The following is a 56,687-nucleotide window of genomic DNA, read 5'->3' on the forward strand; positions in this document are numbered from 1 at the left end:
GGACAAGGGATCAATCAAAGGCAAAATCAAACGAGCAGGGTGGAACGATGCATTCCTTCTCTCAATGCTTGGTCATATGCGATAGCCCTGCCCTTTAAGGGGAGGTGGCAGGGCGTAGCCCTGACGGAGGGGTGTCACGCTCTCGATAGGGTGACACCCCTCCACCGGCTGCGCCGGTCCCCCTCCCCTTACAGGGCAGGGCAATCGCATATGGAATTCGGAGTGCCTTGGCCGAAGTATTCGGGAAGTCGGATTCCACAAAAACCCTGCTTTTTGGCGCAACGCGCAAATTGCAGAATTCGCGGTTTGGGACATAAAGTTTCATATGCAATTGCCCGGCCTTACAGGGGAGGATTTTAGGGGGAATGATGGTCGGTTGGTTACGGGCCGCATCCATCGCCCCTACCGCTTGCGAGCGTTGGGTCGGTCGTGCCCCCGGCATGACCTGAACAGTCCGGGGGACTGTTCACCCGACGCTGGGCGGCGAGACTTGATGACCCTGGCCTTGCGCCGGGGGAATTTGGTCGCAGCGGGGTGGGTCAGTGCAGCCTTGCGATGGCCCACCCCCTAACCCCCTCCCGCTTGCGGGAGGGGGGATGAGGTTGGTTTATGGTTTGCCGCCTTCGTGCTGGGCTTGCGCGTTGGCGGACAGGCTTACAGCCCGTCGCCCCCCAAAAAATTCAGGCGTCGAAGCCGAAGTTCAGGAATTCGGGCACCGGGCCGTTCCAGCCATCGTCGGGGCCGTCATCGGCCATTTCGTTGCGGCGACCGCGGTTTTGCTGCGGCGCGCGCGGGGCGGCAGCGGGGCGGTCTCTTGGCTCTTCGCGGGGGCGTTCGGTGCGGAGTGGGCGGGCTTCGCGGATCGGTTCGGCGGCGGGTGCCGCCGCGACGGGCGCTTCCTCGCGGGGTGGCGTGGCTTCGCTGGGGGCCTCGGCCTGCGGTTCTTTGGCACGGGCGGGCTTGCGACCGCGTGGGGCGCGGCGGGGTGCTTCTTCTGCCGTTTCGCCTTTTGCCGGTTCAACCGCGGCGATCGCTTCGGCAGCGCCGACGATTTCGATCTTTGTGCCGATCAGCTTCTGGATATTGTCGATCGCTTCGGCGTCCGCTTCGGTGACGAAGGTGTAGGCGACTCCGCTGGCACCCGCGCGGCCGGTGCGGCCGATGCGGTGGACATAATCGTCCGGGTGCCAGGGCGCGTCATAGTTGAACACATGGCTGACGCCCTTGATGTCCAACCCGCGCGCCGCGACGTCGGACGCGACGAGGATGTTGACGGTGCCGGCGCGGAAGCGTTCCAGTTCGGCGATGCGCGACCCCTGGTCGATATCGCCATGGATTTCGCCCGACTTGAAGCCGTCGCGTTGCAGGCTCTTGTTGAGATCCCGCACCGTGGTCTTGCGGTTGCAGAAGATGACCGCGCTCGTGACGTCGGCCTCCGCCAGCATCTTGGCGAGAACGCTACGCTTCTTGCGCGCGTCCACCTTCACCAGACGTTGGGTGATGTTGATCGAAGCGCTTGCCGGGCGCGCGACTTCGATCGACTTGGGGTTGGAGAGGAATTTGTCGGCCAGCTTCTTGATGACCGGGGGCATCGTTGCCGAAAAGAGCAAGGTCTGACGCTGCGCGGGCAGCTTGGTGCAGATTTCTTCGATATCGGGAATGAAGCCCATGTCGAGCATCCGGTCGGCTTCGTCGATGACCAGCAGCGAACAGCCGTTGAGCATGATCTTGCCGCGCCCGAACAGGTCCATCAGGCGCCCCGGCGTCGCGATCAGCACGTCCACGCCCTTTTCGAGCGCCGCGAGCTGGTCGCCCATCGACACGCCACCGATCAGCAGCGCCATCGAAAGTTTGTGATATTTGCCGTATTTCTCGAAATTTTCCGCCACCTGGGCGGCGAGTTCGCGCGTCGGCTCCAGGATCAGCGAGCGCGGCATCCGCGCGCGGCTGCGGCCATGGGCGAGAATGTCGATCATCGGCAGCACGAAGCTGGCCGTCTTGCCCGTTCCCGTCTGTGCAATGCCGATGATGTCGCGCATCATCAGGACGGAAGGAATTGCCTGCGCCTGAATGGGGGTGGGCGTGTCGTAACCGGATTCGGTTACGGCCCTGAGCAATTCGTCGGAAAGGCCGAGATCGGCAAAAGTCATTCAATGGTCCGGGATCAGGAGGTTGCCCCATCCTGCCAGTCCGCACGATGGAAATCGGCCGCGCATTGCGGAAATATCGGCCACTTGTCAAGAAAATCCCGTAATTCGGGGCCTTGGGGATCTCAATCAGTCGTCGGCGGCGACAAGCCGACGGAAACTGTCGATCGCACAACTCATGCCGCTGCGCGCCTGCAATTCGTCGCGGCCTGAACAAAGCGAACCATCGGCGTGCGGCTCAACATAAAAACCCGAATAAAAGCCTGCCGAATCGCAGCCTTTCTCCAACCGCGCGCGGTAACGATGCTGATCCGCCAAAATCAGATCGACGCCATTGAGGACGATGATGCTGGCGGCGCGAATGGAGCGCAACGCGATGCAGCGCGGCCCCTTTTTCTCATCCCAGTCCTTCGCCGTATCGGGCGAAACAGGCGGCGGAACCTTGCCTTTGCTCGCCATCGGCACGCGCACGATTACACGCCGTTCGATCGTCAATTGCGCCCATTCCACGGACTGGGCGGCAGGCGCGGCGAGGAGCAACATCATCGAATGAAACAAAGCGGACCCCTTTTGGGAACAACACGCTATCGACCAATGGTTGAACCGTCGATGAATTTCCGGGCATAGATGTGTCCCATGATCGAACCGTCCACCATCGCCCGCTTCACATCGCTGCTCGGCCCCAAGGGCGTCGTCACCGACCCGGAGGATATCGCGCCCTGGACCAGCGATTGGCGCGGCCGCTATCATGGCGCAGCGGCGGCGATCCTGGCGCCGGCGTCGACGCAGGAGGTGGCGGCGACGGTCGCGCTGGCTGCCGACTTTGGCGTCGCACTCGTACCGCAGGGCGGCAATACGTCGATGGTCGGGGGGGCGACGCCGCCCGCCGATGGATCGGCGCTGATTCTGTCGCTGCGGCGGATGAATGCGATCCGCAGCCTTTCGGCCGACGACAATCTCGCCGTGTGCGAAGCGGGCGTCATCCTAAGCGTCCTGCACGACGCGGCCGAGGGCGTGGGGCGGCGCTTTCCGCTCAGCCTGGGCGCGAAGGGGTCGGCCACGATCGGCGGGCTTGTTTCCACCAATGCGGGCGGGACGCAGGTGCTGCGGCATGGCACGATGCGCGCGCTGGTCGAGGGGGTGGAAGCGGTGCTGCCCGATGGAAGCATCTTCGACGGGCTGGATGCGCTGAAAAAAGATAATCGCGGCTATGACGTCAAACAGCTTTTGATCGGTGCCGAAGGCACGCTGGGCATCGTCACGGCAGCCGCATTACGACTGGTCCCCGCCATTGCGGCGCGTGCGGTTGGCTGGGTGGGAGTCGAAACCCCAGCCGAGGCACTGGCACTACTACGCCTGGTCGAGGCGCGGCTGGGCGATAGCGTGGAGGGTTTCGAAGTCATCGCCGACGAGACGTTGGGCTTCGTCCTGGGACATATCCCCGGCACGCGCAGCCCGATCGAGACACGCACGCCCTGGCATGTGCTGATCGAGGTTGATCATAATGACATGCGTGAACCAGGGCCGAGCGAACGGCTGGAGAGCGCGCTGGCCGATGCGTTCGAGCGGGGTATCGCGATTGATGCCGCCATCGCCGCCAATGAAGCACAGGCCGATGCCTTTTGGCGAATCCGCGAATCCTTGTCGGAATCGGAAAAGGCGCAAGGGCCAGCGCTGCAATATGACATCAGCGTGCCGGTCGCGCGGATGCCAGCCTTCATGATCGACGCGGCGCAGGCGGCGCAGGCCCAGTTTCCCGGCACCACGGCCTCATCCTTCGGCCATCTCGGCGACGGCAATGTCCATTTCCATGTCCGCGCGCCAAAGGGAACCAGCAACGGCCCGGCGTGGATCGCGGCGCATGGACGGGCGATCAACGCTTTTGTCCATGATGCCGTCGTAGCGGCAGGCGGGTCGATCTCCGCAGAACATGGCATCGGCCAGATGAAGCGCGCCGAATTGGGACGGCTGGCCAGCCCGGCGCGGATATCAGCCCTGCGCGCCATCAAAGCCGCGTTCGACCCCAAGGGCATCATGAACCCTGGCAAACTCATCCCCTTGCCGGAAGAGGCGTAAAAGCGACAAAGCGATTGCACGCCGCCGCCAAGGCCTTTATCGCCCTGCCCCAATCATCAGACCAGCGGTCGGCCTGACAAACCGCCGCCTCCAACAATGGAAAACGGACCATGGCCAGCGCGCCCGCGAACAATCTGCCGATCTTCTACAATGACCTGATGCCGCTCAGCAGCGTCGACCATGTCGATTTCCGCAGCCGCACGGTTGATGCTGCCCCATTCCTGGTCAGCCAGCATGCCATTCCGCTGACGATCGACGAATTTGTATCGGCGCAGCGCTTCGTTCCGATCATCTTTTCGTCAGGCGCCGATTCGGTGCCGCTGGCGCTGATGGGCCTGAACGAAGGCGTGAATGTCTTTGTCGATGACGAAGGCAAGCTGCGCGGCCCGGCCTATGTCCCCGCCTATGTCCGTCGTTATCCCTGGATGCTGGCCAAGCTGCGTCCCGACAGTGAGGAATTGTCGCTATGCTTCGACCCGACCAGCTCGGCGATCGGCGCATTCGAGGAAGGCACCGCACTGTTCCAGGACGGCAAGCCGAGCGAACTGACCCAGGGCGTGCTTAAATTCTGCGAAGATTTCGAACAGGCCGCCGCGCGCACCAGCCAGTTCGTGCGCGAATTGCAGGAAATGGACCTGCTGATGGATGGCGAAGTGTCGATCCAGACGCCCGTCAACGAACAGCCATTCGTCTATCGCGGCTTCCGCATGATCAACGAGGAAAAGCTGCGCGACATGCGCGGCGATCAACTGCGCAAGATCAACCAAAATGGCATGCTGCCGCTGATCTACGCGCATCTCTTCTCTCTGCAGTTGATGCGCGAGATTTTCGAAACGCAGGTATCGCAGGGCAAAGGGCCCATCGCCCTTCCCGCCGCACCGCAACCTGCCGAAGCCTGAACCCGCTATTAACCCGAAACGGTTCAAATAATTGATAGAAAGGGCGGTGCTTCCCCCCTTGTAAGGCGAAGCATCCTGCCCTATCTATCAATCATGCGGTGCACCTGCCCCCCTTTCGGGTGTATCGTATGGGCGCCTCCCCCTTTGGAGGCGTCTCCTCCCTGAACCTTGGCCACCCCATGCTCTGCATGGGGTGGTTTTTTATGAAGCTCTGTTGGCGGTGGCATTCTGTTTCGCTTGACGCGATTACGCCGTCTTCCTAAAGCGCGCCTCTGCCGACCGCCTGCGCGCGGTCCCATGGCCCCTTCGTCTAGCGGTTAGGACGCGGCCCTCTCACGGCTGAAACACGGGTTCGATTCCCGTAGGGGTCACCAATTATTCTGAGAGCGGGCCACCTTCACGAGTTGGGCTTCACCAGATCGTCGACATGGTGGATGACGCCATTGGCGATCACGCTGCGCACTTTGAAGCTGTTGGCGATATTTTCGCGCGGATCGCCATCCACCAGCGCGATGTCGGCTAGCTTCCCTGCTTCGAGGGTTCCGGCATCGAGGTTGAGCGCCTTGGCCGCGTTGACGGTGGCCGTCTGGAGCGCCTGGAACGGCGTCAGGCCTGCATCGACATAGGAGGCGATTTCCGCGTGGAGATTGGTCGCGATCATCGTGTCGGTTCCGGCGACGACTTGCGCGCCTGCATCATATATTTTTTTCAGGCTGATGAGGCCCCCTGTCAGCAGCGGCCGAACCATCCGCGCCATGGGATCATTATCACCAGTGACGCTCTCCCGCGCCCAACTGGGATAGAGGTTCACGCGCGGATCGTTTCGATAGTCGGGATTCTTTTCCAGATAGCCGGTCAGTGCGCCGAAATTGGTGGGCGTCAGCGTCCGACCGCTACGGCCAAACAGTTGAATGACATCGTCATAGGCCATGCCGCCCGGCCCTTGTTTGGGGGAATAGCCGCGGCGGCTGGTCGCGCCCATATGTTCGGTGCCATCGACGCCGCTATAGGCGGCCGGATAAATTTCATGGCCAGAGACGGGAATGCCCATAGCGTGGGCCGCCTCGACGATGCGCCGCTGGTAGAGGTCGGGCATGCGGACATAGCTTTTGACGATATCATATTGCAGTAGCCGGGCGCGTTCCAGTTCGCGTTCGAGATGCGCGGGGCCGGAGACGGCCACACCCATTTTATAATAGACCCGTTGCCATTCGAGCAGCGGGCCTCCGACATAGAGGCGCGGGCTGGGGCGCACACCGGCCTCCGCTGCCTCCCGATCCTCGACCGCGTCATAAACCTGCGTGCCGGGATCGCGGACCGTGGTGATGCCATAGGCCAGCCACGCCTTTTCAAGATTGGAGCCGAAATCCTTTTGCACATGGGAATGATATTCGATGAGGCCGGGCATGGCGGTAAGGCCGGTGCCATCGACGAACGTGCCGCCCTCATGCAGCGCCGGATCATGATCGCGAATCTGGACGATGCGATTGCCGTCGATGATGATGTCCTTGTCATGCTGGGTCGCGTCCGTGACGGAGTCGATCAGATGGCTGACATGGACGACCATGCGGCCTGTCGGCTTGGCGAGACGATAGCTTAGGTCGATTGGCACGTCGGTCGTGACGCCGGTGGCCAGGTTGATCGTCTTCAACTTATCGTTTGATTGGTACAGGACTATGTTCGAATCCGCCGTCCAGGTGGGATAGAAGGCGGTGTCGTTTGTCTGGCTGCGCACCGGCCCCAATGGCTTGCCCGCCTTGTCCACGGGCCAGACCTTGAGCAGACCTTCATAAATGCCTGCCATTTTGGAGCCATCCGGTGACCAGGCGGGGCCACTGCCGCTGCGCGTGTCGAGCGACATATTGGCTTGGGGGATCTGCCAGAATGGCTCGCCCTTGCCATCGGCCGGTATCACATAGACCTGGTTGGTGCCCTCACGGAAGCTGTTGGAAAATTTGTAGGACAGGCTGATCGCGACATATTTGCTGTCCGATGACCAACTCGGACTGCCCGGCTGGCCAAGCGATGTCTGCAACCGTGTGATGTTGCCAGTCGCCACATCCACCACGCAGACACCCGCCACGCCCCAACGACCATCCACATCAATGAAGGCGATGCGCGTGCCATCGGGCGACCAGGCCGCGCCAAGCGGCTGGGTATCGAGCCTGGTCAACTGCCGGTCGGTGCCCGTTCTCAGATCCTTGATCCATAGTTGCGGCAGTCCGCTGCCCCTGTCGGAGCTGAACACGATGCTCTGCCCATCGGGCGACCAGGCGGGATCAGCATCGAGCGCGGCGTCCTTGGTCAGATTTTCCGGCACGCCGCCCTTGGACGAGACAACATAAAGATCACCCAGCGCGACGAAGGCGATGCGGCTGCCATCGGGCGAAATACGCGGATGGACGATGCCCAATGCCTTGCGCGGCGCGGTCGAGTCCCAATCGCGCTTGGCTCGCTCATAGCGGGGTTTCACAACCTCCAGCGTGGCGGCGAAGGCGATCGTCGAGGTGGCCTTCGCACCGCCTCTGCGGATCTTGCCGTCCGACACATAGAAATAGCCCCCTGCCCCATCCCAGCTTATGCGGAAGGGAAAGACATTTTCCTGGCCGCTGACAATCTTGCCGTCGATCGCCAGATGGCTGCCCGTATCGTCCTGCAGAACATAGGCCAGTTGTCCCGATGGGCCGAACGAGGGGGCTTCGGCCCGTCCCTCAACCTGTTTCAGCAGGCTTTCCTGTCCCGTCGCCAAGTCGACGACATAGATGGCACTCGCCATGCCCTGTCCGCCGGAATAAGCGATCCGCGCACCATCGGGCGACCAGGTCGGCAACCGATCTTCGCGCGCATGGCTGCTGACCTGCTTCATCGCGCCGGTGGCGATGTCGAGCGTCCAGATGTCATAATTGCCGCTGCGATCGGACGAGAAGGCGATCGTCTTACCGTCAGGGGAAAAGACCGGCTCGCGATCATCGAACGTGCCTTCGGTCAGCTTGTGCATGTCGCTGCCGTCGGGCTTGATGCTCCACAGATCATAGCCGCCGTCGCGATAGGCGAAGTAGACGAGGCGCGAACCGTCGGGTGCCCAGACCGGCTGGCGCGCATCGTTGAAATAATCGGTAATCCGCCTGGCCTTCCCGCCTTTGGCCGGGATGATCCAGAGACTGCCTTGCAAATCGACCGCCAGCCACTTGCCGTTCGGCGAAACGGACACGGCCATTGATGTCCCTTCATGCACGTCGAAGGCAATCGGTGTCTCGCCACCGGGCGGGGGGAGATTGGCAGGTTGGGCGATGGCCGGGTGGGCCGTGCCGACCATCAAGGCGATGGCGAAGGAGGTGAGCCGTACAGTCATGATATGATGTCCCCGTTCATTCTTCACCAGCCAAAGACGTAGCGTTCCCGCCGCACGTCCGCGCCACCGCGCAAGGTGCCGGTTTCAGGCACCACGCCGGCAGCGACGATGCCCGTCGAGACGCCAAATGGCCCCAGCACATCCAGCTTGTGCCCCCGCGCGCTCAGCGCATCACGCACCGCAGGAGGCACGCGATCTTCGATTTCCAGCACGCCTGGCTCGTCCTTCTTGACGCCGAAGGAGCCATGGAAATGATTGGAATTGATCCGGGGTGCTTCGATGGCCGCCTGGAGCGGCTCGCCGAAGGCCAGGACGCGCAGCAACACGTTCATGATCTGCTGATCCTGATTGTCGCCGCCCGGCGTACCGATCGCCAGGAATGGCCCTTCGTCCTTGAGCACCAGGGATGGCGTCAAGGTCGTGCGTGGCCGCTTGCCGGGGACAAGAACGTTCGGGCTGTCGGGATCGAGATCGAAGATGGTCATCCGGTTGCTCATCGGCACGCCGGTATCGCCCGCAATATAGGCACCACCCAGCATCCAGCCGGAACTTGGCGTACAACTGAACAGATTGCCGTGCCGGTCCACCACTTCGATCGCGGTTGTATCGGCGGTGGGCACGGGCGGCTTTTTCAGCATGCGCGGTATGAAGGAAGGCGTGTCGCGGTTGCGCCCCTCAAAGGCCCAGGGGTCGCCATAGCGATGCTCCAGCGATGCCTGTGGCCGGATGTCCCTGGCCCGCGCCGCGGCATAGGGTTTGGACAGCAGGCCTTGCATCGGCACGCTGGCGAAATCGGGATCGCCGAAGAAAGCATTACGATCGTCGAAGGCGAGTTTGATCGCTTCGGCCAGTGTGTGGAGATAGATTTCGCTGCCTGGCTCCATCGCGCCGATCCCGGCGGCTTCGGCGATGTTCAGCGCCAGCAGCAGCGCTGGTCCCTGGCTCCAGAAGCCACCTTTGCACACAGTATAGCCGAACACATCCGCAGTTGCCGGTGGTTCGATCTTGCCCTTATAGTTCGCCAGATCCGCATAGCGCATCAGCCCGCCGTCCGCCTCCATCGCGGCACCGATGCGGCGGGCTATGTCACCCTTGTAGAAGGCGTCACGCCCGGCCTGGATCGCGGCCTTGCGGTCCTTTGTCCGGGCAAAGGCCTGTCGGTCAGCAGTCGCGATCGTCCGCATCGTGCGCGCGAGATTGGGCTGGCGAAATATCTCGCCGGTCCGAGGCAGCCTGCCGCCGGGATAATAGGCGTCATAGGCGTTTTTATATTTGGATGTCGGCTTCTGCTGGCTGACGAACACTTCCGCCAGAAAATTATACATGACGAAGCCGTCCGCCAGTTCGATCGCCGGGGCCATCACCTGGTCCAGCATCATCGTCCCGTTGAGCTGAAGCGCCAACGCCATGGCATCCACCACGGCTGGGATCGTCCCGCCATTGGGGCCATTACCCGGTATCACCCCCAGCGCGGCAAACTGATCGACGGTGGCCAGCGCGGGTGCCGTTCCCTGACCATTGATGACGGACGCCTTCTTCGTAGCGGCGTCGTAGATGATGGTGGGCGCTTCGCCGCCAAAGCCGAAATGGGAGATTTCCGTGACCGCTGCGGCAAAGACGGCAGCCACGCCTGCATCCGTGGCGTTGCCGCCCGCCATCAATATGCGGGTTCCCGCCGCGACCGCATAATGGCGGCCAGCTGCAACGATGCCGAATTGGCCGACAATTTCGGGGCGGAGCGTTTCGCCTGCGCTTTTCAGCCGCGTTGGTTCTGGCGGCGGCGTTTGCGCCTGGGCGTGGGTGGCAATCGGCCCGGCGATAGCGGCGGCTCCGGTTGCCAAAGCCCATTTGCCCAAGGCACGACGGTTCATTCCCGTAATCGGGTTCTCATCGTTCATTTCTGAAGCTCCCCGTTTCCGGCGCGTTGATTTTTTGCTCAGCGCCAATAGTTCATATGGGACGAAGGATGATCCTGTCGCCTTCTGTTCGTGTTGCCAGGCCCAGACTCTCTGCTGCCGCCTTTGCAAAGCCATGTGGATCGTTGGCGACGAACAGCCCGGTTATCGTTTCCTGCGCGATCGCAGGATCGGCAATCACGATCTTTTCTTCATTATAGCGCGCAAATTCTGCCGCAGCCTGCGCAAGGGTGGTATCGCGAAAAGCAATTTTGCCCTCCCGCCAATAGAGTTCCTGCGCAATCGCGTCCGGCGAAATGCGGTAGGTTTCAATCGGCATCGACGCTGCCGAATCAACCGCTGCACGCATGTTTTCGACCAATCTGACCGGCGGCGTGACGGCTCTCTTCTGACTCACCTCCACCACGCCCTCCCGCACGATCACCCCCACGGCACGATTCTCTTGCCGTCGAACGGTGAAGGCCGTGCCCACGGCGCGTACCCGCGTATCCCCTGCTTCCACGACAAACGGGATCGCCTTGTTTTTCGCGACGTCGAACAAGGCTTCGCCTCGCGTCAATATCACGGTGCGCGTATGCGCGGTGAAGCGTACCTCTATGCGGCTGGCGGTATTGAGATTGACGACGCTGCCATCGGGCAGCGCGACGCGCAGCATTTCGCCTTTGGCTGTCTGATAATGCAACCCCTGATCTGCGATATGAAGGCCGACAGCAGCAATCGCCGAAGCCGCAACGGCTGCGCCCAGACCCCATAATAATTGCCTGCGCGAACGCCCCCCTTCGGATGTGACCGCATAGGGTGCCTGCCGGTCGGTCTGCGCCAGTTCCACCCGTGCGAGCGCCGCGCGCGCCATGGCCCAGGCCCCCATGCGGCGGCTGTCGCCTGCGAGCCAGGCGTCCAGTTCCTTCCTGTCGGCGGCGCTCAGAGATGTCGCGTCAAACCGGGCCGCCCAGAGGGTCGCCTGTTGCTCTATCTCCGCGCTGCTTTCCTTGACTGTCATATGGCTCTGCATTTGAAATTTGGTCGTTAGACGCGACATGACCCGTTTTTCCGCCACGTCCGAAAATATTTATCAGGTGCCGGATGCCACGGCCGACATGTTTTTCGACCGTGCTTTCCGACAAACCCAGCTTTTGCGCTGTTTCGCGCTGTGACAATCCTTGCACCTTGCGCAAGATGAAGACCTCCCGGCATTTGGCCGGCAATTGATCAATGGCTTCGGCCACCAGCCGAAACTCCTCGCGCTGTTCCGCCTGAATATCCGGCGGCAGCACACCGGATTCGATGTTCAGACGATCAATTTCCGTGAGCGTCTCCATGGAGACGACGGGTGCGCGCCGCACTTCAGTCACGACAACAGACAGGGCCGCGCGGAAAAAATAGGCGCGTGGATTTTCGATATGATCGACCGAGGGCAGGGTTGCGAGTTTCGCATAGGTTTCCTGCACGACGTCATCGAGCAGGAAGCCATATTGCACGCGCCCCGCCAGCCAGCGCCGCAGCGCTGGTTCATGCGGACAGATGTGGCGTGCCAGCCATATGGCTCTGCTATCCAGAATAGGTCGACCCCTTACATCGACGATCTCCTGTTGCAACGAAAGCCACGCCCAAACCCACAGTGTTTTGGCCGTTAAGGCGCATGAAAAAAATGTGACAGGCCCAATGGCGGATAATGTTCGCTCTTGTGTCTTTCCTCTGTGATCTGCGGTGATAGTGGCCTCCAAGCCGCGATCTGGAGAGGATGTCGGGGCACCCGAAGAGGGGCCGATCGGCAACGCCCGGCCGGGCGAACACACCGGCCCATGAACGAATTTCTGATGAACGATCAATCACCGCGTGGCGCTGTTGCCGCGACGCCTGCTGGCGTGCGCCCGTGCGGGAGGAAATGGGGAAATGGGGGACATGATGAACAAGAATATCCTGGCCATGCTGCTGAGTGGCAGCGCCGCGTCGCTGGTGATGATGAGCGGCACGGCGCATGCCCAACAACGCAATTTCGATCTGCCGGAGGGGCGCGCTGTCGACACGCTGCCGTCCTTTGCCCTGCAGAGCGGTCTTCAGATCATCGCGCCATCGAAAAAGCTGCGGCATAGTCGCACGCCGCGTCTTTATGGTGCCCATGATGCGCGGCAGGCGCTCAAGCATCTTATCCGGGGAACTGACCTTGTCATCTCCTCCGATCGCAATGATGTCGTCACCTTGCGCGACCGAAACCTGAGCGCTGAACCAGGCGCAGTCGCTGCCCTGCGCCCGATCGCCTTTGCGCAACTGGAGACGGGCGGCACGATGTCGGACGCACCCAGCGTCGCGCTCCCCGCCGAACCGCAGGGCGAAAGCCGCGCGGAAATCGTTGTCGTGGGCACGCAGATCAGGGGCGCGAAGACGACAGGGGCGCTGCCGGTGTCGGTTGTCGGGCAGGAGCAGATAGATGCCGTCGCCGCCGTTTCGGGCGCAGACCTGTTCCGTTCCATCCCGCAACTGGGCGGCGTGACCTTCAATGAACAGGTACTGGGTGGCGGATCGGGCAATGCCGCACGCGGCGACGTGTCCACTGTGTCGCTGCGCGGTTTGGGTCAGGGCAATACGCTGCTCCTGATCAACGGCCGCCGCACCGTTCTGCATCCCACATCGCAGGCGATTACCGGGGTGATCGATTCCGGCGTGCCGACCTTCGGCTTCAACGCCAACACCATACCCGTCGGCGCGATCGAGCGGGTGGAGGTGCTGCGCGATGGCGCGGCGGCGCTCTATGGGTCGGATGCTGTCGCGGGCGTCGTCAACAATGTGCTGAAATCCAATTTCACCGGGGCGACATTCGACGCACAATATGGCGGTGCGGAAGGCACCAATTTGCGTGAGTTCACCGTCAATGGCCTCGTCGGCTTCAATTTCGGTGGCGGCCGGGGCAATATTTCGCTCTTTGGCGGCTATGCCCAAAAGTCCAAACTTTACCTGCGCGACCAGGACTATACGGCGACGGCTGATCGGCGCTCTTTCGTCGCAGGGACTCCCTTTGAAAACAATGCCAGTTTCAACGGTACGTCGACCAGTACACCCTGGGGCACGTTTCAGGCCACTGGATCGGGCGTGATAACGAGCAACGGCGTCGCGCTGACCAATGCGTCGCGCCAGTTCCACATCCAGCCATCCACTAATCCCGGCTGCCAGGTCGCGGCCGGCACCCCCGGCATGTGCTATGACGATGCCAGCGGCACCACGCAGATGGCCAATGTCGATTCCAACCTGCGCTTCAACCCGAATGCGACCTTTGCCGACCTGACCACCCAGCCATCGGTCAAGCGGATCAACCTGTTCAGCTTCATCAATTACGAACTGACCGACAATCTGGACTTCTTTGGCGAACTCGGTTTCTATCAGGGCAAGACGGAGGCCCATATCGGCACTGGCGGATCGCTGGCCAACATCCCGATCACCGTGGCAGCGGATGCCTATTGGAACCCGCTTGGTCCTGTCGGATCGCCCAATCGGCTGCCTGGCCTCAACATCCCCGACGAAGGACTGCCCGTCACCATTCGCAGCCTCAATTATGTCGATGTCGGGCTGCGCAACGTCAATGTGACCAACCGGCAATATCGTTTGCTGGGCGGCCTGCGCGGTATGTTTGGCGACTGGAACTGGGAATCGGCGGGCCTTTACACCTGGGCCACGGTCAAGGACACGATGGATGGCACGTCCAGCACGCTACTCCAGGCTGCGATCAACAAGACCACGCCCGATGCCTATAATCCGTTCAATGGCGGCAGCCTGTCCGACCCGTCAATCGGCGATGACACCCCGAACAGTGCTGCGATCGTCGACAGCTTCCGCATCCAGTCGACCCGTCGCAACAAGACATCGCTGGCGCTCTGGGATCTCAAGATTTCCAATGCCAATCTGCTTGGCTTGTGGGCTGGAAACAGCATCGGCATCGCCACCGGCGTCGAGTTCCGGCGCGAAACCTTCGACGACAATCGCGACCCCCGGCAAGGCGGCGTTGCAGGCGTCGATATCACCTATACCGACGCCGTGACGGGCATCTTCTACGGGTCGGACCTGATGGGGGCCAGCCCAAGCCCCGACGTTTCGGGCAAGCGCTCGGTATGGTCGGCCTATGCCGAAATCGCCCTGCCGCTGGTCAGCCCGGACATGGAGATCCCCATGATCCGCTCCTTCGATATCCAGATCGCCGGGCGCTATGAACGCTATAGCGATGTGGGCGACGTCGCCAAACCCAAGGTCGCGGCAAGCTGGGATCTGTTGCAGGGGTTCCGCTTGCGTGGCTCCTGGTCGCAGGGTTTCCGGGCACCGAATTTGGAAGTCATCAACACCGCGACGTTGGACCGCGTCAACGGCGGCACCGAATATGTGCTGTGCGAAGCGGACCTGCGCGCCGGGCGCATCAGCACCTTCTCCCAATGCGCGCGCAACGTGTCGGTGCTGCGCCGGTCGGGCGGCAATCCCGATCTGAAGCCCGAAGAATCCACCAGCTGGAACTTCGGCGCGGTGTTCCAGCCGCCGCTGCCCCAGGGTTGGGGCAATGTGACCTTCACCGTCGACCGCTGGCGCATCAAGCAGAAGGGCGTCGTGGGCCTGCTCGATTATCAGAATGCGCTCAATCTCGACTATCTGCTGCGGGTGCAGGGCAGCAGCAATCCGGCGGTCGTGCGTCGTGAACCCACGGCGGACGACATCGCGCTGGTGGCGGGCACGGGCTTGGCACCAGTGGGCGAACTGCTCTACGTGACGGCCCCCTTCCAAAATCTGCTGCCGATCCAGGTCGATGGCATCGACTTCAACCTCGACTATCGCATCGGCACCACCAACTTCGGCAAATTCGGGCTGAACGTGAACGCCGCGCGTCTCATCAAATATCAGCTCGACGCACCCGCGGCAGTGCAGGCGGTGACCGATGGCCAGGCGGCAGGCGAAATCAATGCGGCGGTGCCGGTTCCGGGCGGCGGCGATGTGGTGGGCCGCGACGGTCAGCCGCGCTGGCGCATTTCCGCCAACCTGACCTGGGACTATGGGCCGGTAACCGTTGGTGCCTTCACCCAGTTCATCGACGATGTCTATCAGGACGCGGTGTTCGATGCGAACGGCAACCGTTTCGTGGTCAAGGGGCAGACGACCGTGAACCTCTATGCCACCTATAAATTCGACAGCGGCATGATGAAGGGGACGGCGATCACGGTCGGCGCGCGCAACATCTTCGACAAGGACCCGCCGCTGGCATCGGGCGGTTATCTGTCCAGCCTGTATCAGCCGCAGGCGCGCTATTGGTACACCAGCATCAAAAAGTCCTTCTGATGCGGGATGAAGGTCTGGCCCGTCGCGATCTGATCGCGGCGGGGTTCGCCGGGGCGGCGCTGCTCGGCCTGTCCGGTCGAGCGGCGCTGGCCCAGTCCGGCGACAAGGCCCCCGATGCGCCGCGCAGCAGCCCGGCGGTAGCAAGGGCGCATCGCGTCGAAGTGCCGATGCCCCATGGCGGCGTCGCGGCGGGCCATCCGCTGGCGGCGATGGCGGGGACGCGCATGTTGATGCAGGGCGGCACGGCCGCGGACGCCGCCGTTGCCGCCATGGCGGTGATGAATGTCGTCGAACCCTGGGCATCGAGCGCGGCCGGCAATGGCTTTGCCACCTGTTTCGAACGGCGCAGCGGCAAGGTCCAGTCGCTCGCCTTTACCGGCGGTGCGCCTGCCCTGCTCGACCCGGACGTCGATCCCAAGGAACTGGACAGCGGGAACAAGGCTGTGGCGGTGCCGGGCGCGTTCGGTGGGTGGATTGCGTTGGCCAAGCGATATGGGCGGTTGCCGCTGGCGACCTTGCTGGAACCTGCTATTGGCTATGCGCGCGACGGGCATCCGCTCGATGCCTCCATCGCGATGTTCATCCGCCGCCAGCAAGCGGTACTAGCGCGCCATCCCACAAGCGCGGCTATCTTCCTGCCCGATGGCCAGCCACCTGCCCCGCGCGCTATCTTCCGCAATCTGCCCTTGGCGCGCACCTTCCAAAGTCTTGCCGACGCAGAAACGCGGGCGTTCAAAGGCGGGGCCAGCCGGGACAAGGCGCTGTCCGCCGCCTATGATCATTTCTACACCGGGCCGATCGCTCAGGACATGACGCGATTTTCGCAGGCCAATGGCGGCTGGCTGCGCATGGAGGATATGCGTGCCTATCGCCCGGTCTGGGACGAGCCCGTTTCGACCGTCTATCGCGGGCTGGACGTTTATTGCAGTCCGCTGACATCGCGCACGGGGCTGGAGTTGTGCGAACAGCTCAACATCGTGGAGGGCTGGGATCTGGCGTCTATCGCTGATGATCGCGCCAGCCTCACCCATCTATTGATCGAGGCGATCAAGGTCACCAAGGCCGATGTCTATCGCTATGCGGGCGATCCTCGGTTCGTGGATGTGCCCGTCGCCACATTGCTGTCCAAGGATTTCGCCGCGACGCGGCGCAAGCTGATCGACCGCCTGCAGGCCATCGCCTTTCCCGACGACGCGGCACTGGCCACGGGGCGGCAGCCTGATCGACCGGCCGCCGATGAAGACACACGCGGCGGCGACACCACGAGCTTGTCGGTGGTGGACAAGGAGGGCAATGCCATTGCCGTCACGACGACGATCGGCGGCGGCTTTGGAACGTCAGTGGTGATGGGCGACACCGGCCTGTTGTGCAATAACGGCCTGCGCGTCGGATCGACCGCACCCTATGCCGGTCATCCCAACGCCGTGGCACCGGGCAAGCGGGCGCTGCTCGGCAATGGCCCCATCATCGTGCTGGACAAGGGCCAATTGAAGCTGGTGTGCGGCACGCCCGGCGGCGAGACGATCGGGCAGACCCAGTTCCAATTCCTCATCAACGCCCTCGACCTGGACATGCCGATCCAGCAAGCAATTGAAGCGCCCCGCTTCGCGCTCAATGCCAAACCCAGTTTCTACAAGCCGGGCGCTGCCATCACTGTGCAGTTGGAGGACCGTTTCGCGCCAGCGGAAATAACGGCGTTGAAAGCCAAGGGCCATAGCGTGGAGACCGTCGGCGGCTTTGCGATCGGCAGCGTTCAAGGCGTGATGGTCGATCCATCCGGCGCGCGCATGGGCGGCGCTGACCCTCGCCGCATGGGCTACGCCACCGGCTATTGAAGAGATTTCGCCATTGATCCGAGATGATCATAGTTGGTGCGGGCGGTCGGAATCGAACCGACACTCCTTGCGGAACCGGATTTTGAGTCCGGCGCGTCTACCAGTTTCACCACGCCCGCACGGCTGGGAGAGGCCAAATGGCAAAATCCGACGCGGGCGTCCAGCCGAAAATGGCTTTGGCTGTCGCCAACAGCAATTGGCGACGGTTTTCGGCATCTGTTGCGATGCGGGCCAAGGGGCGATAGCCTGACTTGCGCTATGATCCGCCCGCGTTATAAGAGCCGCTTCGTGCAGACATAGATAATTTCAACGGAGAAGGACCATCCTTTGACCGAATCGTCTGCCACGTTCCTGTTATTTGGCGCCACCGGTGATCTGGCGCGCCGCATGATCTTCCCCTCGCTTTACAATCTGTTGGCGGATGGCCTGCTGCCCGACGATTTCCTGATCGTCGCGTCGGCGCGGTCACCGATGAGCGACGAAGATTTTCGCGGTGATGTCGATGCCGCATTGCGCCAATTCCTGGCGTCGGATCGCTATGATGCCGAAACTGCGGCGGCGTTCGGCCAGATGATCGTCTATCAACCGGTCGAAGCGGGGAAGGCGGAGCAGTTCCTCGCGCTGGCCGAGCGCATCGACGGACGGTTGGAGCGCGGCCTGTCGGTCTATCTTTCCACCCCCCCGTCCCTGTTCGCGCCCACCGCGCAAGGGCTGGCCGAAGCGGGACTCATCACGCCGCTGACGCGGATCGCGATGGAAAAGCCGATCGGCAAGGATCTGGCCTCCTCCAAGGAGGTCAATGACGGCATCGGCGCGATGTTCGCCGAAGAACAGATTTTCCGCGTCGATCATTATCTGGGCAAGGAAACGGTGCAGAACCTGCTGGCGCTGCGCTTTGGCAATGTCATGTTCGAGCCGCTTTGGAATGCCACCGCGATCGACCATGTCCAGATTACGGTGGGTGAAACCGTGGGGCTGGAAGGGCGCGTATCCTATTATGACGGTGTCGGCGCGCTGCGCGACATGGTGCAGAATCACATGCTGCAAATCCTGTCGATCATCGCGATGGAGCCGCCCGCCCGCATGGACCCGACCGCCGTGCGCGACGAGAAGGTGAAGGCGCTGCGGTCTTTGCGGCCCATGACGGCGGAAACGGTCAAGACGCATAGCGTGCGCGGCCAATATACGCCGGGCGCGGTCGGCGGCCAGATCGTGACCGGCTATGCCGACGAACTGGGAAAGCCTTCGGATACCGAAACTTTCGTGGCATTGAAGGCGCATATCGACAATTGGCGCTGGCAGGGCGTGCCCTTCTACCTGCGCACGGGCAAGCGAATGCCAGCGCGCCAGTCGGAGATCATGATCCAGTTCAAGCCGGTGCGTCATTCCATCTTTGGGCGGGATGGCCATGGTTCCGGGCTGGAGCCCAATACGTTGGTCATCCGTTTGCAGCCGGAGGAATATATCCGCCTGCTCATCATGTCGAAGCGGCCGGGGCTGGAGCGGCAGGTGTTGCTGGACGAAGTGACGCTGGACGTATCACTGACCGCCGCCTTTGCCGGGCAACGTCGCCGGATCGCCTATGAACGGCTGATCCTCGACCTGTTGGCGGGCGACCAGACGCTATTTGTGCGTCGGGACGAGGTGGAAGCGCAATGGGCATGGATCGATTCGATCATCGACGGGTGGAAGGAGGCCAATATGAAGCCCGCCGCCTATTCATCGGGGAACTGGGGGCCGTCATCGGCCATTGCCCTTATCGAACGTGACGGAGCAAGCTGGCATGAGTGAACTGCACCCCGTAATCGCCAAGGTGACCGAGCGCATCGTTGCGCGCAGTGCCAAGCGGCGGCGCGCCTATCTCGATCTGATCGAGCGCGGCCGCGAAGCGGGCACCAATCGCGACCAACTGTCCTGCGGCAATCTGGCGCATGGCTTTGCCGCGAGCGGCGAGGACAAACCGGCGATCCGCACCGGCCAGGCGATGAATATCGGCATCGTCACCGCCTATAACGACATGCTGTCGGCGCATCAGCCCTATGGCCGCTACCCCGAACAGATCAAGATCGCCGCGCGCGAAGTGGGGGCCACGGCGCAGGTTGCGGGCGGCGTGCCCGCCATGTGCGACGGCGTGACACAGGGCCAGTCGGGCATGGAATTGTCGCTGTTCAGCCGCGACACCATCGCGCTGTCGACCGCTGTGGCGCTTAGCCATGCGATGTTCGAGGGCGTCGCGCTGCTCGGCATTTGCGACAAGATCGTGCCGGGACTGTTGATGGGGGCGCTGCGCTTTGGCCATCTGCCGACCATCCTGATCCCCGCCGGGCCGATGCCATCCGGCCTCGCCAACAAGGAAAAGGTCCGCATCCGGCAGCTTTATGCCGAAGGGAAGGTCGGGCGCGACGAATTGCTGGAGTCCGAAAGCGCCAGCTATCATGGCGCTGGCACCTGCACTTTCTATGGCACGGCTAACTCCAACCAGATGATGATGGAAGTGATGGGCCTGCACATGCCCTGCGCGTCCTTCGTCAATCCGGGCACGAAGCTGCGCAGCGAGCTGACCCGTGCGGCGACGCATCGGCTGACCAGCATTGGATGGGACGGCGACGATTATCGTCCGCTCGGCCATTGCGTCGATGAAAAGGCGATCGTCAACGCGATCATCGGGTTGATGGCCACGGGTGGCTCGACCAATCATGCGATCCATTTGCCCGCGATCGCGCGGGCCGCGGGGATCAGCATCGACTGGACCGATTTTGCGGAAATCTCCGACGTCGTGCCGCTGCTGGCGCGGGTCTATCCCAATGGATCGGGCGATGTGAACCATTTTCATGCGGCAGGCGGCATGAGTTTCATCATTCGCGAACTGCTCGACAATGGCCTGCTTCACCGGGACATCCTGACCGTCGCGCGCGGCGACCTGACCGACTATGGCAAAGAGCCGGTGCTGGAGGATGAAGCGCTGCAATGGCGCGACGTGCCCGCATCGCGCGACGAAAATATGCTGCGGCCCGTGTCCAATCCGTTCAGCGCGGATGGGGGCATGCGCTTGCTGGCGGGCAATCTCGGCCGCTGCGTGATGAAGGTCAGCGCAGTCGATCCGGCGCTGTGGACGATCGAAGCGCCTGCCGCCGTCTTCCACACGCAGGACGATGTCCTGCGCGCGTTCAAGGCGGGCGAACTGGAGCGGGATGTCGTCGTCGTCGTCCGCTTCCAGGGGCCAAAGGCAAACGGCATGCCTGAACTGCATAAGCTGACGCCTGCGCTGGGCGTGTTGCAGGATCGCGGGTTCAAGGTCGCGCTGGTGACCGACGGGCGCATGTCCGGCGCGTCCGGCAAGGTGCCCGCTGCCATCCATCTGTCGCCCGAAGCGTTGGGCGGCGGCGCGATCGCCAAGCTGCGCGATGGCGACTTGGTGCGGGTGTGCGCGCAGCAGGGCGTGATCGAGGCGCTGGTCGATGCGGCGGAGTGGGACGCGCGCGACATGCCGCCTGCCCCGCCCGCGCCCTATGATACGGGCCGGGAGCTGTTCGCGCTTTTCCGCCATCATAGCGATCTGGCGGAGCAAGGCGCGTCGCCGTTGCTGGCGGCGATGGAAACCGAGCTTTGACCCACTAATCTGCGTCATTCCCGCGAAGGCGGGAACCCATCTCCCAGCGTTGCGGCCAAGGCCATGGCCGGATGTGGACACCGGCCTTCGCGGGGACGACGACTAGAACATAATCGAGGTGCCTGACCATGACCGACATCATCGCTGCCGACATTGGTGGCACCAATGCGCGCTTTGCCCGCGCATCGCTGGACGACCGCGGCGTGCCCACGCTCGGCACGGTGCGCAAATATAAGGTTGCCGACTATCCGAGCCTGCAATCCTGCTGGCAGGCTTTCGTCGATGACGAGACGGCGGCCGATCCCACGCCGCTGCCGGACGCCGCCGCCATCGCTTTTGCCACCGCGATCGGGCGCGATGTCATCAAGCTGACCAACAGCAATTGGGTGATCCGCGCCGACACGCTGGCCGAAGATCTGGGCGTGAGCCATGTGCGGCTGGTCAATGATTTCGAGGCGGTGGCTCATGCAGTGTCCCGCTTGCCCGACGAAAACCTCCCGCTGCTGTTCGGCGAGGATCGTCCGTTTCCGCGCGATGGCGGGGTGACGATCCTTGGCCCCGGCACGGGCCTTGGCGTTGCAATGATCGCCTATGATGAGGGGCATCCCCATGTCATCGCGACCGAAGGCGGGCATCTCGACTTCGCGCCGCTCGATCATATGGAGGAGAAGATTCTCTCCTATCTGCGCGACAAATTCCTGCGCGTATCGACCGAGCGGATCGTGTCGGGGCCCGGCCTCAATTATATCTACAAGGCGATGGCAACGATCGGCCATGACCGCGTCATGCTGATGGAAGACCCCGAATTGTGGCAGAGTGCGCTCGACGGGACCGATCCTTTCGCCCGCGCCGCGCTTGAACGATTTTGCCTATGCTATGGGTCGGTCGCGGGCGATCTGGCGCTGGCGCACGGACCCCATGCCGTCGTGCTGGCGGGTGGGTTGACGCAGCGGATGCGCGACTTCCTGCCGCACAGTGGTTTCCATACCCGTTTCAAGGCCAAGGGCCGGTTCGAAAGCCTGATGGCGAGCGTGCCGATCCGCCTGGCCGTCCATGATGAAATCGGCCTGTTCGGGGCCGCCGCCGCCTTTAGGGAGATGAAGAAATGAGCAAACTGACCGTCGAACAGGTGATGGAACTCGCCCCGGTCATCCCGGTGCTGGTGGTCGACCGGGTGGAAGATGCGCTCACGATTGCGCGTGCGCTGGTCGCGGGCGGGTTGCCTGCGCTGGAAGTGACGCTGCGCACCCCGGCCGCGCTGGATGTCATCCGCGAGATGAGCAAGGTCGAAGGGGCCATCGTCGGCGCTGGCACGGTGCTGAACCCGACCGACCTTGATGCCGCGATGGAAGCGGGCGCGCGCTTCATCGTAAGCCCCGGCCTCACCAAGCCTTTGGGCAAGGCGGCAATCGCGGCGAAGATCCCGTTCCTGCCCGGCACGGCGACGGCGGGCGACATCATGCGCGGGCTGGACATGGGGCTTACCCATTTCAAATTCTTCCCCGCCGAAACCTCCGGCGGCCTGCCCGCGCTCAAGGCCTTGGCCGCGCCGTTGCATATGGCACGTTTCTGCCCAACCGGCGGCATCACAGCCAAATCCGCGCCCGAATGGCTCGCCCAACCCTTCGTCAAATGCGTCGGCGGGAGTTGGGTCGTGCCCAAAGGCCCGGTCGATGCAGCGAAGATCGAAGCCTTGGCGCAGGAAGCGGCAGCGCTTTCCCGCTGACGCCATTGCGCCAGTCCGCCCGCCTGCCTAGATGGGTGCCATGAACCCGCGCCGCTTTCTTGCCACGCTTGCCCTGTTGCTGTCCGGCTGTGCCGGATCGCAGCAGGGCTATCCCTCGCTTGCCAAGCGGGCGGTGGAGGGCGCGCCGATGGCGGAGATCGCACCGCCCCCTGCCCCGATCGCGGCCGATGCGCCGCTGACGGCGGAAATCGCCCGCTATGTGGCGCAGGCGGACAAGGGACGCAGCGCATTTAACGACGCCTTTGTCCGGGCCGATCGGGCGGCAAAAACGGCATCGGGTGCGGCCGTATCGAGCGACGCATGGGTCGCAGCGCAAGTCGCGATCAGCGCGCTTGAGGCGGCGCGGAATGACAGCGTGTCAGCGCTCGCAAGCCTCGACACCCTCTATGTCCAGCGCAGTAACGCTATTGCCGATGGCCGGGAACGGGGTGGCCTGGCCGAAATCGACACCGCCCGCGCTGCAACACTGGCGATGGTCGACAGCCAGAATGACCGGATCGACGCGATGAAGGGCCGCCTCGCGCAGCCCTGATCGGCTTTTAGTCCAGGGCTTCCTTCACAGCGCCCTTATGCGCCTTGGCATAATGGACATAGCGCTCCGCCCCGCCGCGCAACTGGACCAGCGCATCATCCGACAGGTCGCGCATATATTTGGCCGGACGCCCCGCCCATAGCTGGCGATGGGGCAGAGTCTTGCCCGGCGACAGCAAGGCACCCGCCGCCAGCATCCCGTCGCTTTCGACCACGCAGCCATCCATGACGATCGCGCCTAGCCCGACGAAGGAGCGATCCTGCAAGGTGCAGCCATGGACCATTGCCATATGGCCGATCAGCACGTCTTCGCCAATGATCGTCGGCCAGCCTTCGGTCGGGCGGCTGATGCCATCGCCAGGGCTGTCGCAATGGATCACCGTGCCGTCCTGCACATTGCTGCGCGCGCCGATGCGTATCCGGTTCACGTCGGCGCGAATGACGCAATTATACCAGATACTGGCGTCCTCGCCGATCTCGACATCACCGATGATGCGGCATCCCGGCGCGATGAAGGCGCTGGGGTGGATCAGCGGTGCCTTACCGTTGAACGGTATGATCGTGACATCAGGATAGTGGCTCATCTTATGCTCCCAGCAGCCGCGCCGCGTGCAGCGCATGATAGGTCAGCACGCCCGAACAGCCCGCCCGCTTGAACGCCAGCAGCGTTTCGAGGACCAGGGCGTCGCGGTCCCCCGCACCGGCCGCAGCAGCATGTTCGATCATCGCATATTCGCCCGACACCTGGTAAGCGAACACTGGCACTTCGAAGCGCTCTTTGACCCGCCGAACGATATCGAGATAGGGCAGACCGGGCTTGACCATCACACTGTCCGCGCCTTCGGCGAGGTCGAGCGCGACTTCGCGCAAGGCTTCCTCGCTGTTGGCCGGGTCCATCTGATAATTTTTCTTGTCGCCCTTGAGCAGCCCCCGCGACCCCACCGCGTCGCGGAACGGGCCATAAAAGGCGCTCGCATATTTGGCGGCATAGGCCATGATCTGGACATTGGCGTGGCCGCTTTCTTCCAGCGCCGCGCGGATCGCGCCGACCCGGCCATCCATCATGTCGCTGGGCGCGATGATGTCCGCACCCGCCGCCGCCTGGTTGAGCGACTGGCCGATCAGCACATCGACGGTGGCGTCGTTGACGACATAGCCGGTGCCGTCGAGCAGCCCGTCCTGGCCATGGGCGGTATAGGGATCGAGCGCCACGTCGGTCAGGATGCCAATGTCGGGCACCGCATCCTTGATCGCGCGGATGGCGCGGCACATCAGATTATCGGGATTGAGCGCTTCGGCCCCATCGTCGCTGCGCCGGTCGGGCTGGGTGTTGGGGAACAGCGCAAGGCAGGGAATGCCCGCATCGCGCGCGTCGCGGGCGCGGTCGACGATGCCGTCCACAGACCAGCGCGATACGCCGGGCAATGCAGCAATCGGTTCCTCGACCTGCTGCCCCTCCGTCACGAACAGCGGCCAGATGAAATCGCTGGGCGACAGGCGGTTTTCAGCAAACATCGCCCGGCTCCAGGCCGAAGCACGGGTGCGGCGCAGGCGCAGCGCCGGATAAGGGGCATGGGTCATGAGCCGGGTCTAGGCGCGCGGCGACAGCGGATCAAGGGATGCAAACTTCAACCGAGTTATAGGTAAAATCCGCCGTTCCGCGGTTCGACTTTGGAGCGCGTCACCCGGCCCAGTAACAATTCATAGCTGTCGCGACCTCCGCGCGCATCATAGGCGGCCATCACGCGCCGCAACTTGCCCGCATCCAGCGGCGCTCGATTCTCGGCAGGTACGACAGCGCCGATGCCCTTGAGATGCGCCAGCAAAGCCCTTGCCCCGACACCGTCAAGTTCCACCATTTCATCAAAAGCGAAGGCATCGTTAAACCCGGCCAGCATGGCCCGCAGGTCCGCCAAGGAGGGATAATGCGGCACACCGCTCTCCACCGCGCATTGGGCATGCGCTGCCCGCCATTGGGCAAAACTGCCTCGCCCCATGGTCGAGAAGATCAGGCTTCCTCCCGGCCGAAGTATGTCCACCAGACGCGCGATGGCGCGTGGCAGTTCGTCGAACCATTGGAAGGTCAGGCTGGACAGGATGAGGTCGAACCATGGCCCGTCGAAGATCGGCGCTTCGCCGTCCATCGTCAGGAACCGGCCCGCCACCAGCCCGCCAGACGCCGCCTTGGCCAGCATGGCGGGGGATAGGTCGGTGACCACCATTTCCGCACCCGGCCAGCGCGCCTGCACGTCGCGGGTCAGCAGGCCCGTGCCACAGCCAATCTCCAAAATGCGCTCCACGCCATGGGGCGCTTGCCGCTGCGCCAGGTCCGCGATCAGCCTGGCCGCCAACCGTTGCGGTCCGGCATGATCCTCATAACAGGCCGCGGCTGCGCCGAATGCATCGCTTATCCGTTGCTTGCGGGCATCAATCATGGCTAGGCGAATGGCAGAGCCAGCCCCGCTTGACCAGTCACCCCAAGAGGAAATCGCCGCCCATGACCGCCGCTCCCCGCATCCCTGCCCTGGACGTGCTGCGCGGTTGCGCGGTGATGGGCATTTTGTGGATGAACATCACGGCCTTCGCCCTCCCCCAGACCGCCTATTTCAATCCGGCGGCAGCCGGGCCGCTCTCCGCAGGCGATACCGGCTTTTGGGCCGTCAGCCTGATCCTGGTCGACGGCAAAATGCGCGGCCTTTTTGCCCTGCTGTTCGGCGCGTCCATGCTCCTGCTGATCGAGCGCGAGGAGGTGGCAGGACGCGACGGCAAGCGGGCGCAGATGAGGCGGGCCGGCTGGCTGTTCATCATCGGAACCGCGCATTTCCTGCTGCTGTGGTGGGGCGATATCCTGCGTGTCTATGCACTCGTCAGCCTCTTCGCGCTGTTGTTCGTCCGGCTCGACCCGCCCAGCCTCGTCAAGCGCGCCTTCCTGTGCTTCCTGCTTCAATTTCTGCTGGTCGCCGCCTTCATCGCGGCGCTTTATTTCTGGGGCCATGCTGCGGCATTGCCTGACGCCAGCGTCGCCACCCGCGCCGATTATGCCCGCTTCATAGCCGCCTTGTCAGACCCGGCCAGCCCGGCAATCCAGAGCGAAATCGCTACCTATCGCAGCAGCTATGGTGCCATCTTCCACCATAAAATCGCTGCCATCCCCGTCGACTGGCTCTGGGGCTTCCTGTTCACAGGCTTTGAGACGCTGGGCTTCATGCTGCTGGGCATGGCGATGCTCAAGGGCGGTTTTCTCACAGGACAGTGGGACATGGCGCAATATCGCAGCACCGCACGCCATTGTTTCTTGATCGGTCTGCCCCCCATGGCTGGTCTGGCATTCTGGGTCTGGTGGAGTGGGTTTGCGGCCCTTCCCACCTATGGCACCGCGTTGGCCTGGTCCCTGCCATTCCGCATTCCGTTAACCGTCGGTTGGGCTGCGCTGATTTTATGGCTGCTTGCCCGCCATGGCAGCGAGGCTGTTGTTACCCGAATCGCCGCGGTCGGCCGCCTGACACTCAGTAATTATCTCGCCACCAGCGTGATAATGACCGCCATTTTCTACGGCTGGGGCCTGGGCCTCTTTGCGCATATGGCGCCGCTGATGCTGCTGCCCTTTGTGCTGGCGGGTTGGTTTGTCATGCTTTTGTGGTCGCCTTGGTGGGCGGCGCATTTTGGCCAAGGACCGCTCGAACGGCTTTGGCGCATCCTTGCACGGATCGGTCGAAACTAGCGATATCGCCAGATATGCGATCGCGTCGCAAAAGCTGTCGCTTTACTATTGCGACCTATTATCAGCTACGCTATCATCCGGGCATCAGGAGAGTGCTTCGATGGTCGTCTGTATCTGTAATGCCATTCGTGAGAAAGATCTGAAGGAAGCCGTGCGCGAAGGCGCGGATACGCCGTGCAGTGCCTATGCGCGCTTTGGCCGTCGGCCCAAATGCGGTCAGTGCGTACCGTTCGCCCGCACCATCATTGCAGCAGAGCGGGCTTCAGCCTGATAGCATTGCAAATCATACGCACGAAACAATCGCGACCTTGACGCAATAGCGTCCCAAAAAACCTTGATTTTATTGGGTTTTAAGACTTAACAGCGGCCTGCTCACAGCCTATAGCTCCGGCATTCCCCAACAGCCGGAGTAAACGCCATGAAAGGCGACCCGAAAGTCATTGATTATCTGAACGAGGTGCTCAAAAATGAGCTGACCGCGATCAATCAGTATTTTCTCCATTATCGGATGCTCAATCATTGGGGCATCGAAAAGCTCGCCAAATTCGAATATGCCGAATCGATCGACGAGATGAAGCATGCCGACAAGGTGGCGGAGCGTATCCTCTTCCTCGACGGCCTGCCCAATTTCCAGCTGCTCGGCCGCCTCAAGATCGGCGAGACGGTCGAAGAGATCCTCAAGTCGGATCTGGAACTGGAATATGAGGCGCTGCCCGTCCTGCGCGATGCCATCGCCTATTGCGAGACGATCCGTGACTATGTCAGCCGCGACCTGTTCCAATATATCCTCGAAAGCGAGGAAGAGCATGTCGATACGCTAGAAACCCAGTTCGAAATGATAGAACGTATGGGCATCCAAAATTATATCCAGTTGCAGAGCAAAGCCAAGGAAGACTGATCGTGGCGGGCACCGAACAATCGGTGCCCATCGCTTTACAGCAACGCCTCCAATATCCCGATGAGCGGCAGGTCCGCTGGCGGCATGGAAAGCGCATACATTTGCGCGGGGCGCACCCATTTGAGCGCCGTGGCATGGTGGGGGTGCGGCACCCCTTCCCATTTACGACAGACATAGAGCAGCAGCAGCAAATGCCGGTCGCCCAGCGGTTCGCTGGCGAAGGTCGCAGGCGCCAGGCAACTGGCATGGGTATGGATACCCAGTTCCTCTTCCAATTCGCGGATCAAGGCTGATTCGGGGGTTTCGCCTGCCTCGACCTTCCCACCCGGAAATTCCCATAGATCCGCCATCGCCTTCCCCGGCGGTCGTTGCTGCAGCAAAACGCGGCCGTCGGCGTCGATCAGCGCAACAGCCACAACGAATAAAGGGGAAATCATAGTCAAATCGGTCCAGCAAAAGGGCTTTGTTAACCGTGCTGCCTTTACATGTCTGTCCGGGACTGTCTGTAGCGAAGTGGGGGCCATATGCGCGGGCTGAGTAAAATGATCAAATGCCTGAGCGTGCTACACTGCGAGCGCGGGGCCACGGCAGTCGAATATGGGCTCATTATTGCGCTCATCGTTCTGGCCATGATTACGGCTCTTACCAATGTCGCCAACAAGACGACCAATATGTGGAACAATGTATCCACTGAAGTAACGTCGATTTAACCATCCCCCTTTGACAGTTTTTTCCAACATTAAACATTCATCAACCCATATTCTCTAGAGAAAATCTTGCTGACCACGAACTTCCAAGGCGGGGCGGCCGGGTAGTTAGACATTGTTTCAAACCAGGAGACCTAAAATGCAGTTCATCCGTAAGATGTTGAAGAACGAAAAGGGTGCCACCGCGATCGAGTATGGCCTGATCGCCGCTCTTATCGCCGTCGCCGCGATCACTGCCATGACCTCGCTCGGCAGCAATCTGACCAACACCTTCAACAACGTTTCCAACGAACTCTAATAGCTGGAAACGTTGAAAAAAGGGGCGGCGGGCGAAAGTCCACCGCCCCTTTTCTTTGCTCTGCGCGCAGTCAAATTACGATCTTCACCTTTTGCCCGGCGCGCAACGACGCATTTGCTGTCAACGCATTGATCGTCAGAAACCGTTCCAGCTTATAATCGGGATAGGCCATCCGCTGGCTCAGCGACTGGACGGTGTCGCCGGATTTGACAGTCACAATATCAACCCGACGCGGCTTGATTGCGGCCGACTCCTGAGCGGATAGCCGTTGCATGGACTGGACCATCGCGTTGAACGGTCCCACCCCCTGACCGGCGGGCGTCAGCAGCAGGAAATGATAGGCTTTGCCGTCCCCAAAATCATAGGCGAAAACCGTAGCATCGACTTGTGTCGACTGACTGGTGGCCCGCACGGTGCGCCAGGCCGCGGGAAGGCCATTGACGGTTGTACGGCTGACGGTTCCTGCTGGAACGCCGCCCTGCCCGCCGCCCAACTGAGCAAAAACGCTGTCAACATAGCGTGCCAGATCGCCGGAATAGGGCGCAGCACCAAATTGGGCCTGTCCACCAGACCCCGTGATCGACACCGCATCCGTGCCATTCTCCATCCCGAATCCATTGGGTGCGGTGAAACTCAAACGCAGATCGGGATGGCGGAAGCGGGCACCTTCGATTACGCCTTGCTTGGGATCATCCCCGTACAGAACACCGTCAAGCGCACTGAGAAAGGCATCGCGGTTGCGCACGGTAGCAGATGATCCGCTTCCTGCGGCCCCCCGTGCCGCGCGATTGACGCGCGAGGCGGGGTCGGGATGGGTGCTGGCCCATTCGGGCATTGACCGGGCGCTGCCTGCCAGCCGTGCGTCGAGGCTGCTCTGCGCAGCAAGGGAGGCCAGCATATCGGACAGGGCACGGGGGTCATAGCCGCCCGATGCGAGATAGCGGATGCCCAGATCATCCGCCTCATATTCCTGGCTGCGCGAGAATTTGAGCGTCAGCAACTGGCTGCCGGTGCCGATGCCCTTCTGGATCAGACTGCCGACACCCGAATCACCCAGAAATGCGCCGGCCAAGGCCCCCAACAGGGCACCGCCGATTGCATTGCGCTGCGCCGTCTTCTGCCGCCGCTGGCCATGCTGGGCGGCGACATGGCCGACTTCATGTCCCAGCACGCCCGCCAGTTCCGCCTCGTCATTCATCAGCGCCATCAACTGGCGCGTGACATAGACATAGCCCCCCGGAATCGCGAAGGCATTATTGACTGGCGAATTCAACAAGGTGACGGTGAAATCGCTCTGCGCGTTGGATAGCCCAGACTGCACCGCGATCCGCCGTCCGACACTCTCCACATATTTGGCCTGCGGGCCGCTATAAGTGCCGCCAAATTCCTTGAGCAGTTCCGGATGCTGCTTCGCGCCGGTTGCCTTATCCTGCGCACTAATCGAGCTGACAGTGCGGATCGCCCGCTGCTGTCCAATCACGGCAGGGGCACTTGCGGCCACGACCAAGGCCGTTGCCGAGCAGGCCAACATCATCTTCCGGTTCATCACTTTATCCCATCCCATTCCCATTACTGACACGTAACGAGAAAGAGGAGCGCGCTGTTCCAAAAAAGACGTGGGTTCAAGCGCCTATAGCAAGAAATTTATCAGCCCGGTCGGTGCGCAGCGCGTCGGCATCCATGGTCGATAACGAATCCAGTTCCGCCTCGATCGCCGTTCCCAGATTGGCGATCGCCTGCACCGGGTCGCGATGCGCGCCGCCCATCGGTTCCGGCACGATCCGGTCGATGACACCCAGCGCCTTGAGATGCTGGGCCGTGACCTGCATTGCGGTGGCCGCTTCGCTGGCCTTAGCGGCGGTGCGCCACAGGATCGAGGCGCAGCCTTCGGGCGAAATCACCGAATAGACCGCATGTTCGAACATCAGCACCCGATTCGCGGCTGCCAGCGCGATCGCGCCACCCGATCCGCCTTCGCCGACCACGGCCGCGACCATCGGCACGCCCAATTTGAGGCAGGCTTCGGTCGAGCGGGCAATCGCCTCGGCCTGACCACGCTCTTCGGCCTGTACGCCCGGAAAGGCGCCGGACGTATCAACCAGCGTGACGACGGGCAGGCCAAAGCGGTCGGCCAGTTCCATCAGGCGGATCGCCTTGCGATAGCCTTCGGGCTTGGCCATGCCAAAATTATGCCGGACGCGGCTGGCGGTATCATCGCCCTTTTCATGACCGATGACCATCAGACGCCGATCGCCCAGTGTGGCGAAACCGCCGACGATCGCCTGATCGTCAGAGAAAGCGCGGTCCCCCGCCAGCGGCATGAAATTGTCGAATAGCCCGGCGACATAATCCTTGAAATGCGGCCGTTCGGCGTGGCGGGCGACCTGCGTCTTCTGCCACGGCGTCAGCCGGGCGTAGGTGTCGCCCAGCATCTTGGCCGCGCGCTGCTCCAGCGTCGCGATTTCGCCGCCAATGTCGATGTCGCCCGCGCTCGCCGTGGCGCGCAATTCGACGATGCGCGCCTCCAGTTCGGCGATGGGCTTTTCAAATTCCAGAAAGCTGACCATGGCGCTGGCGTTAGGGCGACGGCGCGTCCTCGTCAACGCAGCGTTGCGCCATCGTCGCCAGCGGATGGCGGCTGTTGACCAATTCGATCAAGCGACGGCTGTCGACATGGGTGTAGATTTGCGTCGTGCCGATGTCGGCATGGCCCAGCATCGACTGGAGCGCGCGCAAATCCGCCCCGCCCTCCAGCAAATGGGTAGCAAAGGCATGGCGCAGCACATGGGGGCTGACCCGTTCAGGCGCGATGCCCGCAGCGGCCGCCAATGCCTTGACCAGTTGATAGAGGCGGATTCGGCTGAGATAGGATTTGCCGGAGGGAAAGAGCCAGGGGCTATCGAGCGGCACATGGGTAAGCCAAGTCGCGACGGCAGCGCGCGCGCGATCGGAAATGGGCACCAGCCGCTCCCGCCCGCCCTTGCCCTTGAGGATCAGGAAGGGCCGATCCGACGCCAGCGCGCGGCGCGGCAACGACACCAGTTCGGTCGCGCGCAGGCCCGACCCGTAGAGCAGTTCGATCAGGGCTGACAGCCGCCGGTCATGCGGCGCAGGATGCGCCACCGCCAACCGCTCGTCGATCAGGGCGAAGAGCGAATCGACTTCGGCGGTAGACAATATCTTGGGCAGGGATCGCTGCGTTACTGGACGGGGAAGCGCGGCGGCGGGATTGTCGGTGCGCAGCCCTTCCTCTTCGAGGAAAGCGTAGAAGGCGCGCAGGGCCGAGGATTTGCGTGCGACCGACGAGGCGGCGAGTGCCGCCCATGCCCCGGCGAGATCGCCCAGCCGCTCCTTGCTGGCCGCCACCAGCCCGCCGACGATGGTTGCCGCCCCGTTCAGGTCCGCGCGATAGGCCAGTAGCGTGTTGCGCGACGCACCACGTTCCGCCGCCATCATTTCCAGAAAGCGGTCGATCAGGGCGTCATCGTCCGCCATCGTCAGGTCCGGCTGATCGCCTCCGCAGCGATCATCCGCGCTTCGGGGTCCAGCCCGACACGATGAAGCGCGGCGACGACATGATAGAGATGCGCTGGTGGCAGGCGACGCCAATCACGCCCCTGCATACCGACGGCCGCGAGCAGGGCCACGGTCGCCTTCTCGCCGCGCTGCGCCGCTGCGCCGATCGCGCGCGCCCAACGGCTATTGGCGGCCAGCGTCACGCCATTGTCCTGCGCCAGCGACGTGGCATCGTCGGCTGACAGGCGCGCGAGGCCCGCGAGCGCCGCGATCAGCATCCGGCCCTTTTCTTGTCCCGCCTCGCCAATATAGGTCGATATGCGGCCGTTGTTTATATCCACCACGGGGCTAGGCGCACCAACCGCGAGCAGTCCCCAGAATTGGGCCGCGCCGTCGCCGTTCATTTGGCCCAGCGCCCGCGCCCATCGCGCGGCATTACGATCATAGCCTGCCGTCAACATCGACGCGACCAGATTGGCCGCATCGCGCGCATCGGCCTGCGCCACCGGCAGCGCTGCGGCCGCCCGTGCTGTCGTGATCAGGCCGACATAGTCGGGCGCATCATTGTCACGCCACAGCCGCTGCATGGCACCAATGCGATTGCCCACAGTCGCGCCGGCATGGGCGGACCGTAATGCTTCAATCCGGTCAGCCATATCGGCAGGCACGTCGCCATCGGTCGCCATCTGGCCATAAAAGCCGACGAGTGCCGCGCTGGACAATACGCCAAGGCGTGACGCGATTTCCACGCCGGGTCGCCGCCGCACCGCGCTCAGGGCCGGCGCGCGTGCTTCCCAGGCGCGGACGTGCGGCCCGACGGTGCCATAAAGCGCATCGGGGATTTCGACATTGAGAGCCGTTGCGAGGCCAAAGCGCCAGGCGGTCAATTGACTGACCGTGTCCCATTCGATCTTCACCGACCGGCGCGCGTTAAAGCCCGTTCCGACGACTTTTTCCGCCAGTCGGTAATCAATCCCCCGCACCGTGCCGCGGCGCTGCGCCTGATTGAGCGCGCCACTTGCCGTCCCCTGGTCCCCGGACAAAGCGGCGCACATCGCGCGTGTCATGTCCCAGCCGGGTTCCTTGCTGACCCGCAGCGCCCCTTCTGACAGGGGGCACAGCCCAGCGGGGTCAGCACTGCCAAGATAGGCTTGCATCGCGACGGCATATAAACGGGGGGTATAGCGATCGGGATCAACGCTTTGCACCATGGTCCGGGCGCTATCCGCCTCGCCCATGCGCAGCAGCAGCCAGGCGCGCTCGGCCACCCAGTCGGCTCCGTCGATATCGCCTGGCGTATCCGTCGCCGACAACAGCGTTCGCCGCAGCAGGATTGACGCCCAACGCGACAGGATCGGCGCGTGCGTTTCCTTCATCAATGCAGCGAGAAATTTGCCCGATTGATTGCCGAACGCATCCGGTTCCAGCCCGCGCGTCTGCGGCGTCAGCGGGCCGATACGGGCGAGTGAGCGCCGAGCAGTGTCCGGCAGGTCATATTTGGCCTTTTCTGCGGCCAGTTCTTCGGGCGTCATCTCTTCTTCGGCCGCGACGTTGGCCGCTTCGGCCAGTAGCGACGGGTCCGGGGGTATGACCGGGGTAAAGCTTGGCAGCGATGGTGCGGCGGGCGTTCCAGGTGCGGGGCGCACCGGGGGCGGCGCAGGCGGGGGCGCTTCAGGCGCGTCGCCAAAGCCTGGCGGCAAAAGCGATTCGGGTGCCTGTTGCGCCACCACCGGCAAAGCCAGCGCCAGAGCGAAACTGCCCAGCGCCCATTTCGCTCTGCTCCTTTTAGACGTGCCCCCCTTGACCGGCATATGCCTTACTGGCCCAGCTTCTCGGCGGGGATGGCCTTTTCAACCTGCGCCTGCGGCTGTTCGCCCCCGCGCGACCAGAAGAAGGCGAGCAGAAGGACCAAGAGCAGGACGATGGCGATGGGCAGGATTGGCAAGTTGGTGCCACGGCGGCGGCGGCTGCCTTCAAAACTGCTGAAATTGCGATTTTTCTTCATGTGTCCTTCTGCGGCTGAGCCGGGCGACGAGCAAAAGATGCGATTTGCCTCTGTGACGGGGGGCTGTATAGCCCCGCTCGGCATGCAGCGAAACAGCAAATTCCCCCCATCCGTCGACCGGCGCGGTCCCATCGTCCTGGTGGGGATGATGGGCGTGGGCAAATCGACGGTCGGGCGGCGGCTGGCGGCCCGGCTGGGGCTGGCGTTCGTCGATGCCGACGAGGAAATCGAAAAGGCGGCGGGCATGAGCGTGAGCGAGATATTCGCCCGCTATGACGAAGCCTATTTTCGCGATGGCGAGCGGCGGGTGATCGCAAGGCTGATGGATGGCGCGCCCAAGGTGATCGCGACCGGCGGGGGTGCTTTCATGCAGGAGGACACCCGCGCATTGATCCTGGAACAGGCGACGGCGATCTGGCTGGATGCCGACATCGACGTGCTGGTGGACCGGGTTTCAAGGCGCGAGGGACGGCCGCTGCTCAAGGATCGCGATCCGCGCACGGTGCTGACTGAACTGACAGCGGTGCGCAATCCGGTCTATGCGCTCGCCCCCATCCACGTCAAAAGCGTCGCCGCGCCGCATGAAGTGACGGTCGAACGCATCATGGAGCAATTGACGGCATGGCAATAGTGCAGGTCGCGCTGGGTGCGCGCAGTTACGATATCCCGATCGAACAGGGCGCGCTCGATCGCGCGGGCGCGTTCCTCAGCCCTTATGCCCGCAACGGGCGACTGGTGGTCGTCACCGACGCGCATGTCGCGGCCGCGCAACTGCCGCGGCTGGACGCCAGCCTGCGCACGGCGGGCATCATGGCCGAACCGATCATCCTGCCGCCGGGCGAACAGACCAAGAGCTGGCAGCATCTGGAGCAATTGCTCGACGCGCTGCTGGCGCTGGAGATCGAGCGCGGCGACCATGTCGTGGCGCTGGGCGGCGGTGTGATCGGCGATCTGGTCGGCTTTGCCGCCTCGATCCTCAAGCGCGGCTGCCACTTCATCCAGGTGCCGACCACCTTGCTGGCGCAGGTGGATTCATCGGTCGGCGGCAAGACCGCGATCAATACGCGGGCGGGCAAGAATCTGGTCGGCAGCTTCTACCAGCCCGCTTTGGTGCTGATTGATCCTTCGACGCTCGATAGCCTTCCGCCGCGCGAGACCCGTGCGGGTTATGCCGAAGTCGTCAAATATGGCCTGATCGACGATCCCGCCTTCTTCGCCTGGTGCGAGGCGCATGCCGGTGATCTGCTGGCGGGTGATCCCGCCGCGCGGACCTATGCAATCGAACGGAGCGTTCGCGCCAAGGCGGCGATCGTCGCCGATGACGAGCGCGAGACATCGGGTCGCCGCGCGCTGCTCAACCTTGGCCACACATTCGGCCATGCGTTGGAGGCCGACACGGGCTTTTCCGACACATTGCTCCATGGCGAAGGCGTCGCGGCGGGCATGGCATTGGCGTTTCGCTATTCCGCGCGGCTTGGTCTGTGCCCACAGGCGGATGCCGACCGGGTGACCGCGCATCTGCGGTCCGTGGGATTGCCCTACGACCTTGCCACCGCGCATGTCACCGCCGATGGCGCGGCATTGGTGGGCCATATGTTGCATGACAAGAAGATGGCGGCGGGCACCCTGCCCTTCCTGCTGGCACGCGGCATCGGCCAGACATTTTTGTCGAAGGATGTCGTACTGGACGATATGGCAGCGTTTCTGAATGCAGATCGGGCGGGGTAACGCCCTCGCGCCCGCGACTACATATATTATCGCAAGTCATGCCCGTTCGCTCGAAACGAACGGAACCTCTCTTCCAAAACCAAAAAGGGCGCCCAGTGGGCGCCCTTTTCGTTCAACCATGGAAGGCCGATTACTTCTTCAGCGTCAGACCACCGAAACGCTTGTTGAAGCGTGCCACCTGGCCACCCGTATCCATCTGACGATTGCCGCCCGTCCAGGCCGGATGCGACTTGGGGTCGATGTCGAGCGCCAGCGTGTCGCCTTCCTTGCCCCAGGTCGAGCGGGTCTGGAAGGTCGTTCCGTCGGTCATCTGCACGGTGATCATGTGGTAGTCGGGGTGGGTATTGGCCTTCATGGCGTAACGCTCCGTATGTGCCGGTTCCGACCGGCTGTGGATGCTGTAAATAGCGAAGGCGCGCCGTTAGCGGGTTCGGCGCGCCTTGGCAAGGGATAAGCTTGTCCCCTCCCTAGCAGGGGAGGTGGCAGGGCGTAGCCCTGACGGAGGGGTGTTGCCCTATCGCGAGGGTGACACCCCTCCACCGGCTTCGCCGGTCCCCCTCCCCTTACAGGGGAGGATTGAAGACATTGTCAGTCCTTGGGCGGATCGGAGATCATGGCGACGAACTGCGCTTCTGCCGCAAGTTTGTCACCGATCATCGCCTTGCCGCTGAACTTGCAGATCGCGCCGCGATTCTGCGTCACTTCGACATGCAAGTCGAGCAGGCAGCCCGGCTCCACCGGCGAACGGAACTTCGCGCCATCAATGCTCATGAAATAGACGAGCTTGCCGGTATCGGCCAACTGCATCGACTCCACGGCCAGCACGCCTGCTGCCTGCGCCATCGCTTCGACGATCAGCACGCCGGGCATGATCGGCCGGGTCGGAAAATGCCCTTGGAAAAAGGGTTCGTTCACCGATACCGCCTTGATAGCGTGGATCGACTGGTTGGGCACCAGCGACACCACGCGGTCAATCAGCAGCATCGGATAGCGATGCGGCAGTGCAGCCATGACCCGACGGACATCCATCGGGCCAAGCGCGGTCGTTTCAACCTCTCCCGTCATTGCTATCAGCGCGACTTGGGAGCCTGCGCCGGAGCCGCAGCAGGGGCGGAGGCTGGTGCAGCCTGGCGACCACCGGGCTGCCAACCGGCCGGCGGGGTGATCGACACGCTGGGGACCAGCGCGTTGAGTTCGGTAACCACCGCCGGGGTGATGTCCGCGCCCGCGCCGAAGCTTTCGGTCGCGGCCTTCTTGAACACGATTTCCGACTTGGTCTTGGCCGTTGCTGCCTTCAGCGCATCGTCCAGCTTGGCAACAAGCTGTTCTTCAACATAGGCGCGCGCGATGGCGATCGGCTGCCCCATGCGCTGCAGTTCGGCCTGCGCGGTCTGCTGCGTCTGCTGATATTGCTGATACTGGGTTTCAATCGCCGGGGTCGGCTTGTTGCCCGCCGCCGTCAGTGCGGCCTGGAGCGCGTCACCCTTGGTCTTGAGATCCGCCTCGATAGCGGTGCGGCGCGTGTTGAGCGCGTCGATCTGCGGCTTGTAGGTCGTCTGCATCTGGCTGATCGCGGTGGTGTAGGCCGTGCTCTTGGCAACGGCTTCTTCCAGATCGACGACGGCAATGCCCGACTTGGTCTGGGCAACGGCCGGCATGGCGGTCAGCGCGATGGCGGTCATAGGCGCAAGAGCAAGCGCGGCGGCTTTGAACATGGTCTTCATCAGAATTGAGTCCCTACGTTGAAGGTAATGAGTTTGTCGTCGTCCCCTGGTTCCTTGAGCAACGCCCTGGCAATGTCGATACGGAACGGGCCGAAGGGCGAGTTCCAGTTGACGCCAAAGCCCACCGACAGACGGGGCTTGAGCGTGTCGCCAAGAAATTCCTCAACAAAGCCACCAGATACCTGGAAGCCATCGGCACCGACATAATTGGCGGGACAGACCGGCGCAGCCGCCGTACCGCTCGCACGGACGGTAGGAAGATTGGTGGCAAAGCAGTTGCCTGCGAATTGGCCGTTTCCGTTGATCAATCCTGGTGCCTTAAGACCCGCCACGGCACCGGCATCCATGAAGATCGACGGACGCAGGCCCATTTCGCGCGCACCGGAGCCCAACGGAATTTCGATTTCAGCACGGGTCAGATAATAGATCTTGCCGCCAAGCGCGTCATCCGTGCGGTTGTTGCGGCCCGTGGTTTCCACCCCGGTCACCGTCCCGTCTGTCACCGACGCATTATAGAAGCGACGGATGACGCGAGGGCCAACGCCGCGAATGTCGAAACCGCGGAACTGCGGTTCGCCCAGGAAGAAGCGATCGACCAGCCGGACCTTTTCGACCAGATTGCCGGTCGCATCGCGCCGTTCGCCTTCCAGGCTGTGGATATAGCCGCCTTCGCCCGAAACCGAGAAGATGAAGCCACTGCCCAGCGGGAAGAATTTGGAGCCGTTGATGCGCGTCTTGATATATTTGACGTTGCCGCCCAGTCCCGCAAAGTCCTGGCTCAGCACGACATTGTGGCCGCGCGTCGGGCGGATACGGTTGTCGCGCGTGTCATAGATCAAAGAATAGCCAAGCGACGATGTCGTCCGCTTGCCGATGGCATCGCACAGATAGCGTCCCGCGAGCAAGGGATCGCACTCGATCGTGCCATCGCCATTGGTGTCCGAATAATAGGTGCCTTCATCCAGCGTCGTATCATCGAAATTCAACTGATAGCGCAGGGCCAGCGACATATATTCCGTGATCGGCACACCGGCCCGGAGCTGGAAACCCGTCGACGTATTTTGATAGGTGGTGTCGCGCGTCTGGTTGGTCAGATAGCGGAAGCTGTTAAGGTCGCGCCGGTAGATGTCGCCGCCCAGCGCGATATTCTTGTCCATGAAATAGGGTTCAGTGAAACCCAGTTCGATCGACTTGGAATAGGCCGAATAGTTGACCGAGGTGCGCAGTTCCTGGCCCTTGCCACGGAAGTTGCGCTGCGTGATCGACGCCGACACGATGAAGCGTTCCAGCGACGAGAAACCGGCCGACAGCGACAATTCGCCAGTCGACTTTTCCTGCACGTTGGTTTCGAGGACGATGCGGTCGGGCGCGGACCCTGGCTTCTGCTCGACGTCCAGCTTTTCCTGGAAATAGCCCAGGGAATTGATGCGGTCCTTTGAGCGCTTGACCAGGAAGCTGTTGAACGCATCGCCTTCGGCCAGACGAAATTCGCGGCGCACGACCTTATCCTGCGTCAGCGTATTGCCGTTGATGTCGACCCGCTCGACATAGACGCGCGGCGCGTTGGCGATGCGGAAGTCGATCCCCATCGTCAGCGTGTCCTTGTCGCGATTGAAGTCGGGCGACACATCGGCAAAAGCATAGCCGAACAGGCCGGCCGTCTCGCTCAGCGTATCGACCGTATCTTCGACCTGCTTGGCGTTATACCAATCACCCTTCTTCATCGGCAGCCGCTTGGTCAGGCCATCTCCCGACAGGTCGCGAATGTCCGATTCGACCTTCACATCGCCAAATTTGTAGCGATCCCCTTCTTCCACCACATAGGTGATGATGAAGTCCTGCTTGTCGGGCGTCAGCTCCGCGACAGCCGAAATCACGCGGAAATCCGCATAGCCTTCGGTCAGATAATATTGGCGCAGTTTCTGCTGGTCATAGGCCAGACGATCGGGATCATAGCTGGTGCCGGACGAAAAGAGGCGGAACCAGCGCGACTGCTTGGTCACCATCTGGCTGCGCAGTTCGCCGTCCTTGAACTTTTCGTTGCCGATGATGTTGATCTGGCGGACCTTGGACTTTGGCCCTTCACTTATCTCATAGACGATATCGACACGATTCTGGTCAAGCTGCACCAGCTTGGGTTCGATCGTGGCGGCAAAACGCCCCTGGCGGCGATAGAGTTCGACGATCCGGGCGACGTCGGCGCGGACCTTGGAGCGGGTATAAATCTGGCGCGGGGCGAGCTTGATTTCCGGCCGGATCTTATCGTCCTTCAACCGCTTATTGCCTTCCAGCACGATGCGGTTGATGACCGGATTTTCCTTCACCTCGACGGTCAAGGCACCATTGTCGTTACGAATCTGGACGTCGGCGAACAGTTCGGTTTCGTACAGGTCGCGCAAGCCCTGATCGAGGCTTTCCTGACTGTAGGGCTGGCCCACGCGCAGCTTGGTGTAGGAGAGGACGGTGCCGGATTCGAGCCGCTGCGTGCCCGTGACGGTGATGCTGCTGATCGTGCCCTGCGCTGCGGGCAGCGACGCGGGCGCAACCACGGGCACGGGTGCCGCGGCATCCTGCGCCATGGCTGGCATCGCTGAAAGACCAGCGATCATCGTCGTTGCCAACAGGGCGACCACGGCCGGGCGCTGCCTCTTGCTGCTGTTCATCGCTGTCACCCGCATCACCTCAAAAACTCGAAAAATATTGTTTCCGCCGCAACAGACGTCGCCAAACCGGGCTTCCCTGCCCGATGCGCGTCAACCGATCAAGCCGGACAGGCTTTTCCAAAGCCCGAAAGACGACAAATCGTTGAAAGTCACCAGCACCATCACCATCATCAGCAGCGCCAGACCCGATCTGTAGGCCCATTCCTGCACCTGCGGACTGACCGGCCGCCGCTGCACCGCCTCAATGCCGTAAAAAAGCAGATGCCCGCCATCCAGCATCGGGATTGGCAACAAGTTGATGAACCCCAAGTTAATCGAGATGAGCGCCATGAAGGTCAGGAAGCCCACGAGGCCCATCATCGCGGCCTGACCGGACACGTCCGCGATCTTGAGCGGCCCGCCCAGTTCCTTGACTGACCGGCGACCCGTGATGATCTGGCCAAGACCGTCCATGGCGGACACGAATATCTGGCCCGTACGCACCGTGCCGATTACCGGGATTTCCCACAGCGCAACCTGACGGAATTCGACCTTGTCGGACATCACGCCCAACTGGCCCAAGCGATAAATATTGCCGAACCTGTCCTTTTCGATCCGCTCGCCCGCGGCGATCGTCATGGCCGTGCGCTGGCCGTCCCGTTCGATGACATAAGGCAGCGCTTCGCCCGGACGCAGCGACACAATCGGAGAGATATCGGTAAAACTGTCAATCTGGCGCCCCATGATCGACACGATGCGATCGCCCGGACGCAAGCCCGCTTTTTCCGCGGCAGACGCGGCGGCAACCTGCTGGACGACGGGTGGGCTGACCGGATACCCCTTCCAATAGGCCAAGCCGCCGAGAAGGAGGATCGCGAACAGGAAATTGACCGCCGGCCCCGCCGCGACAATGGCCGCGCGCTGCCATACAGGCTTGGCAGGAAAGCTTTCCGCGCGATCCTGCGCGGACATTTCGAGCCAGGCCGGATCGGTTTGGCTCGCCGCGTTCATGTCGCCCTTGAAACGGACATAGCCGCCCAGCGGCAGCGCTGCGAGCCGCCAGCGCGTGCCGCGCTTGTCCACCCAGGCCAATAGTTCAGGGCCAAAGCCGATGGAAAAAGCCTCCGCCTTCACCCCGCACCAGCGGCCGACGATATAGTGGCCGAACTCATGCACGAAAACGAGCGGCCCTATGACCGCGACGAAAGCGAGAACGGTCAGCAGGAAACCGGGATTTTCTAACAAGCCGTCAATCTTTCCATCACTTGGCCCGCCATGACGCGCGCCGCAGCATCCGCCGCCAGCACATCCGCAATAGCATGAGGCGCAGGCGCGCTATAGCGGTTCAACACTTCCTCCACAATCATGGCGATATCAAGGAAGCGGACGCGCCCGGAAAGAAAAGCGGCCACCGCAACTTCGTTGGCGGCGTTCAGGATGGCCGGAACGGCACCGCCCGCCTCGGCCGCCTGCCGCGCCAGGCGCAGCGCGGGGAAGCGTTCCGGGTCGGGCGCTTCGAAATCGAGCCGACCGATCCGCGCCAGATCGAGCGGTTGGCAGGGCGTAGCGATCCGCCGCGGCCAGGCCAAAGCGTGCGCAATTGGAATCCGCATGTCGGGCGAACCCAATTGCGCCAAGGTCGATCGATCGCGATATTCGACCATCGAATGGATGACCGATTGGGGATGCACCAATATCTCGATCCGATCGAGCCCGACCGGGAAGAGATAGGCCGCCTCGATAAATTCCAGCCCCTTGTTCATCATCGTCGCACTATCGACGCTGATCTTTGCGCCCATCGACCAGTTGGGGTGCGCTACCGCCTGCTGGGGCGTGATGTCCGCCATCTCGGCGCGGCTGCGGGTGCGGAATGGGCCGCCGCTTGCAGTCAGGATGATCCTTGCGACATCCTCCAGAGTGCCGCCCGCAAGGCACTGGAATATCGCATTATGCTCGCTGTCCACTGGCAGCAGCGTCGCGCCGGACGCGCGCGCTGCCTCCATCATCAGCCCGCCCGCCGATACCAGCGATTCCTTGTTGGCGAGCGCCACCGTGCCACCCGCCTTGAGCGCCGCCATGGTGGGCCGCAGCCCGGCGCAGCCGACGATCGACGCCATGGTCCAGTCAGCCCCGGACCCGGCGACATCGACCAGCGCCTCTTCGCCTGCAGCCGCCTCGACACCCGAACCGGCCAGTGCGGCCTTGAGCGCGCCATAGCGCGCCGGGTCGCCGATCACGGCGATCTGCGCGCCGGTTGCCTTTGCGGCTTCCGCCAGTCCTGTCACGTCGCTGTTCGCGGTCAGCGCGACGACCTGATAGGCATCCGGCTCGCGCTGGATGAGGTCCAGCGTGGACATGCCCACCGACCCGGTCGCGCCAAAGATCGAAACCGTCCGCATTACGCCTGTCCCACCATCAGATACAGCAGCGCGGCGAGCGGCGCGGCGGCCACCACGCCGTCCAGCCGGTCCATCACCCCGCCATGGCCGGGCAGCAGCATGCCGCTATCCTTGACCCCCGCGCGCCGCTTCATCGCGCTTTCGAACAGGTCGCCCAATTGCGCCGCCACCGCCAGCAAGCCGCTCGCCGCCGCCAACTGGATCGGCAGGCCAGCAAAATGATGCAGCAGGAAGCCGGTGATCAACGCGGCAAGAACGCCGCCAGCAAGGCCCGCCCATGTCTTGGACGGGCTGATGCGCGGCGCGAGTTTGGGACCGCCGATCGAGCGGCCCGCGAAATAAGCGCCGATGTCGGTCGCCCAGACCAGCGCCAGCGCCCAGAAGGCAAGCAAAAGGCCGTAAAGATTAGGCTCCTGCCCGCGCAGGAACAGCAAGGCCATCACCGGCACACAGACATAGAAAATGCCAAAGGCAATTTTATAGCCGCGCGTTGCGGCCATCACGAAGAGGAAAGCGGCGATCATCAGGCCAATGGCGAACCCATCGACGCCCGCCGCCAGCGGACAGAATATCGCCAGGGGAACCGACACGGCGAACATCGACAATTTGCGATGTTCGACGCTCGCGCCGTTCAGCTCCGCCCATTCGCCCTGCATCAGCACGCCAGCGACGGCCAACAGCATCCAAAAGAGAAATCCACCCGAAAGCAAAGCGCCAACCGCCAATGCGATCAAAGCGACGCCGACAACGGTGCGGGTCCGTAATTCGCTGGCCATGCTTACAACCCGCCGAAGCGGCGGTCCCTCATACGAAAAGCGTCGAGTGCGCGTCCCAATTCGGCGGCATCGAAGTCGGGCCAGAGCATGTCGGTAAAATAGAGTTCGGCATAGGCCGCCTGCCACAGCATGAAATTGCTCAGCCGTTGTTCGCCCGACGTGCGGATCAGCAGGTCGAGCGGTGGCAGGTCGGCGGTATCGAGCGCCGCGCCGATCGTTTCCACGCCGATCTCGTCCGCGTGCATCTCACCGCGCGCGACGCGCTGGGCGAGGCACCGGGCAGCGCGGACCATCTCGTCCTGCGCGCCATAGTTGAGCGCGATGGCGATCACCGGGCCGCTATTGGCGGCGGTACGGGCAACGGCGGCCTCGATCAGATCGACCAACGACGGGTCGAGAACGCGATAATTGCCGATCACCCGCAGCCGGACGCCATTGGCGTGAAATTCGTCCAGATCCGCCTGGATGAAATGGCGCAGCAGGCCCATCAGGTCAGCCACTTCGCTCGGCGGACGCTTCCAGTTCTCGGAAGAGAAAGCGTAGAGCGTCAGGCATTCCAGCCCCATGTCGCGGGCTGCGCGCGCGATCCGGCGCACCGCTTCCACCCCGGCACGATGACCGGCGATGCGCGGGAGCAGGCGCTTCTTGGCCCAGCGGCCATTGCCATCCATGATGATGGCGACATGGCGCGCGCCATGGGCAGGCGCGGTGCTGGTCAGGTCGGGTTTGGCTTGCGTGGCCATCAGATCAGGATGCGGGCAATGGCCACGAAAGGAAAGCCCCGGCTTACTGGCCGAGGATTTCCTTTTCCTTCGACGTCGCAGCGGCGTCGATGTCGGCGATGATGCTGTCGGTCAGTTTCTGGACTTCGGTTTCCAGGCGCTTGCGCTCATCCTCGCTGATTTCGCCCTTTTTCTCATCGGCTTTCAGGCTGTCCATGCCGTCGCGACGCACATTGCGTACAGCGATGCGTGCACCCTCGGCATATTTGCTGGCGAGCTTGGCCAGTTCCTTGCGCCGGTCTTCGGTGAGGTCGGGGATTGGCAGACGCAGCGTCTGACCATCAGTGATGGGATTGAGGCCAAGGCCTGCCGAACGGATCGCCTTGTCGACTGGGCCGACATTGGTCTTGTCCCACACCTGGACCGACAGCATGCGCGGTTCGGGGGCGGATACGGTGGCCACCTGATTGAGCGGCATGGATGCGCCATAAACGGTGACAGTCACCGGATCGAGCAGCATCACATTGGCGCGGCCGGTACGCAGGCCGGACAGATCGCCGCGCAGCGATTCGACGGCACCGGCCATGCGGCGTTCCAGATCGGATTTGTCATATTGGGCCATGATGTCAGCGCTCCTGATTATGCACAATCGTCGCCACGCCCTGCCCCGCCAACACTGTCGCCAGGTTGCCGGTTTCGCGGATGTTGAACACGACGATGGGGATATTATTTTCGCGGCAAAGGGCAATGGCGCTTGCGTCCATAACCTTTAGGTTATCGGTCAGCACCTGGTCGAAGCTGATCTCGTCATAGCGGGTTGCGTCGGCTACCTTTTTGGGGTCGGCATTATAGACGCCATCAACGCTGGTGCCCTTGAAAATCGCGTCGCAATTCATTTCGGCGGCCCGCAGGGCTGCCGTCGTGTCGGTCGTGAAGAAGGGGTTGCCGGTGCCCGCCGCGAAGATGACGATCCGGCCCTTTTCCATATGCCGCACCGCCTTGCGCCGGATATAGGGTTCGCACACCGACGCCATCGGGATGGCCGACTGGACGCGCGTGTCATAGCCCAGCTTTTCCAGCGCATTCTGCACTGCCAGCGCATTCATGACCGTCGCCAGCATGCCCATATAATCGGCACTGGTCCGGTCGAACCCCTTGGCCGCGCCGGCAAGGCCGCGGAAGATGTTGCCGCCACCCACGACGACGCAGAGTTCAAAGCCCGCATCCTTGGCCGCCGCGATTTCACCCGCCACGCGGTTGACCGTTTCCGGCTCGATGCCGAACTGCCCCTGCCCCATCAATACTTCGCCCGACAGTTTCAGCAGGATGCGCTTGAAGGCGGGCCGTTTCATGCGGGCTAGAATCCTTGAATCTGGGAGGGATGGGCGGCCGGACACTAGGCGGCTGTGGTCCGAAAGCCAAGGGGCGTTTATGTCTAAAGACAGCTTTCGCTTGCTCCCTTTTACGCTTGCGTCACTGAATTGTCACATCCCCGCGCCTAGGGAGTTGATCGGGCGCACCGCCATTTACAGACGGAAACAGGAAAGCCGACAATGAACGACTGGTCGCACGGCTATGATGTATCGGAAGGCTATACCTATGGATTCCGGCATGAGATGGCGCCTGACTGGATGGACCTATGCGCGCGTCTGGGAGGGCAAGAACCACCCCGGACAACGCCCGGCCAGCGTTTTCGCTATCTGGAACTGGGCTGTGGTCAAGGGATAGGGCTATGCCTGTTGGCCGCCGCTAATCCATAGGGTGATTTTGTGGGCGTGGACTTCCTGCCCGACCATATTGACCATGCCCGTGCCGTCGCGGCCGCGGCAGGCCTCGACAATATATATTTTAGTGACGGCGATTTTGTCCAACTCGCGAGCGACTGGCCGGAAAAATTCGGGCGGTTCGACTATGTGACACTACATGGCGTCTATAGCTGGATTTCTGCGCCGGTGCGGGCTGCGCTCGTCAATTGCCTGGCCCATGCGACCGCACCGGGCGCGCTGGTTTATGTGGCCTATAATGGGCAACCCGGCTGGCTGGGGTCCATGCCGTTTCGGCACATTACCCGCCTGATGCGCGAAACCAGCGACCAGCCAAGCACGGACGTTCTGCGTCAGTCCATTGAGATTTTCGACCGAATGGCGGCTGGCGGCGCCAGCACCTTCCAGATTTTGCCCGGCCTTAAAGCGCGGGTCGCTGCGGTGAAAAAGCAAAGCCCCAACTATGTGATCCATGAGTTCATGCATGAAGGCTGGCACCCATTTTGGGCGTCGGAAGTCGCGGCGGAACTGGATCGCGCTGGCCTGGGCTTCGTCGGCACCGCCACGATCGCAGAAACACTGCTACCCACCGGCCTGCCTCCTGCGCTGCGCCAGATGATCGAAGAACAATCGGTAGATTCGCTGCGGCAGGATATTCAGGACTTCATCATCAACCAGTCTTTCCGGCGTGATATTTTCCGCCACCGCCGGGATGACGCATCGGCAACGCATAGCCAGCAGGGGCGTGACATGGACGCGCTCGGCCAGATGCAGTTACACCTGCTTACGTCACCGCAAGGTGCCGCGCTGGACGTCAAGACCAGCTTTGCGTAAATCAGCCTGCAACGCCCCGCTTTTCAAGAGGTCGTCGATGCCCTGGCGGAGGGGCCAGCGTCCATTGCCGACATCCTTGATTTGCCTGCCATGCGGCGGCAGGGCTTGGCTAATGCCCTGAATGTGCTGGCCCTGTTGTTGCATGGCCAGTGTCTGGCGACGGCCCCTGCCGGGGTTCATATGCCAGACGCCGCCATGCGCCTCAATCGCGTCATTGCAGAGGGTGCCGCGAAAGGTGTCGGCTATACCCATATCGCTGCTGCGGCTCTGGGGTCCGCCATTCCTGTCAGCGCCGTAGAGCTTGCGCTGCTGGACGCCTGGTTATCAATGCCGGACTGAACCGACCCGATCATGCTGGCGGAGAGGGTGCAGCGCAGCCTGACCGCCGCTGGTCGCCTGTCCTCCATCGACACACAAGCCAGCGACTTGCGCCGTAGAGCCGCAACTTTCCTCGATACCGACCTGTCTCGATGGCGTCGGCTGGGAGCGCTCGCCTGATCGCAAGCGCATCGCCGGGAAAGATCCCAAAACGACAAAGGGCACCCTTTTGGGGTGCCCTTTCCCATTCTGTTAGGACCAGCTAGCAGTCAGACGCCAGCAGCAGCCGCGACTTCCGCCGCGAAGTCGCTGACTTCCTTTTCGATGCCTTCGCCAAGCTGGAAGCGGACATAGCCCTTGAGGCTGATCGACGCGCCGGCTTCCTTGGCAGCCTTGGCAACGACGTCGGCGACCGGGGTCTTGTTGTCCATCACGAACAGCTGCGAGAGCAGGGCATTTTCCTTGGCGAACTTGGCCACCGCACCGTCGACCATCTTGGCGACGATCTCGGCGGGCTTGCCCGATTCGGCAGCCTTTTCAGCAGCGATCGCGCGTTCACGCTCCAGCAGCGAAGGGTCGATGTCCGACGCGGCCAGCGCCAGCGGGAAGGCAGCGGCGATGTGCATCGCGATCTGCTTGCCCAAAGGCTCCATGACCTCAGCCGACGCATCGCCTTCCAGCGCGACCAGCACGCCGATCTTGCCGAGGCCCGGTGCCGCAGCATTGTGGACGTAGGGAACGACGACGCCCTGGCTCACTTCGACATGGCCGACGCGACGCACGGTCTGATTCTCGCCGATGGTGGCGATGTTGGCGACCAGCTTTTCAGCGACGGTGCCGCCCGACGGATAAGCAGCGGCCGACAGCGCTTCAGCGTCGGCAGCGCCGGTTTCGAGCGCGATCGTCGAGACGGTGCGGACGAAATCCTGGAACTGTTCGTTCTTGGCGACGAAGTCGGTTTCGCTGTTCACTTCGACGGCGACACCCTTGGTCCCGGCGACGGCAACGCCGACCAGACCTTCGGCCGCGGTACGGCTCGACTTCTTCTGCGCAGCGGCCAGACCCTTGGCGCGCAACCAGTCGGTTGCTGCTTCGATGTCGCCATTGGCTTCGGTGAGCGCCTTCTTGCAATCCATCATGCCCGCGCCCGAACGGTCGCGAAGTTCCTTGACGGAAGCGGCGGTAATATCGGCCATGTTTCGGCTCCTAAATCAGTGTGGTTCAAATATGCGGCAGGGCGCGTCTCTGAAAGAGCGCGCCCTAGCCTGTCATTCTTTCAGTTGCGCGACGCTCTTAGGCTTCGGCGACAACCTCTTCCGCCATCGGCTCGTCCATCGCGCCCAGGTCGACGCCCGAAGCCTGCTGCGCACCACGGTTGCCCTTGGTCGCGGCGGCCGCAATGGCGTCGCAATAGAGGCGGATGGCGCGGCTGGCGTCATCGTTCGCGGGAACCGGGAAAGCGATGCCGTCGGGCGAGACGTTCGAATCGAGGATCGCGACGACCGGGATACCCAGCGTGTTGGCTTCCTTGATCGCCAGTTCTTCCTTGTTCGCGTCGATCACGAACATGACATCGGGAATGCCGCCCATGTCGCGAATGCCGCCGAGCGACATTTCGAGCTTCTCATGCTCGCGCGTCATCTGAAGCACTTCCTTCTTGGTCAGGCCGTGGGTGTCACCCTGCAGCTTTTCCTCAAGGGTCTTCAAACGCTTGATCGAACCGGAAATCGTCTTCCAGTTGGTGAGCATGCCGCCCAACCAGCGATGGTTGACGAAATGCTGGCCGGACTTGCGCGCGGCCTCGGCGATCGGGTCCTGCGCCTGGCGCTTGGTGCCGACGAACAGCACCTTGCCACCGGCGGCAACCGTACCCGACACGAAGTCGAGCGCGCGGCCGAACAGGGGCACGGTCTGCGACAGGTCAAGGATGTGAATGCCGTTGCGCTCGCCGAAGATATACGGCTTCATGCGCGGATTCCAGCGATGGGTCTGGTGGCCGAAATGCGCGCCAGCGTCGATCAATTGGTGCATGGTGACAACAGGAGCCGCCATAAGATAATCTCCTTCCGGTTAATGCCTCTGGGAATCGGGAACCGCAGAGAGCCTGAAAGGCCACTGCCAGCACCGGATATGATGATTCCCATGTGGAATGAGGCGCGCCTTTAACGCCGCAGAAAATAATGTGCAAGGCTTGACTTGCGCCGCAAACCGGAACATAAAGTGAACAAACGGAACAAAGGCGGTTCGCTGCCGTTGAAACCGTCATAGTGAGGCCAGCCGTGCAAATGGCAAGATGGAAAGTGACGTTGATGTTCACATTCGTTGCAGCGACCCTGTTTCTTGGCGCATTCCTGATGGCCGTAGGAACCATCGCATGGATGTTCCTACTCTATCATGACAAGATGATCGCCGCGCTCCAGTTCGAGCCGATCCCCCACACCCCTGTTTACCATGTGCGTATCCGTCGCCCCCGCGCCGCCGATGCAGTCCGCGTTTCCGCCGTCCGAGTACCGAACGGCGTTTTCGCGGCCTGATCATTTATGAGGCAGGCGTTGGCGGTTCCGCCTCGCGACTCCGCACGACCTTGGCATAGGAGATGATGCCGAACGGGATCAGCGCCACATAGACGGCGCAGAGCAACAGAAGCGTTAGCCAGGGATCGGTGACCAGCAACGCCGCCAGCAACCCGGCAAAGGCAATGACTTCCAACCGGATACGCTTGCGCAACCGCAGCGCCGACCAGCTATAGGTCGCGATGTTGGAGATCATCAGGAATGCGACGAACGCCGTCCAGGGCGCCACGACATACCAGGCGCGGAACAGATCTTCGCCCGTTACCAACCACAGATAAAGCGGCACGAAGGACAGCCCCGCCCCGGCCGGTGCGGGCACGCCGGTCATGAAGCCTGCGGATTTATGCGGCTGTTGTTCCGCGTCGATATTGGCGTTGAAGCGCGCCAGGCGCAGCGCGCAGGACAAGGCATGGGCCAGCGCGAAAATCCAGCCGAATTTCGGCATGGCGTGCAACGACCAGAGATAGAGGATCAAGGCAGGCGCAACGCCGAACGCGATCGAATCGGACAGGGAGTCCAGTTCCGCGCCGAATCGGCTTTCCCCCCGCAACATCCGCGCGATCCGGCCATCCAGTCCATCCAGCACACCGGCAAAGATGATCGACAGCACGGCCCGCTCCCAATCGCCCGATATGCCATAGCGCACGCCGGTCAGGCCGAAGCACAAAGCCATCGCCGTCACCGCATTGGGGGCGAGCATGCGCAGGGTGATACCCCGGCGCATGCCCTGCGGCACGACGCGCCGCCGCCTCATTGTTGAATACCGGCAACGACCCGGCGATCACCCATTTGCCCCAGGATGGTTTCCCCGGCGATGGTGCGCTGGCCCAGAATCACACGCGGCGCGGTCCCGGCGGGCAGATAGACATCAACGCGGCTGCCGAAGCGAATGAGGCCGATCCGCTGCCCCGCCGCGACCATGTCGCCGTGCTTGACGAATGGGACGATCCGGCGCGCGACCAGGCCCGCAATCTGGGTAAAGCCGATGCGCACGCCGTCATGCCGTTCGACCAAAATATGCTGGCGCTCATTATCCTCGCTCGCCTTGTCGAGATCGGCATTGAGGAATTTGCCCGAAATATAGACGACCGACTTGATCGTGCCGCCGATCGGCGTCCGATTGATATGGACGTCAAACACGCTCATGAAAATGGACACGCGGATCATCGGCTGATCGCCAAGACCATCGACGCCCGCCATTTCGCGCGGCGGCGGTACGCGCTGGATCAGCGTGACGAGGCCATCGGCGGGGGCAATGATCGCGCCTTCATCCTGCGGCACGGCGCGAACGGGATCGCGGAAGAAGGCGAAGACCCAGATCGTCACCATCAGCATCAGCCATCCCAGCACCTCCCATCCCATAAGGAACAGGAGCGCCGTGATCGCGACCGCGATCAGGCCGAATTTCATCCCTTCCGGATGAACAGAGGGAAAGCGCCATTTGACATTGCCGCCAGCGGCGATCGTGATTTCGTTATTGTCCATGGCCACCATCTTTAGGGAGAGAGCTTCCCCCTGACAACGGCCGATCCCGGCGAAGGCTCCGCTCTGTCATATAACTGTGCGTGCGCAGTTGAACATTCTGCACGCTTTGCCTAGGGCGATTGCCAAATCCACCCACGATGAAGAAGGCGAACAGGCGCATGGCGAAGATCAAGGTGAAGAACCCGGTCGTAGAGATTGACGGCGATGAAATGACCCGGATCATCTGGGAATGGATCCGCGAACGGCTGATCCTCCCTTATCTCGACATTGACCTCAAATATTATGACCTGTCCGTCCAGAAGCGCGACGAGACGAACGACCAGATCACGGTCGATTGCGCCAATGCGATCAAGCAATATGGCGTCGGCGTGAAGTGCGCCACCATCACCCCTGACGAACAGCGCGTCGAGGAATTCAACCTCAAATCGATGTGGAAGTCGCCCAACGGCACGATCCGCAACATTCTGGGCGGTGTCGTGTTCCGCGAGCCCATCGTGATCAAGAACGTCCCCCGCCTGGTCCCCGGCTGGACCGACCCGATCGTCATCGGCCGTCACGCTTTTGGCGACCAATATAAGGCCACCGACTTCCTCGTCCCCGGCCCCGGCAAGCTGCGCCTGATCTGGGACGGCGAAAATGGCGAGAAGATCGAAAAAGAAGTGTTCGACTTCCCCAGCCCCGGCGTCGCCATGGGCATGTACAACCTCGACGATTCGATCCGCGATTTCGCCAAGGCGAGCATGAACTATGCGCTCGATCGCGGATGGCCGCTGTACCTTTCGACCAAGAACACCATCCTCAAGGCCTATGACGGCCGCTTCAAGGATCTGTTCCAGGAAGTGTTTGACGCCGAATTCGCCGACAAGTTCAGGGCGGCGGGCATCGTCTATGAGCATCGCCTGATCGACGACATGGTCGCGTCCGCGCTCAAGTGGAGCGGCAAGTTCGTCTGGGCCTGCAAGAATTACGACGGCGACGTCCAGTCGGACACCGTCGCGCAGGGCTTCGGTTCGCTCGGCCTGATGACCTCCGTCCTGCTCTCGCCCGACGGCAAGACGGTCGAAGCGGAAGCCGCGCATGGCACCGTCACCCGCCATTATCGCCAGCATCAGCAGGGCAAGGCGACCTCGACAAACCCGATCGCGTCGATCTTTGCCTGGACGCAGGGCCTGTCCTTCCGCGGCAAGTTCGACGGTACGCCCGAAGTCACCAAATTCGCCGAAACGCTGGAGCGCGTCTGCATCAAGACCGTCGAAGATGGCGCGATGACCAAGGATCTGGCGCTGCTGATCGGCCCGGAACAGGCGTGGATGACGACGGAGCAGTTCTTCGAACAGATCCGCGTCAATCTGGAAGCCGAAATGGCCAAGTGGAACTGATAGGCGTCTGACGCTTTCAGTACGGAAACGGAATGAGGCGGTGCCGACTATCGGTGCCGCCTTTTCCATAACCATCGCGCCTAGGGAATGAAGCCATGACGACAGCCACTCAGAAACGCCTTGAGGTACGCCCGGCGGTGCCGACCGACGTGCGCGCAATCATCCGGCTTATCGCCCGCGTCTATCCGGGCCTGCCCAATTATTCCCCCGCCACCGTGCGCGGCCAGATCAACAATTTCCCCGATGGCTGCTTCGTCGCGCTCTACGATAACAAGGTCGTGGGCTATTGCGCGACGATGCGGGTCAGCAAGGGCATGGCCTTTGCGTGGCATGATTGGGAGGAAATCACCGCCAACGGCTTTGGCACGCGCCACAGCGCCGCGGGCGAATGGCTCTATGGCTATGAGATGGCGGTGGACCCCAAGCTGCGCGGCCTGCGCATCGGCCAGCGCCTCTATGACGAGCGCAAAGAGCTAGCAGAGCAGCTCGACCTGCACGGCATCGTCATTGCCGGCCGGATGCCTGGCTATCTGCGCGCCAAGCGCAAGGTCGAAGGCCCCAAGGATTATCTGGACAAGGTCGCCGCGGGCAAAATCCGCGATCAGGTCGTCAGCTTCCAGCTCAAGAACCAGTTCGAGCCGCTGGGCGTGCTGGAAAATTATCTGCCCGAAGACAAGCAGTCCGATGGCCACGCCGCACATCTCGTCTGGCGCAACCCCTATGTCGATCCCGACGAAGCGCCCGAAATGCGCGTGCCGCGCGGCGTCGAGAGCGTCCGCCTGGCCACCTGCCAGTTGCAGGCGCGCGCGGTCGAGGATTTCGAGGGGTTCGTGCGTAATATCGAATATTTCGTCGATGTCGCAGCGGATTATCGCTCCGACTTCATCGTCTTCCCTGAGCTTTTCACCCTGCCCCTGCTGTCGTTCGAGACCAAGAAGCTCAATCCGATGGAGGCGATCGACAAGCTCACCAGCTACACCCCGCGCCTGACCAAGGAACTGACGCGGATGGCGCTGCAATATAATATCAACATCATCGGCGGCTCCCACCCGACGCGCGCAGACGATGGCGACATTCAGAATATCGCCTATGTCGCGCTGCGCGATGGCTCCGTCCACACGCAGGAAAAGATCCACCCCACCCCGAACGAATCCTTCTGGTGGAACATCAAGGGTGGCGATTCGCTCGACGTGATTCAAACCGACTGCGGGCCGATCGGCGTCCTCATCTGCTATGATAGCGAATTTCCCGAACTGGCGCGGCGACTGGTCGATCAAGGCGCGCGGATCATCTTCGTGCCCTTCTGCACCGATTCGCGGCTGGGCTATATGCGGGTGCGCTATTGCGCGCAGGCGCGGGCGATCGAGAATCAATGCTATGTCGTGATGTCGGGCAATGTCGGCAATCTGCCCAATGTCGACAATATGGACATTCAATATGCCCAGAGCGCGATCCTGACGCCGTGCGACCTGCCCTTTGCGCGCGATGGCATTGCGGCCGAATCGACCGAGAATGTCGAGACGCTGACGATGGCCGATGTGAACCTGGCCGACCTGAGCTGGGCGCGGGCGGAAGGGACCGTCCGCAACCTGCGTGACCGGCGCTTCGACCTCTATCATATCGAATGGGACAGCAATCCCGATCATGGCCATGCGCCAAGCGGCGGTCCCGTGCCCGCCGGTGGCCATAATTCACCCGGCGGCGGCTGAGGCGATCAGGCCGCGACCGGTTCCAGCAGCCGGTCGCGCGTCGCCAGCAGCGCTTCGAGCGGCGGCTGATCCGCGCCGCGCGAGGCGCTGGCCATCGCGCGATCGAGCCGTAGGCGGGACTCCGCTCGCATATCGGGCAAGGCGGCAGCGATGGCGACCATATCGTCCATCCGCCCCCAGCAGTTGAGCGCCAGGTCGCATCCCGCCGCAACCACGCCCGCGGCCAATTCCGCGATGCTGCCATCCAGCGCCTTCATGTCGAGATCGTCGGACATCAGCAGTCCGTCAAAGCCGATGGCATCTCGGATGATCCCGCCGATCACTTTGGGCGACAGACTGGCGGGCTGCTCTGCATCCCAGGCGGTATAGACGACATGCGCCGTCATCCCCATAGGTGCCCAGTTCAGTGTGCGGAACGGGCCAAGGTCGGTTTCCAGCGCATTAAGGTCCGCCTTCACCACCGGCAATTCCAGATGGCTATCGACCAGGGCGCGACCATGCCCCGGCATATGTTTGACGATGCCGACCACGCCGCCCTGCGCCAGCCCCTCCAGCGTCGCGCGGCCCAGCGCCGCCACCCGCATCGGCTCGGCCCCCAACGTCCGGTCGCCCATGATGTCGCTTGCGCCATCCTGCCGCACATCAAGCAACGGCAGCGCATCGACGGTGATGCCGACGTCCGCCAGCGTCAGGGCGATGGCATGGGCATTGGCCCGCACCGCCGCAATCGCACTCGACGGCGCGACGTCATAGAGGCGATCAAACACAGCGCCGGGCGGAAAGGCTGGCCAGACCGGCGGCACCATTCGCGCGACGCGGCCGCCTTCCTGATCGATCATGATCAGCAGGTCGTCGCGCCCATGCAGCGCGCGCAGATCGTCGGTCAGCGCGCGCAGTTGCGCCCGATCGACGATGTTGCGCTTGAACAGGATATAGCCCGCGGGCTGCGCCTCGGCAAAGAAGGCGCGCTCATCAGGGGTCAGGACTGGGCCGGGCAGGCCGAAAATGACAGGCTTCATGGCATCGACGGTAACGATGTGCGGCCCTTCTGTCGAAGGGCTTTATCCGATCCTAGTTCACCATCAGGCAGCTTTCGCCCGCCACCTTGAGTTTGCCGCAAATCACGCTCGCCTGGCTACCCGCGCTGGCGCGCAGGCGATAGACGGTGCCGCCGCCAACTTGTGCCGGTTCGACGGTCATGGCGAGGGGCGCGAGATAGGCGAAGCGCTTGGACAGGCGACTCCACGCATCCTTGGCGCCCGCCGCGCTGCCATAGGCGCCCAGTTGGATCATCGCCCCGCCGCTCGCCGCTTTGGTGGCGGCAACGGGCGTGTCGCTCGTGCCGTCGGTCACTGGCGCGGAGACGCTTTGCGCAGGCTTCACTGGCACGACCGGCTTGGTCCCGGTGGGCGCAGGCGTGCCCTTGGCCATCGGCGTTTCGGGCACGCGGCTGGGGTCGATCCGCCCGTCGCGCGCGACGCCCTCGCTGGCGGCAAAGCTGGCGTCGCCCTCGCCATCGAACTTGCGCGCATCGGCTTCGTTTGCGGCGATCTTATAGTCCTGCGGCGGCGCGGCGATCAATTGCCCTTCGCCAGCCGGATTAGCGCCGCTACGATTCTGCACCCACCACACGCCAGCGACGACCGCACCCACCAGCATGAGGCCCAGCAGGATCAGGCCGAGCAGGCGCAGCGGAGAGAGATTTTCCGGTTCCGTATCGTCGATTGCCGGCTCCAGCCAGGGCAGCCGGTCCTCGTCGTCGAAATCGAGTCGACCGCGCCCATAGTCGCTCATCGTCACTTCACTCCGCTTTCATTCACTGCATTTCGGTCAGTGCGACCACGCCCATCAGGGCCAGCCCATTGCGGATAATCTGCCCTATTCCCTGCGCCAGGGAAAGCCGTGCCGCCGTCATCGCCGGATCGTCGGCCAGGATCACCCGCGCGCGCGGATCGTCATTGCCCATATTCCACCAGCCATGGAACGCGGACGCCAAGTCATTGAGATAGAAGGCAATACGGTGCGGCTCACGCATCTGCGCTGCCCCTTCCACCACGCGCGGAAATTGCG

54 protein-coding genes and 2 tRNA genes (1 of these 56 running past the window's edge) are annotated in these 56,687 nt (G+C 62.5%); 23 read left to right on the forward strand and 33 right to left on the reverse strand.

The features are described from left to right. Positions 1-680 precede the first annotated feature (680 nt). Together J2W40_RS01585 and J2W40_RS01590 are read right to left on the reverse strand one after the other, a co-directional pair. Positions 681-2,150 carry a DEAD/DEAH box helicase gene (locus J2W40_RS01585; protein WP_310221491.1) on the reverse strand — a complete coding sequence of 490 codons (1,470 nt, stop codon included), beginning with the start codon at positions 2,148-2,150 and terminating at the stop codon, positions 681-683. Between the two features lie 126 nt (positions 2,151-2,276). Continuing rightward, positions 2,277-2,693, reverse strand: a complete 417-nt coding sequence (locus J2W40_RS01590; protein ID WP_409050329.1) for a hypothetical protein — start codon at positions 2,691-2,693, stop codon at positions 2,277-2,279. Between the two features lie 90 nt (positions 2,694-2,783). Between J2W40_RS01590 and J2W40_RS01595 the strand changes: the two genes are divergently transcribed. The 3 genes from J2W40_RS01595 (at position 2,784) to J2W40_RS01605 (ending at position 5,496) form a co-directional block, all read left to right on the forward strand. Further along, positions 2,784-4,223: an FAD-binding oxidoreductase gene (locus tag J2W40_RS01595; RefSeq protein WP_310221495.1), complete on the forward strand. Its 1,440-nt coding sequence runs from the start codon at positions 2,784-2,786 to the stop codon at positions 4,221-4,223. Positions 4,224-4,333: 110 nt separating this feature from the next. Beyond that, positions 4,334-5,122 carry a SapC family protein gene (locus J2W40_RS01600; protein WP_310221497.1) on the forward strand — a complete coding sequence of 263 codons (789 nt, stop codon included), beginning with the start codon at positions 4,334-4,336 and terminating at the stop codon, positions 5,120-5,122. 299 nt (positions 5,123-5,421) lie between these two features. Next, positions 5,422-5,496, forward strand: a tRNA-Glu gene (locus tag J2W40_RS01605). 23 nt (positions 5,497-5,519) lie between these two features. Here the strand turns inward: J2W40_RS01605 and J2W40_RS01610 are convergent. The 4 genes from J2W40_RS01610 to J2W40_RS01625 are packed head-to-tail and all read right to left on the reverse strand — an operon-like array spanning position 5,520 to position 12,219. Beyond that, the gene (locus J2W40_RS01610; RefSeq protein ID WP_310221499.1) at positions 5,520-8,474 is read right to left on the reverse strand and encodes an amidohydrolase family protein; all 2,955 of its coding nucleotides are present in this window, start codon (positions 8,472-8,474) and stop codon (positions 5,520-5,522) included. A gap of 23 nt (positions 8,475-8,497) precedes the next feature. Next, entirely contained in the window at positions 8,498-10,372 is a 1,875-nt protein-coding gene (locus J2W40_RS01615) for a gamma-glutamyltransferase family protein (RefSeq protein ID WP_310221501.1), read from the reverse strand. A gap of 52 nt (positions 10,373-10,424) precedes the next feature. Continuing rightward, positions 10,425-11,390, reverse strand: coding sequence for a FecR family protein (locus J2W40_RS01620; protein WP_310221503.1), 966 nt, complete (start codon positions 11,388-11,390; stop codon positions 10,425-10,427). After that, positions 11,326-12,219: an RNA polymerase sigma factor gene (locus J2W40_RS01625; RefSeq protein WP_310221505.1), complete on the reverse strand. Its 894-nt coding sequence runs from the start codon at positions 12,217-12,219 to the stop codon at positions 11,326-11,328. The genes J2W40_RS01620 and J2W40_RS01625 overlap by 65 nt, the downstream gene beginning before the upstream one ends. A 457-nt stretch (positions 12,220-12,676) precedes the next feature. On the opposite strand from J2W40_RS01625, the gene J2W40_RS01630 reads away from it, so the two are divergent. Beyond that, positions 12,677-15,697 (forward strand): TonB-dependent receptor domain-containing protein, encoded by a 3,021-nt coding sequence (locus tag J2W40_RS01630; protein ID WP_310221947.1) that lies wholly within the window; start codon positions 12,677-12,679, stop codon positions 15,695-15,697. Then, positions 15,697-17,532, forward strand: a complete 1,836-nt coding sequence (locus tag J2W40_RS01635; RefSeq protein WP_310221508.1) for a gamma-glutamyltransferase family protein — start codon at positions 15,697-15,699, stop codon at positions 17,530-17,532. Before J2W40_RS01630 ends, J2W40_RS01635 begins: the two co-directional genes overlap by 1 nt. Positions 17,533-17,566: 34 nt before the next feature. Here J2W40_RS01635 and J2W40_RS01640 read toward each other — a convergent pair. Beyond that, positions 17,567-17,651, reverse strand: a tRNA-Leu gene (locus J2W40_RS01640). 208 nt (positions 17,652-17,859) lie between these two features. Here J2W40_RS01640 and zwf point away from each other — a divergent pair. The 5 genes from zwf (at position 17,860) to J2W40_RS01665 (ending at position 23,421) form a co-directional block, all read left to right on the forward strand. Further along, positions 17,860-19,323, forward strand: coding sequence for a glucose-6-phosphate dehydrogenase (gene zwf / locus J2W40_RS01645; protein WP_310221510.1), 1,464 nt, complete (start codon positions 17,860-17,862; stop codon positions 19,321-19,323). Next, positions 19,316-21,142: a phosphogluconate dehydratase gene (edd, locus tag J2W40_RS01650; protein WP_310221512.1), complete on the forward strand. Its 1,827-nt coding sequence runs from the start codon at positions 19,316-19,318 to the stop codon at positions 21,140-21,142. Before zwf ends, edd begins: the two co-directional genes overlap by 8 nt. A 128-nt stretch (positions 21,143-21,270) precedes the next feature. Beyond that, positions 21,271-22,251 (forward strand): glucokinase, encoded by a 981-nt coding sequence (gene glk, locus J2W40_RS01655; protein ID WP_310221514.1) that lies wholly within the window; start codon positions 21,271-21,273, stop codon positions 22,249-22,251. After that, positions 22,248-22,868, forward strand: coding sequence for a bifunctional 4-hydroxy-2-oxoglutarate aldolase/2-dehydro-3-deoxy-phosphogluconate aldolase (eda, locus tag J2W40_RS01660; RefSeq protein WP_310221516.1), 621 nt, complete (start codon positions 22,248-22,250; stop codon positions 22,866-22,868). Before glk ends, eda begins: the two co-directional genes overlap by 4 nt. 40 nt (positions 22,869-22,908) lie before the next feature. Continuing rightward, a complete protein-coding gene (locus J2W40_RS01665; protein WP_310221518.1) occupies positions 22,909-23,421 on the forward strand; it encodes a hypothetical protein in 513 nt (170 codons plus the stop codon). 7 nt (positions 23,422-23,428) lie between these two features. Here the strand turns inward: J2W40_RS01665 and J2W40_RS01670 are convergent, their stop codons facing one another. Genes J2W40_RS01670 through J2W40_RS01680 form a run of 3 tightly spaced genes read right to left on the reverse strand, consistent with a single transcriptional unit; the run spans position 23,429 to position 25,855 of the window. After that, complete coding sequence (locus J2W40_RS01670; protein WP_310221520.1) at positions 23,429-24,004, reverse strand: gamma carbonic anhydrase family protein; 576 nt, start codon at positions 24,002-24,004, stop codon at positions 23,429-23,431. 1 nt (position 24,005) lies between these two features. Then, positions 24,006-25,001, reverse strand: a complete 996-nt coding sequence (gene hemB, locus J2W40_RS01675; protein ID WP_310221522.1) for a porphobilinogen synthase — start codon at positions 24,999-25,001, stop codon at positions 24,006-24,008. Between the two features lie 56 nt (positions 25,002-25,057). Beyond that, the gene (locus J2W40_RS01680) at positions 25,058-25,855 is read right to left on the reverse strand and encodes a methyltransferase domain-containing protein (protein WP_310221524.1); all 798 of its coding nucleotides are present in this window, start codon (positions 25,853-25,855) and stop codon (positions 25,058-25,060) included. Between the two features lie 62 nt (positions 25,856-25,917). On the opposite strand from J2W40_RS01680, the gene J2W40_RS01685 reads away from it, so the two are divergent. The 3 genes from J2W40_RS01685 to bfr all read left to right on the forward strand — a co-directional run bounded on the left by J2W40_RS01685 (position 25,918) and on the right by bfr (position 28,039). Next, positions 25,918-27,141, forward strand: a complete 1,224-nt coding sequence (locus J2W40_RS01685) for a DUF418 domain-containing protein (RefSeq protein ID WP_310221526.1) — start codon at positions 25,918-25,920, stop codon at positions 27,139-27,141. A 100-nt stretch (positions 27,142-27,241) separates the two neighbouring features. Further along, entirely contained in the window at positions 27,242-27,412 is a 171-nt protein-coding gene (locus J2W40_RS01690; protein WP_310221528.1) for a (2Fe-2S)-binding protein, read from the forward strand. Positions 27,413-27,559: 147 nt separating this feature from the next. After that, positions 27,560-28,039 carry a bacterioferritin gene (gene bfr, locus J2W40_RS01695; RefSeq protein WP_310221530.1) on the forward strand — a complete coding sequence of 160 codons (480 nt, stop codon included), beginning with the start codon at positions 27,560-27,562 and terminating at the stop codon, positions 28,037-28,039. A 35-nt stretch (positions 28,040-28,074) separates the two neighbouring features. Here bfr and J2W40_RS01700 read toward each other — a convergent pair whose 3' ends face one another. Then, on the reverse strand, positions 28,075-28,476 hold the full coding sequence (locus tag J2W40_RS01700; protein WP_310221532.1) for a (deoxy)nucleoside triphosphate pyrophosphohydrolase: 402 nt from the start codon (positions 28,474-28,476) through the stop codon (positions 28,075-28,077). Between the two features lie 87 nt (positions 28,477-28,563). Between J2W40_RS01700 and J2W40_RS01705 the strand changes: the two genes are divergently transcribed. Next, entirely contained in the window at positions 28,564-28,749 is a 186-nt protein-coding gene (locus J2W40_RS01705) for a Flp family type IVb pilin (protein ID WP_310221534.1), read from the forward strand. Positions 28,750-28,885: 136 nt separating this feature from the next. Next, on the forward strand, positions 28,886-29,044 hold the full coding sequence (locus J2W40_RS01710; protein WP_310221536.1) for a Flp family type IVb pilin: 159 nt from the start codon (positions 28,886-28,888) through the stop codon (positions 29,042-29,044). Positions 29,045-29,114: 70 nt separating this feature from the next. Here J2W40_RS01710 and J2W40_RS01715 read toward each other — a convergent pair whose 3' ends face one another. The 5 genes from J2W40_RS01715 to J2W40_RS01735 all read right to left on the reverse strand — a co-directional run bounded on the left by J2W40_RS01715 (position 29,115) and on the right by J2W40_RS01735 (position 34,565). Beyond that, positions 29,115-30,590: a M48 family metalloprotease gene (locus J2W40_RS01715; protein ID WP_310221538.1), complete on the reverse strand. Its 1,476-nt coding sequence runs from the start codon at positions 30,588-30,590 to the stop codon at positions 29,115-29,117. A 76-nt stretch (positions 30,591-30,666) separates the two neighbouring features. Beyond that, complete coding sequence (locus tag J2W40_RS01720; RefSeq protein ID WP_310221540.1) at positions 30,667-31,611, reverse strand: acetyl-CoA carboxylase carboxyltransferase subunit alpha; 945 nt, start codon at positions 31,609-31,611, stop codon at positions 30,667-30,669. A 10-nt stretch (positions 31,612-31,621) separates the two neighbouring features. Beyond that, positions 31,622-32,539 carry a tyrosine recombinase gene (locus tag J2W40_RS01725; RefSeq protein WP_310221542.1) on the reverse strand — a complete coding sequence of 306 codons (918 nt, stop codon included), beginning with the start codon at positions 32,537-32,539 and terminating at the stop codon, positions 31,622-31,624. A gap of 2 nt (positions 32,540-32,541) precedes the next feature. Further along, on the reverse strand, positions 32,542-34,371 hold the full coding sequence (locus J2W40_RS01730; protein ID WP_310221544.1) for a hypothetical protein: 1,830 nt from the start codon (positions 34,369-34,371) through the stop codon (positions 32,542-32,544). 5 nt (positions 34,372-34,376) lie between these two features. Next, a complete protein-coding gene (locus tag J2W40_RS01735; protein WP_310221546.1) occupies positions 34,377-34,565 on the reverse strand; it encodes a hypothetical protein in 189 nt (62 codons plus the stop codon). A gap of 82 nt (positions 34,566-34,647) precedes the next feature. Between J2W40_RS01735 and J2W40_RS01740 the strand changes: the two genes are divergently transcribed. After that, positions 34,648-35,196, forward strand: coding sequence for a shikimate kinase (locus J2W40_RS01740; RefSeq protein ID WP_096061903.1), 549 nt, complete (start codon positions 34,648-34,650; stop codon positions 35,194-35,196). Continuing rightward, complete coding sequence (gene aroB, locus J2W40_RS01745) at positions 35,187-36,293, forward strand: 3-dehydroquinate synthase (RefSeq protein WP_310221550.1); 1,107 nt, start codon at positions 35,187-35,189, stop codon at positions 36,291-36,293. The genes J2W40_RS01740 and aroB overlap by 10 nt, the downstream gene beginning before the upstream one ends. Positions 36,294-36,423: 130 nt before the next feature. Here the strand turns inward: aroB and rpmE are convergent, their stop codons facing one another. The 10 genes from rpmE to pyrH form a co-directional block, all read right to left on the reverse strand. Further along, positions 36,424-36,648 carry a 50S ribosomal protein L31 gene (gene rpmE, locus J2W40_RS01750; RefSeq protein WP_037476683.1) on the reverse strand — a complete coding sequence of 75 codons (225 nt, stop codon included), beginning with the start codon at positions 36,646-36,648 and terminating at the stop codon, positions 36,424-36,426. Between the two features lie 233 nt (positions 36,649-36,881). Then, positions 36,882-37,322, reverse strand: a complete 441-nt coding sequence (gene fabZ / locus J2W40_RS01755) for a 3-hydroxyacyl-ACP dehydratase FabZ (RefSeq protein ID WP_409050330.1) — start codon at positions 37,320-37,322, stop codon at positions 36,882-36,884. Between the two features lie 41 nt (positions 37,323-37,363). Beyond that, positions 37,364-38,017 carry an OmpH/Skp family outer membrane protein gene (locus J2W40_RS01760; protein ID WP_310221556.1) on the reverse strand — a complete coding sequence of 218 codons (654 nt, stop codon included), beginning with the start codon at positions 38,015-38,017 and terminating at the stop codon, positions 37,364-37,366. Continuing rightward, a complete protein-coding gene (gene bamA / locus J2W40_RS01765) occupies positions 38,017-40,680 on the reverse strand; it encodes an outer membrane protein assembly factor BamA (RefSeq protein WP_310221558.1) in 2,664 nt (887 codons plus the stop codon). Before bamA ends, J2W40_RS01760 begins: the two co-directional genes overlap by 1 nt. 90 nt (positions 40,681-40,770) lie before the next feature. Next, positions 40,771-41,904, reverse strand: a complete 1,134-nt coding sequence (gene rseP / locus J2W40_RS01770) for an RIP metalloprotease RseP (RefSeq protein ID WP_310221561.1) — start codon at positions 41,902-41,904, stop codon at positions 40,771-40,773. Beyond that, entirely contained in the window at positions 41,898-43,058 is a 1,161-nt protein-coding gene (locus J2W40_RS01775; protein WP_310221563.1) for a 1-deoxy-D-xylulose-5-phosphate reductoisomerase, read from the reverse strand. Before J2W40_RS01775 ends, rseP begins: the two co-directional genes overlap by 7 nt. Next, on the reverse strand, positions 43,058-43,834 hold the full coding sequence (locus J2W40_RS01780) for a phosphatidate cytidylyltransferase (RefSeq protein ID WP_310221565.1): 777 nt from the start codon (positions 43,832-43,834) through the stop codon (positions 43,058-43,060). The genes J2W40_RS01775 and J2W40_RS01780 overlap by 1 nt, the downstream gene beginning before the upstream one ends. A gap of 2 nt (positions 43,835-43,836) precedes the next feature. Next, positions 43,837-44,577, reverse strand: a complete 741-nt coding sequence (locus J2W40_RS01785; protein ID WP_310221567.1) for an isoprenyl transferase — start codon at positions 44,575-44,577, stop codon at positions 43,837-43,839. A 43-nt stretch (positions 44,578-44,620) separates the two neighbouring features. Next, entirely contained in the window at positions 44,621-45,178 is a 558-nt protein-coding gene (gene frr / locus J2W40_RS01790; protein ID WP_037472049.1) for a ribosome recycling factor, read from the reverse strand. Positions 45,179-45,182: 4 nt separating this feature from the next. Continuing rightward, positions 45,183-45,908: a UMP kinase gene (pyrH, locus tag J2W40_RS01795; protein ID WP_310221570.1), complete on the reverse strand. Its 726-nt coding sequence runs from the start codon at positions 45,906-45,908 to the stop codon at positions 45,183-45,185. A gap of 417 nt (positions 45,909-46,325) precedes the next feature. On the opposite strand from pyrH, the gene J2W40_RS01800 reads away from it, so the two are divergent. The 3 genes from J2W40_RS01800 to J2W40_RS01810 all read left to right on the forward strand — a co-directional run bounded on the left by J2W40_RS01800 (position 46,326) and on the right by J2W40_RS01810 (position 47,651). Next, positions 46,326-47,153: a methyltransferase regulatory domain-containing protein gene (locus J2W40_RS01800; protein ID WP_310221572.1), complete on the forward strand. Its 828-nt coding sequence runs from the start codon at positions 46,326-46,328 to the stop codon at positions 47,151-47,153. A 105-nt stretch (positions 47,154-47,258) separates the two neighbouring features. Then, positions 47,259-47,492, forward strand: coding sequence for a hypothetical protein (locus J2W40_RS01805; RefSeq protein WP_310221575.1), 234 nt, complete (start codon positions 47,259-47,261; stop codon positions 47,490-47,492). A gap of 12 nt (positions 47,493-47,504) precedes the next feature. Then, positions 47,505-47,651, forward strand: a complete 147-nt coding sequence (locus J2W40_RS01810) for a hypothetical protein (RefSeq protein WP_310221578.1) — start codon at positions 47,505-47,507, stop codon at positions 47,649-47,651. Positions 47,652-47,740: 89 nt separating this feature from the next. Here J2W40_RS01810 and tsf read toward each other — a convergent pair whose 3' ends face one another. Together tsf and rpsB are read right to left on the reverse strand one after the other, a co-directional pair. Then, positions 47,741-48,667 (reverse strand): translation elongation factor Ts, encoded by a 927-nt coding sequence (tsf, locus tag J2W40_RS01815; RefSeq protein ID WP_037472056.1) that lies wholly within the window; start codon positions 48,665-48,667, stop codon positions 47,741-47,743. 97 nt (positions 48,668-48,764) lie between these two features. Beyond that, positions 48,765-49,523 (reverse strand): 30S ribosomal protein S2, encoded by a 759-nt coding sequence (gene rpsB / locus J2W40_RS01820; RefSeq protein ID WP_043152929.1) that lies wholly within the window; start codon positions 49,521-49,523, stop codon positions 48,765-48,767. Between the two features lie 257 nt (positions 49,524-49,780). Here rpsB and J2W40_RS01825 point away from each other — a divergent pair, with 257 nt between their 5' ends. Further along, a complete protein-coding gene (locus J2W40_RS01825; protein WP_310221586.1) occupies positions 49,781-50,005 on the forward strand; it encodes a hypothetical protein in 225 nt (74 codons plus the stop codon). Positions 50,006-50,009: 4 nt separating this feature from the next. On the opposite strand, the gene J2W40_RS01830 is transcribed toward J2W40_RS01825, so the two are convergent. Both J2W40_RS01830 and J2W40_RS01835 read right to left on the reverse strand, forming a co-directional pair. Further along, entirely contained in the window at positions 50,010-50,798 is a 789-nt protein-coding gene (locus tag J2W40_RS01830; RefSeq protein WP_310221588.1) for a CDP-alcohol phosphatidyltransferase family protein, read from the reverse strand. Then, positions 50,795-51,529 carry a phosphatidylserine decarboxylase gene (locus tag J2W40_RS01835; protein ID WP_310221590.1) on the reverse strand — a complete coding sequence of 245 codons (735 nt, stop codon included), beginning with the start codon at positions 51,527-51,529 and terminating at the stop codon, positions 50,795-50,797. Before J2W40_RS01835 ends, J2W40_RS01830 begins: the two co-directional genes overlap by 4 nt. A gap of 158 nt (positions 51,530-51,687) precedes the next feature. Here J2W40_RS01835 and J2W40_RS01840 point away from each other — a divergent pair, with 158 nt between their 5' ends. Continuing rightward, positions 51,688-52,908 (forward strand): NADP-dependent isocitrate dehydrogenase, encoded by a 1,221-nt coding sequence (locus J2W40_RS01840; RefSeq protein ID WP_310221592.1) that lies wholly within the window; start codon positions 51,688-51,690, stop codon positions 52,906-52,908. A gap of 95 nt (positions 52,909-53,003) precedes the next feature. Continuing rightward, a complete protein-coding gene (locus tag J2W40_RS01845; protein ID WP_037480474.1) occupies positions 53,004-54,617 on the forward strand; it encodes a bifunctional GNAT family N-acetyltransferase/carbon-nitrogen hydrolase family protein in 1,614 nt (537 codons plus the stop codon). 5 nt (positions 54,618-54,622) lie between these two features. Here J2W40_RS01845 and J2W40_RS01850 read toward each other — a convergent pair whose 3' ends face one another. The 3 genes in view from J2W40_RS01850 to argS are tightly spaced (at most 52 nt apart) and all read right to left on the reverse strand, a layout consistent with a single transcriptional unit that may run on beyond the window. Next, positions 54,623-55,636, reverse strand: a complete 1,014-nt coding sequence (locus tag J2W40_RS01850) for a glycoside hydrolase family 3 N-terminal domain-containing protein (RefSeq protein WP_310221595.1) — start codon at positions 55,634-55,636, stop codon at positions 54,623-54,625. 52 nt (positions 55,637-55,688) lie between these two features. Beyond that, on the reverse strand, positions 55,689-56,411 hold the full coding sequence (locus J2W40_RS01855) for an SPOR domain-containing protein (RefSeq protein ID WP_310221597.1): 723 nt from the start codon (positions 56,409-56,411) through the stop codon (positions 55,689-55,691). A 22-nt stretch (positions 56,412-56,433) separates the two neighbouring features. After that, positions 56,434-56,687, reverse strand: partial view of an arginine--tRNA ligase gene (gene argS / locus J2W40_RS01860; RefSeq protein WP_310221599.1) — the 3' end only. It continues 1,471 nt past the right edge of the window; only the last 254 of its 1,725 coding nucleotides appear in the window; its start codon lies beyond the right edge, outside the window; it ends in the stop codon at positions 56,434-56,436.

The sequence above is a fragment of the Sphingobium xenophagum genome, assembly GCF_031457465.1.
GTDB classification, from domain to species: domain Bacteria; phylum Pseudomonadota; class Alphaproteobacteria; order Sphingomonadales; family Sphingomonadaceae; genus Sphingobium; species Sphingobium xenophagum_A.

Coding starts and splice junctions, on each gene's coding strand:
- J2W40_RS01735 (WP_310221546.1), bottom strand. CDS start 34,565: ATGAAGAAAAATCGCAATTTCAGCAGTTTTGAAGGCAGCCGCCGCCGC.
- J2W40_RS01730 (WP_310221544.1), bottom strand. CDS start 34,371: ATGCCGGTCAAGGGGGGCACGTCTAAAAGGAGCAGAGCGAAATGGGCG.
- J2W40_RS01705 (WP_310221534.1), top strand. CDS start 28,564: ATGCGCGGGCTGAGTAAAATGATCAAATGCCTGAGCGTGCTACACTGC.
- J2W40_RS01680 (WP_310221524.1), bottom strand. CDS start 25,855: ATGATTGATGCCCGCAAGCAACGGATAAGCGATGCATTCGGCGCAGCC.
- J2W40_RS01760 (WP_310221556.1), bottom strand. CDS start 38,017: ATGAAGACCATGTTCAAAGCCGCCGCGCTTGCTCTTGCGCCTATGACC.
- J2W40_RS01845 (WP_037480474.1), top strand. CDS start 53,004: ATGACGACAGCCACTCAGAAACGCCTTGAGGTACGCCCGGCGGTGCCG.
- J2W40_RS01785 (WP_310221567.1), bottom strand. CDS start 44,577: ATGGCCACGCAAGCCAAACCCGACCTGACCAGCACCGCGCCTGCCCAT.
- bfr (WP_310221530.1), top strand. CDS start 27,560: ATGAAAGGCGACCCGAAAGTCATTGATTATCTGAACGAGGTGCTCAAA.
- J2W40_RS01775 (WP_310221563.1), bottom strand. CDS start 43,058: ATGCGGACGGTTTCGATCTTTGGCGCGACCGGGTCGGTGGGCATGTCC.
- rpmE (WP_037476683.1), bottom strand. CDS start 36,648: ATGAAGGCCAATACCCACCCCGACTACCACATGATCACCGTGCAGATG.
- J2W40_RS01725 (WP_310221542.1), bottom strand. CDS start 32,539: ATGGCGGACGATGACGCCCTGATCGACCGCTTTCTGGAAATGATGGCG.
- J2W40_RS01825 (WP_310221586.1), top strand. CDS start 49,781: ATGTTCACATTCGTTGCAGCGACCCTGTTTCTTGGCGCATTCCTGATG.
- J2W40_RS01620 (WP_310221503.1), bottom strand. CDS start 11,390: ATGACAGTCAAGGAAAGCAGCGCGGAGATAGAGCAACAGGCGACCCTC.
- eda (WP_310221516.1), top strand. CDS start 22,248: ATGAGCAAACTGACCGTCGAACAGGTGATGGAACTCGCCCCGGTCATC.
- J2W40_RS01630 (WP_310221947.1), top strand. CDS start 12,677: ATGTCGGACGCACCCAGCGTCGCGCTCCCCGCCGAACCGCAGGGCGAA.
- J2W40_RS01840 (WP_310221592.1), top strand. CDS start 51,688: ATGGCGAAGATCAAGGTGAAGAACCCGGTCGTAGAGATTGACGGCGAT.
- rpsB (WP_043152929.1), bottom strand. CDS start 49,523: ATGGCGGCTCCTGTTGTCACCATGCACCAATTGATCGACGCTGGCGCG.
- glk (WP_310221514.1), top strand. CDS start 21,271: ATGACCGACATCATCGCTGCCGACATTGGTGGCACCAATGCGCGCTTT.
- J2W40_RS01835 (WP_310221590.1), bottom strand. CDS start 51,529: ATGGACAATAACGAAATCACGATCGCCGCTGGCGGCAATGTCAAATGG.
- J2W40_RS01810 (WP_310221578.1), top strand. CDS start 47,505: ATGCTGGCGGAGAGGGTGCAGCGCAGCCTGACCGCCGCTGGTCGCCTG.
- frr (WP_037472049.1), bottom strand. CDS start 45,178: ATGGCCCAATATGACAAATCCGATCTGGAACGCCGCATGGCCGGTGCC.
- fabZ (WP_409050330.1), bottom strand. CDS start 37,322: ATGGATGTCCGTCGGGTCATGGCTGCACTGCCGCATCGCTATCCGATG.
- J2W40_RS01600 (WP_310221497.1), top strand. CDS start 4,334: ATGGCCAGCGCGCCCGCGAACAATCTGCCGATCTTCTACAATGACCTG.
- J2W40_RS01780 (WP_310221565.1), bottom strand. CDS start 43,834: ATGGCCAGCGAATTACGGACCCGCACCGTTGTCGGCGTCGCTTTGATC.
- J2W40_RS01685 (WP_310221526.1), top strand. CDS start 25,918: ATGACCGCCGCTCCCCGCATCCCTGCCCTGGACGTGCTGCGCGGTTGC.
- bamA (WP_310221558.1), bottom strand. CDS start 40,680: ATGAACAGCAGCAAGAGGCAGCGCCCGGCCGTGGTCGCCCTGTTGGCA.
- tsf (WP_037472056.1), bottom strand. CDS start 48,667: ATGGCCGATATTACCGCCGCTTCCGTCAAGGAACTTCGCGACCGTTCG.
- aroB (WP_310221550.1), top strand. CDS start 35,187: ATGGCAATAGTGCAGGTCGCGCTGGGTGCGCGCAGTTACGATATCCCG.
- J2W40_RS01720 (WP_310221540.1), bottom strand. CDS start 31,611: ATGGTCAGCTTTCTGGAATTTGAAAAGCCCATCGCCGAACTGGAGGCG.
- J2W40_RS01715 (WP_310221538.1), bottom strand. CDS start 30,590: ATGAACCGGAAGATGATGTTGGCCTGCTCGGCAACGGCCTTGGTCGTG.
- J2W40_RS01635 (WP_310221508.1), top strand. CDS start 15,697: ATGCGGGATGAAGGTCTGGCCCGTCGCGATCTGATCGCGGCGGGGTTC.
- J2W40_RS01740 (WP_096061903.1), top strand. CDS start 34,648: ATGCAGCGAAACAGCAAATTCCCCCCATCCGTCGACCGGCGCGGTCCC.
- J2W40_RS01615 (WP_310221501.1), bottom strand. CDS start 10,372: ATGAACGATGAGAACCCGATTACGGGAATGAACCGTCGTGCCTTGGGC.
- J2W40_RS01690 (WP_310221528.1), top strand. CDS start 27,242: ATGGTCGTCTGTATCTGTAATGCCATTCGTGAGAAAGATCTGAAGGAA.
- J2W40_RS01830 (WP_310221588.1), bottom strand. CDS start 50,798: ATGAGGCGGCGGCGCGTCGTGCCGCAGGGCATGCGCCGGGGTATCACC.
- J2W40_RS01590 (WP_409050329.1), bottom strand. CDS start 2,693: ATGATGTTGCTCCTCGCCGCGCCTGCCGCCCAGTCCGTGGAATGGGCG.
- pyrH (WP_310221570.1), bottom strand. CDS start 45,908: ATGAAACGGCCCGCCTTCAAGCGCATCCTGCTGAAACTGTCGGGCGAA.
- edd (WP_310221512.1), top strand. CDS start 19,316: ATGAGTGAACTGCACCCCGTAATCGCCAAGGTGACCGAGCGCATCGTT.
- J2W40_RS01855 (WP_310221597.1), bottom strand. CDS start 56,411: ATGAGCGACTATGGGCGCGGTCGACTCGATTTCGACGACGAGGACCGG.
- hemB (WP_310221522.1), bottom strand. CDS start 25,001: ATGACCCATGCCCCTTATCCGGCGCTGCGCCTGCGCCGCACCCGTGCT.
- J2W40_RS01710 (WP_310221536.1), top strand. CDS start 28,886: ATGCAGTTCATCCGTAAGATGTTGAAGAACGAAAAGGGTGCCACCGCG.
- J2W40_RS01610 (WP_310221499.1), bottom strand. CDS start 8,474: ATGACTGTACGGCTCACCTCCTTCGCCATCGCCTTGATGGTCGGCACG.
- J2W40_RS01595 (WP_310221495.1), top strand. CDS start 2,784: ATGATCGAACCGTCCACCATCGCCCGCTTCACATCGCTGCTCGGCCCC.
- J2W40_RS01670 (WP_310221520.1), bottom strand. CDS start 24,004: ATGAGCCACTATCCTGATGTCACGATCATACCGTTCAACGGTAAGGCA.
- J2W40_RS01585 (WP_310221491.1), bottom strand. CDS start 2,150: ATGACTTTTGCCGATCTCGGCCTTTCCGACGAATTGCTCAGGGCCGTA.
- J2W40_RS01700 (WP_310221532.1), bottom strand. CDS start 28,476: ATGATTTCCCCTTTATTCGTTGTGGCTGTTGCGCTGATCGACGCCGAC.
- J2W40_RS01665 (WP_310221518.1), top strand. CDS start 22,909: ATGAACCCGCGCCGCTTTCTTGCCACGCTTGCCCTGTTGCTGTCCGGC.
- J2W40_RS01850 (WP_310221595.1), bottom strand. CDS start 55,636: ATGAAGCCTGTCATTTTCGGCCTGCCCGGCCCAGTCCTGACCCCTGAT.